This is a genomic window from Amycolatopsis sp. NPDC047767 (assembly GCF_040704195.1).
GTDB lineage: Bacteria > Actinomycetota > Actinomycetes > Mycobacteriales > Pseudonocardiaceae > Amycolatopsis.
Window position 1 is genome coordinate 56,884 of the sequence record NZ_JBEYSJ010000021.1, and the last position, 56,792, is coordinate 113,675.

The 56,792-nt window shown below is 70.8% G+C and carries 52 protein-coding genes and 2 pseudogenes (2 of these 54 only partly in view); 18 read left to right on the forward strand and 36 right to left on the reverse strand.

Annotated elements, in window-relative coordinates; all coding sequences use genetic code 11:
- Positions 1-126: the 3' end of a S8 family serine peptidase gene (locus AB0878_RS31670; protein ID WP_366583879.1), read on the forward strand. 1,317 nt of this gene lie to the left of the window's left edge; only the last 126 of its 1,443 coding nucleotides appear in the window; its start codon lies beyond the left edge, outside the window; it ends in the stop codon at positions 124-126.
- Between the two features lie 77 nt (positions 127-203).
- Complete coding sequence (locus tag AB0878_RS31675; RefSeq protein ID WP_366583880.1) at positions 204-1,166, forward strand: LuxR C-terminal-related transcriptional regulator; 963 nt, start codon at positions 204-206, stop codon at positions 1,164-1,166.
- 54 nt (positions 1,167-1,220) lie between these two features.
- Here the strand turns inward: AB0878_RS31675 and AB0878_RS31680 are convergent, their stop codons facing one another.
- The 9 genes and pseudogenes from AB0878_RS31680 to AB0878_RS31720 form a co-directional block, all read right to left on the reverse strand.
- A complete protein-coding gene (locus AB0878_RS31680; protein WP_366583881.1) occupies positions 1,221-3,161 on the reverse strand; it encodes a hypothetical protein in 1,941 nt (646 codons plus the stop codon).
- Between the two features lie 84 nt (positions 3,162-3,245).
- Entirely contained in the window at positions 3,246-4,079 is an 834-nt protein-coding gene (locus AB0878_RS31685) for an ABC transporter permease (RefSeq protein WP_366583882.1), read from the reverse strand.
- Positions 4,079-4,882: an ABC transporter permease gene (locus AB0878_RS31690; protein WP_366583883.1), complete on the reverse strand. Its 804-nt coding sequence runs from the start codon at positions 4,880-4,882 to the stop codon at positions 4,079-4,081. Before AB0878_RS31690 ends, AB0878_RS31685 begins: the two co-directional genes overlap by 1 nt.
- Positions 4,882-5,823, reverse strand: coding sequence for an ABC transporter ATP-binding protein (locus AB0878_RS31695; RefSeq protein ID WP_366583884.1), 942 nt, complete (start codon positions 5,821-5,823; stop codon positions 4,882-4,884). The genes AB0878_RS31690 and AB0878_RS31695 overlap by 1 nt, the downstream gene beginning before the upstream one ends.
- A 53-nt stretch (positions 5,824-5,876) precedes the next feature.
- Positions 5,877-9,221, reverse strand: a complete 3,345-nt coding sequence (locus AB0878_RS31700; protein WP_366583885.1) for a phosphodiester glycosidase family protein — start codon at positions 9,219-9,221, stop codon at positions 5,877-5,879.
- Positions 9,222-9,332: 111 nt separating this feature from the next.
- Positions 9,333-10,061 carry a maleylpyruvate isomerase family mycothiol-dependent enzyme gene (locus tag AB0878_RS31705; protein WP_366583886.1) on the reverse strand — a complete coding sequence of 243 codons (729 nt, stop codon included), beginning with the start codon at positions 10,059-10,061 and terminating at the stop codon, positions 9,333-9,335.
- An 85-nt stretch (positions 10,062-10,146) separates the two neighbouring features.
- Positions 10,147-10,557 (reverse strand): nucleoside-diphosphate kinase, encoded by a 411-nt coding sequence (gene ndk / locus AB0878_RS31710; RefSeq protein WP_220242889.1) that lies wholly within the window; start codon positions 10,555-10,557, stop codon positions 10,147-10,149.
- Positions 10,558-10,627: 70 nt separating this feature from the next.
- Positions 10,628-11,428: pseudogene (locus AB0878_RS31715) on the reverse strand (alkaline phosphatase D family protein); the annotation flags it as partial.
- Positions 11,429-11,725: 297 nt separating this feature from the next.
- A complete protein-coding gene (locus tag AB0878_RS31720; RefSeq protein WP_366583887.1) occupies positions 11,726-11,977 on the reverse strand; it encodes a hypothetical protein in 252 nt (83 codons plus the stop codon).
- Between the two features lie 244 nt (positions 11,978-12,221).
- On the opposite strand from AB0878_RS31720, the gene AB0878_RS31725 reads away from it, so the two are divergent.
- Both AB0878_RS31725 and AB0878_RS31730 read left to right on the forward strand, forming a co-directional pair.
- Entirely contained in the window at positions 12,222-12,491 is a 270-nt protein-coding gene (locus AB0878_RS31725) for a hypothetical protein (protein WP_366583888.1), read from the forward strand.
- Between the two features lie 33 nt (positions 12,492-12,524).
- On the forward strand, positions 12,525-12,968 hold the full coding sequence (locus tag AB0878_RS31730) for a hypothetical protein (protein ID WP_366583889.1): 444 nt from the start codon (positions 12,525-12,527) through the stop codon (positions 12,966-12,968).
- Between the two features lie 106 nt (positions 12,969-13,074).
- Here the strand turns inward: AB0878_RS31730 and AB0878_RS31735 are convergent.
- A pseudogene (locus tag AB0878_RS31735) lies at positions 13,075-13,854 on the reverse strand (alkaline phosphatase D family protein); the annotation flags it as partial.
- A 140-nt stretch (positions 13,855-13,994) separates the two neighbouring features.
- Positions 13,995-14,519 carry an SMI1/KNR4 family protein gene (locus AB0878_RS31740; protein WP_366583890.1) on the reverse strand — a complete coding sequence of 175 codons (525 nt, stop codon included), beginning with the start codon at positions 14,517-14,519 and terminating at the stop codon, positions 13,995-13,997.
- A gap of 240 nt (positions 14,520-14,759) precedes the next feature.
- Here AB0878_RS31740 and AB0878_RS31745 point away from each other — a divergent pair, with 240 nt between their 5' ends.
- Positions 14,760-15,083, forward strand: a complete 324-nt coding sequence (locus tag AB0878_RS31745) for a barstar family protein (RefSeq protein ID WP_366583891.1) — start codon at positions 14,760-14,762, stop codon at positions 15,081-15,083.
- Between the two features lie 7 nt (positions 15,084-15,090).
- Here AB0878_RS31745 and AB0878_RS31750 read toward each other — a convergent pair whose 3' ends face one another.
- The gene (locus AB0878_RS31750; protein ID WP_366583892.1) at positions 15,091-15,495 is read right to left on the reverse strand and encodes a DUF4233 domain-containing protein; all 405 of its coding nucleotides are present in this window, start codon (positions 15,493-15,495) and stop codon (positions 15,091-15,093) included.
- Complete coding sequence (locus AB0878_RS31755) at positions 15,492-17,144, reverse strand: folylpolyglutamate synthase/dihydrofolate synthase family protein (protein ID WP_366583960.1); 1,653 nt, start codon at positions 17,142-17,144, stop codon at positions 15,492-15,494. The genes AB0878_RS31750 and AB0878_RS31755 overlap by 4 nt, the downstream gene beginning before the upstream one ends.
- A gap of 179 nt (positions 17,145-17,323) precedes the next feature.
- Between AB0878_RS31755 and AB0878_RS31760 the strand changes: the two genes are divergently transcribed.
- Positions 17,324-17,941 carry a class I SAM-dependent methyltransferase gene (locus AB0878_RS31760; protein ID WP_366583893.1) on the forward strand — a complete coding sequence of 206 codons (618 nt, stop codon included), beginning with the start codon at positions 17,324-17,326 and terminating at the stop codon, positions 17,939-17,941.
- 136 nt (positions 17,942-18,077) lie between these two features.
- Complete coding sequence (locus tag AB0878_RS31765; protein WP_366583894.1) at positions 18,078-18,959, forward strand: SGNH/GDSL hydrolase family protein; 882 nt, start codon at positions 18,078-18,080, stop codon at positions 18,957-18,959.
- A gap of 106 nt (positions 18,960-19,065) precedes the next feature.
- Here the strand turns inward: AB0878_RS31765 and AB0878_RS31770 are convergent, their stop codons facing one another.
- Entirely contained in the window at positions 19,066-19,974 is a 909-nt protein-coding gene (locus AB0878_RS31770; RefSeq protein ID WP_366583895.1) for an alpha/beta hydrolase, read from the reverse strand.
- Positions 19,971-20,756, reverse strand: a complete 786-nt coding sequence (locus AB0878_RS31775; protein ID WP_366583896.1) for an alpha/beta hydrolase — start codon at positions 20,754-20,756, stop codon at positions 19,971-19,973. The genes AB0878_RS31770 and AB0878_RS31775 overlap by 4 nt, the downstream gene beginning before the upstream one ends.
- A 109-nt stretch (positions 20,757-20,865) precedes the next feature.
- On the opposite strand from AB0878_RS31775, the gene AB0878_RS31780 reads away from it, so the two are divergent.
- Complete coding sequence (locus tag AB0878_RS31780) at positions 20,866-21,750, forward strand: LysR family transcriptional regulator (RefSeq protein ID WP_366583897.1); 885 nt, start codon at positions 20,866-20,868, stop codon at positions 21,748-21,750.
- A 55-nt stretch (positions 21,751-21,805) separates the two neighbouring features.
- Here the strand turns inward: AB0878_RS31780 and AB0878_RS31785 are convergent, their stop codons facing one another.
- A complete protein-coding gene (locus tag AB0878_RS31785) occupies positions 21,806-24,439 on the reverse strand; it encodes a valine--tRNA ligase (protein WP_366583898.1) in 2,634 nt (877 codons plus the stop codon).
- 60 nt (positions 24,440-24,499) lie between these two features.
- On the opposite strand from AB0878_RS31785, the gene AB0878_RS31790 reads away from it, so the two are divergent.
- Entirely contained in the window at positions 24,500-24,808 is a 309-nt protein-coding gene (locus tag AB0878_RS31790; RefSeq protein ID WP_366583899.1) for a hypothetical protein, read from the forward strand.
- Between the two features lie 16 nt (positions 24,809-24,824).
- Here AB0878_RS31790 and AB0878_RS31795 read toward each other — a convergent pair whose 3' ends face one another.
- Positions 24,825-28,061: a cytochrome P450 gene (locus tag AB0878_RS31795; RefSeq protein ID WP_366583900.1), complete on the reverse strand. Its 3,237-nt coding sequence runs from the start codon at positions 28,059-28,061 to the stop codon at positions 24,825-24,827.
- A 5-nt stretch (positions 28,062-28,066) separates the two neighbouring features.
- Positions 28,067-28,852 (reverse strand): hypothetical protein, encoded by a 786-nt coding sequence (locus AB0878_RS31800; protein WP_366583901.1) that lies wholly within the window; start codon positions 28,850-28,852, stop codon positions 28,067-28,069.
- Between the two features lie 331 nt (positions 28,853-29,183).
- On the opposite strand from AB0878_RS31800, the gene AB0878_RS31805 reads away from it, so the two are divergent.
- The 3 genes from AB0878_RS31805 to AB0878_RS31815 all read left to right on the forward strand — a co-directional run bounded on the left by AB0878_RS31805 (position 29,184) and on the right by AB0878_RS31815 (position 33,505).
- Positions 29,184-29,621: a MarR family transcriptional regulator gene (locus AB0878_RS31805; RefSeq protein WP_360600403.1), complete on the forward strand. Its 438-nt coding sequence runs from the start codon at positions 29,184-29,186 to the stop codon at positions 29,619-29,621.
- A 172-nt stretch (positions 29,622-29,793) separates the two neighbouring features.
- Complete coding sequence (locus tag AB0878_RS31810; protein ID WP_366583961.1) at positions 29,794-31,128, forward strand: MFS transporter; 1,335 nt, start codon at positions 29,794-29,796, stop codon at positions 31,126-31,128.
- A 64-nt stretch (positions 31,129-31,192) separates the two neighbouring features.
- Positions 31,193-33,505 carry an FdhF/YdeP family oxidoreductase gene (locus tag AB0878_RS31815; RefSeq protein WP_366583902.1) on the forward strand — a complete coding sequence of 771 codons (2,313 nt, stop codon included), beginning with the start codon at positions 31,193-31,195 and terminating at the stop codon, positions 33,503-33,505.
- Positions 33,506-33,518: 13 nt separating this feature from the next.
- On the opposite strand, the gene AB0878_RS31820 is transcribed toward AB0878_RS31815, so the two are convergent.
- From AB0878_RS31820 to AB0878_RS31835, 4 genes are all read right to left on the reverse strand, one after another.
- Positions 33,519-33,917 (reverse strand): VanZ family protein, encoded by a 399-nt coding sequence (locus tag AB0878_RS31820; RefSeq protein ID WP_366583903.1) that lies wholly within the window; start codon positions 33,915-33,917, stop codon positions 33,519-33,521.
- A gap of 108 nt (positions 33,918-34,025) precedes the next feature.
- A complete protein-coding gene (locus AB0878_RS31825) occupies positions 34,026-35,471 on the reverse strand; it encodes an LCP family protein (RefSeq protein WP_366583904.1) in 1,446 nt (481 codons plus the stop codon).
- A gap of 55 nt (positions 35,472-35,526) precedes the next feature.
- Entirely contained in the window at positions 35,527-36,270 is a 744-nt protein-coding gene (locus AB0878_RS31830) for an SDR family oxidoreductase (protein ID WP_366583905.1), read from the reverse strand.
- Positions 36,267-36,683, reverse strand: coding sequence for a VOC family protein (locus tag AB0878_RS31835; protein WP_285973836.1), 417 nt, complete (start codon positions 36,681-36,683; stop codon positions 36,267-36,269). The genes AB0878_RS31830 and AB0878_RS31835 overlap by 4 nt, the downstream gene beginning before the upstream one ends.
- 69 nt (positions 36,684-36,752) lie before the next feature.
- Here AB0878_RS31835 and AB0878_RS31840 point away from each other — a divergent pair, with 69 nt between their 5' ends.
- Positions 36,753-37,415: a GntR family transcriptional regulator gene (locus AB0878_RS31840; RefSeq protein WP_366583906.1), complete on the forward strand. Its 663-nt coding sequence runs from the start codon at positions 36,753-36,755 to the stop codon at positions 37,413-37,415.
- Here AB0878_RS31840 and AB0878_RS31845 read toward each other — a convergent pair.
- The 4 genes from AB0878_RS31845 to AB0878_RS31860 form a co-directional block, all read right to left on the reverse strand.
- A complete protein-coding gene (locus tag AB0878_RS31845) occupies positions 37,412-38,677 on the reverse strand; it encodes an MFS transporter (RefSeq protein ID WP_366583907.1) in 1,266 nt (421 codons plus the stop codon). The genes AB0878_RS31840 and AB0878_RS31845 overlap by 4 nt on opposite strands.
- Complete coding sequence (locus AB0878_RS31850; protein WP_366583908.1) at positions 38,674-39,204, reverse strand: helix-turn-helix domain-containing protein; 531 nt, start codon at positions 39,202-39,204, stop codon at positions 38,674-38,676. The genes AB0878_RS31845 and AB0878_RS31850 overlap by 4 nt, the downstream gene beginning before the upstream one ends.
- Positions 39,205-39,293: 89 nt before the next feature.
- Positions 39,294-39,431, reverse strand: coding sequence for a hypothetical protein (locus AB0878_RS31855; protein ID WP_366583909.1), 138 nt, complete (start codon positions 39,429-39,431; stop codon positions 39,294-39,296).
- On the reverse strand, positions 39,431-40,783 hold the full coding sequence (locus AB0878_RS31860; RefSeq protein WP_366583910.1) for an OFA family MFS transporter: 1,353 nt from the start codon (positions 40,781-40,783) through the stop codon (positions 39,431-39,433). The genes AB0878_RS31855 and AB0878_RS31860 overlap by 1 nt, the downstream gene beginning before the upstream one ends.
- Positions 40,784-40,905: 122 nt before the next feature.
- On the opposite strand from AB0878_RS31860, the gene fdhD reads away from it, so the two are divergent.
- Positions 40,906-41,730 carry a formate dehydrogenase accessory sulfurtransferase FdhD gene (fdhD, locus tag AB0878_RS31865; protein WP_366583911.1) on the forward strand — a complete coding sequence of 275 codons (825 nt, stop codon included), beginning with the start codon at positions 40,906-40,908 and terminating at the stop codon, positions 41,728-41,730.
- Positions 41,731-41,740: 10 nt separating this feature from the next.
- On the opposite strand, the gene AB0878_RS31870 is transcribed toward fdhD, so the two are convergent.
- Entirely contained in the window at positions 41,741-43,102 is a 1,362-nt protein-coding gene (locus AB0878_RS31870; RefSeq protein ID WP_366583912.1) for a carotenoid oxygenase family protein, read from the reverse strand.
- A gap of 624 nt (positions 43,103-43,726) precedes the next feature.
- Here AB0878_RS31870 and AB0878_RS31875 point away from each other — a divergent pair.
- Entirely contained in the window at positions 43,727-44,617 is an 891-nt protein-coding gene (locus AB0878_RS31875) for an alpha/beta hydrolase-fold protein (RefSeq protein WP_366583913.1), read from the forward strand.
- Between the two features lie 19 nt (positions 44,618-44,636).
- On the opposite strand, the gene AB0878_RS31880 is transcribed toward AB0878_RS31875, so the two are convergent.
- From AB0878_RS31880 to AB0878_RS31915, 8 genes are all read right to left on the reverse strand, one after another.
- Positions 44,637-44,846: a hypothetical protein gene (locus AB0878_RS31880; RefSeq protein ID WP_366583914.1), complete on the reverse strand. Its 210-nt coding sequence runs from the start codon at positions 44,844-44,846 to the stop codon at positions 44,637-44,639.
- Between the two features lie 136 nt (positions 44,847-44,982).
- Positions 44,983-45,336, reverse strand: a complete 354-nt coding sequence (locus tag AB0878_RS31885) for a hypothetical protein (RefSeq protein ID WP_366583915.1) — start codon at positions 45,334-45,336, stop codon at positions 44,983-44,985.
- 145 nt (positions 45,337-45,481) lie between these two features.
- Positions 45,482-45,895: a hypothetical protein gene (locus AB0878_RS31890; protein WP_366583916.1), complete on the reverse strand. Its 414-nt coding sequence runs from the start codon at positions 45,893-45,895 to the stop codon at positions 45,482-45,484.
- Between the two features lie 77 nt (positions 45,896-45,972).
- Entirely contained in the window at positions 45,973-47,268 is a 1,296-nt protein-coding gene (clpX, locus tag AB0878_RS31895) for an ATP-dependent Clp protease ATP-binding subunit ClpX (RefSeq protein ID WP_360600373.1), read from the reverse strand.
- Positions 47,269-47,502: 234 nt separating this feature from the next.
- Complete coding sequence (locus AB0878_RS31900; protein WP_220242917.1) at positions 47,503-48,156, reverse strand: ATP-dependent Clp protease proteolytic subunit; 654 nt, start codon at positions 48,154-48,156, stop codon at positions 47,503-47,505.
- A 25-nt stretch (positions 48,157-48,181) separates the two neighbouring features.
- The gene (locus AB0878_RS31905; RefSeq protein ID WP_366583917.1) at positions 48,182-48,781 is read right to left on the reverse strand and encodes an ATP-dependent Clp protease proteolytic subunit; all 600 of its coding nucleotides are present in this window, start codon (positions 48,779-48,781) and stop codon (positions 48,182-48,184) included.
- Between the two features lie 142 nt (positions 48,782-48,923).
- Positions 48,924-50,312, reverse strand: a complete 1,389-nt coding sequence (gene tig / locus AB0878_RS31910) for a trigger factor (protein WP_366583918.1) — start codon at positions 50,310-50,312, stop codon at positions 48,924-48,926.
- A gap of 138 nt (positions 50,313-50,450) precedes the next feature.
- On the reverse strand, positions 50,451-51,044 hold the full coding sequence (locus AB0878_RS31915) for a TetR family transcriptional regulator (protein ID WP_366583919.1): 594 nt from the start codon (positions 51,042-51,044) through the stop codon (positions 50,451-50,453).
- Between the two features lie 144 nt (positions 51,045-51,188).
- On the opposite strand from AB0878_RS31915, the gene AB0878_RS31920 reads away from it, so the two are divergent.
- Together AB0878_RS31920 and AB0878_RS31925 are read left to right on the forward strand one after the other, a co-directional pair.
- Positions 51,189-53,255: a fatty acid desaturase gene (locus AB0878_RS31920; RefSeq protein ID WP_366583920.1), complete on the forward strand. Its 2,067-nt coding sequence runs from the start codon at positions 51,189-51,191 to the stop codon at positions 53,253-53,255.
- A complete protein-coding gene (locus tag AB0878_RS31925; protein WP_366583921.1) occupies positions 53,252-54,082 on the forward strand; it encodes a fructosamine kinase family protein in 831 nt (276 codons plus the stop codon). Before AB0878_RS31920 ends, AB0878_RS31925 begins: the two co-directional genes overlap by 4 nt.
- 518 nt (positions 54,083-54,600) lie before the next feature.
- On the opposite strand, the gene AB0878_RS31930 is transcribed toward AB0878_RS31925, so the two are convergent.
- Entirely contained in the window at positions 54,601-55,188 is a 588-nt protein-coding gene (locus AB0878_RS31930; RefSeq protein WP_366583922.1) for a hypothetical protein, read from the reverse strand.
- Between the two features lie 176 nt (positions 55,189-55,364).
- Here AB0878_RS31930 and AB0878_RS31935 point away from each other — a divergent pair, with 176 nt between their 5' ends.
- A protein-coding gene (locus AB0878_RS31935; RefSeq protein WP_366583923.1) for a HAMP domain-containing sensor histidine kinase crosses the window boundary here: on the forward strand, positions 55,365-56,792 show its 5' portion. 63 nt of this gene lie beyond the right edge of the window; only the first 1,428 of its 1,491 coding nucleotides appear in the window; its start codon is at positions 55,365-55,367; its stop codon lies off the right edge, out of view.

The window sequence follows — 56,792 nt, forward strand, 5'->3', positions numbered from 1 at the left end:
GACGGCGCCCAGGACGCCTACTGCGCCGGCTACGACAGCTACAACGGCTTCTACGGCCACGGCCTCGTCGACGCGCTCGCCGCCGTGGCCCCGCCGGAGACGGGTCCGCCGAACCCCGCGCGGTAGGGCCCCGCCCGTGATCGTTTCGACACCTCGTCCGGGTTGGATACCGATCGCAGTTCGCCGACGCCCGAGGAGGTCCGGTGCTCGAAGCGCTCGGCCTGTCCGCCGACGAGGAGCGGGTGTTGCGCGTGCTCGTGGGCGGCTACCGCGCCGCCGCCGGTGAGGTGAGCACGCGGCTGGGGCTCGCCGTGGCCGAGGTCGAGCGGGTGCTCGGCTCGCTCGTGGCCAAGCGCCTCGTGAGCCGCACCGGCGAGCACTACGTGCCGGCGCCGCCCGACGTCTCGCTGGGGCCGTTGCTGCGCCACGGCCAGTCGGAGCTCGAACGCGCCCGCGCCGCCCTGACGGAATTGGCCGAGCAGTACCGCGACAGCGCGCGGCGGCGGGATTCGTCGCGGCTGGTCGAGGTCGTCACCGGCGCGGAGGCGATCCGGCAGCAGGCGCTGAGCCTCCAGCGAGACGCGCGCGAGGAGGTGCTGTGGTTCTGCCGCGAGGCGCCCATCGCCATGCCGGCCGCCGAGAACGACGAGGAGTTCCGCGCCCTGGCCCGCGGCGTGCGCTTCCGGGTGCTCTACGAGACCGCACTGCTTGAAGAACCAGGCGCGATCGCGGGCCTCGCCGAGGGCATCCGCCTGGGCGAACGGGCCCGGACCATCGCGAAGCTGCCCGTGCGCCTCGCCGTGGCCGACCGGGCGCTCGCGCTGTGCCCGCTCGCCGACGACGAGGCCACGGGCGAACCGACCGCCGCGCTCGTGCTGGGCAGCAGCCTGGTGACCGCGCTGGTGGCGCTGTTCGAGAGCTACTGGGAACGCGCGTCTCCCCTGCGCGTCGACGGCATCCCCGCCGACGCGCCGTTGTCGGCCGACGAGCGCCGGCTGCTGTCGCTCCTCGTCGGCGGCGTGAGCGACAAGTCGATAGCGAAGCACCTCGGGGTGAGCCACCGGACGGTGCAGCGGAGGTTGCAGGACCTGATGCAGCGGGCCGACGCGCAGAGCCGGATGCAGCTGGCGTGGCAGGTCGCGAAACTCGGCTGGCTCGACGACTGAACGTCCACTGAGGACCCGGGCCGGGTGTCCACTGCGGACACCCGGCCCCGTGGATCACCGCAGGGGCAGGCGGTAGACGCCCGCGCCCGTGCCGGCGAGGAGCCAGTGGCCGTCGGCCGACGGCAGGAGGGTGCGCACGTCGCGGTCGGCCGGCTGGGTGGGCAGCGGGGTGAACCGGCGGCCGCCGTCGTGGCTGACGAGCACCCCGGCGCCGGGTTCGTACTTGTCGGCGGAGGACACGTACAGGGCGCCGTCGCCGGTGAAGGTGGCGTCGGAGTAGCCGGCGGTGCCGAGGCCGGCCGCGGGGCGGAAGGTGGCCCCGCCGTCGGTGGTGACCTTGACGAAGCCGGCGCCGGTGACCACGACGTGGCGGGCGTCGCGCGGGTCGACGGTCACGTGGGCGACCTCGCCGTCGAAGACCTTGCGCGCGGTGGCGCCGCCGTCGGTGCTGCGGTAGAGGCCGGTGACGTCGCCGATCCACACGGCGCCGCGGGAGCGCGGGTCGACGGCGACCGACTGCACGCCGTCCAGGCCGGCGAGCACGTGCTGCGTCAGCGTGCGGCCGCCGTCGTGGCTCGTGTAGACGGCGGGTGTGAGGTAGCTGCCCGCGTACACCGTGTTCGGGTCGTGCGGATCCACGGCCAGCGCGCGGGAGTTGCCCGGCACGGTCGCGAACTGCTGCCACGTCTTGCCGCCGTCACCGGAGCTTTCGACGGTGAAGCAGTCGACCTCGCAGTAGCCCTGCCGCACGCGCAGCACGGCCTTGGCCGACACCGTCGCGAGCGCCCCGACGGAGTTGCCCAAGGTGTCCGGGGCCTGGCCGGTCCAGCCCCAGTCCTGGTAGCCACGCGGGAGGTGCGCCGCGAACGGCGCTGTCGAGCGGTAGGTGCCACTGCGCGTGGCCGCGACGAGCGCCGGGCCGACGCTCGCGAGCGCGTTGACCTCGGTGTCGGGCACGCCGATGCGCCGGAACGTCACCGAGTCGGCCGTGGTGAAGATCCCCGCGGCCGCGGCGACGACCTGCTCGCGCGGGCGGTCCGGGAAGCCGCCGACCTCGGAGTAGAGGTCGATCGCGCCGGTCGCGGCCGGGTGGTCGGTCCACGTGCGGCCGCGGTCGCGGCTGACCCAGACGTCGCGGGCGCCCGCGCTGCCGTCGGGCCCCGGCGAGGCGATCGACTGGACCTCGAGCTCACCGGCGGGGGTCAGCCCCGTGAACGCCATCGCGTCGTCGGCGCCCCACGGACCGGTCAGGGTGCGGAACGTCCGGCCCCCGTCGGTGGAGAACACGGCGCTGCCGAGCACGCCCGAGCCGACCACCATGCCGTCGGCCGCGGCCAGGTTCGACAGGTACTGCGTGCCGGGCACCGCGAGCTCGCGCGGGGCGCGCGGGTGGCTCAGCGCGTTGTCGACGACGTGGATTTCGCTGCCGGTGGCCAGGAACAGGTGGTCGCCGTCGAGGGCGAGGTCGGTGACCCCTGCCGGCGCGCCCGGGAGCTTCGCCCAGTGGCGGCCGTGGTCGGTGCTGGTGAGCACGCCGTCGTCGCCCGCCGCGAAAACGTCCTCGCCCGAGGGCGAGACCACCACGGACGTGAACAGCCCAGGACTCGTGGCGGCGGCGTGGAACGTACGCGCCGCGTCGTCGCTGCGCAGCACCTCGCCGGTGCCCGTGGCGGGGTCGGTGGCGGTGACGTAGACGACGGACCCGTCGCGCGGGTCGGCCGCGATCGCGGTGCCGTTGGCGCCCAAGGGACCCGGTGTGGTCCAGGTGTCGCCGTGGTCGTCGGTGCGGTAGACGGCGCGGCCGCTGTCGGGCAGCACGTACAGCCGCGCCGGGGCGTCGGGCGTGAAGGCGAGGTGCCCGCCGGCGCTGTTGGGGCCGACGAGCTGCCACGGCTGCGCGTGGGCGGGCTCGGCCGAGGCGGAAACAGTGGGGACGGCCAGGGCGAGGGACAAGCCGGCGGTGAGCGCGGCCAGCTTCAGAGGTCTTCCGTGCATCCGGTCAGCCTGGGGCAGGCCGGGCGCGGCGTCACGATCTTCGCCGTGGCCGAAATACGACAGGTCGCACTTTGGACACCAGCGTCAGGTCAGCAGGAGCTTCGCGATCCGCCGCGTCGACCCCCAGACCCCGATCGCCGCGAGCACCAGCAGGTAGGCGAGGTTCCCCGCCATGCTCCACGAGAAGAAGCCGGTCGCGAGGCCGCGCATGAGCTCGATGCCGTGGTACAGGGGGAAAACCCGCACCACCCACTGGATGGCTTCGGGGTAGACCGTGATCGGGAAGAACGTGGTGGAGAACAGGAACATCGGCATCAGCACGAGCTGGATGTAGTCGAACTGCGACGTCGACTTCAGGTAGCTCACGAGCGTGATGCTGATGGCGGAGAACGTGAACGACACCAGCAGCGCCACCGGCAGGAGCAGCAGCGCCCACCACGACGTGAGCAGCCCCATGGCGCCCGTGACGGCCATGAACGCCACGGAGTACAGCCCGCCGCGCAGCATCGCCCAGCCGATCTCCCCCAGCGCGACGTCGAGCGGGCCGATGGGGGTGGCGAGCATGGCGTCGTAGGTTTTCGCGTAGCGCAGCTTGAAGAACAGGTTGTAGGTGCTCTCGAACACGGCTCCGTTCATCGCCGACGACGCCAGCAGCGCCGGTGCCACGAACGCGACGTAGCTCATCGGCCGCCCGTCCGGCCCCGGCACCGTCTGCACCAGCTTGCCGAACCCGACCTGGAACGCCAGCAGGTAGAACAACGGCTCGAGCGCGCCGGAGAGCAGGATCGTCCACGACCGCCCGTAGACGGTGATCGCCCGCTCGATCAGCGCGCCGGCACGCCCGCTGTACATGCCCGGCGGGAGGACGCGGATGAGGAGACCGCGGCGCTGGAACTCGGTGGCTCGCACGTCGGTCATCACGCCACCAGCCGGCGGTAGAACCAGCGGTGGGCCAGTGCCCAGCCCACCACGACGAGAGCCACCAGGTATGCCGTGTGCCCGAGCACCGCGAGCCCGCCGACGCCGCCGAGCGTGCCGGCGCGCGCGAGCTGCGTGCCGTGCCACAGCGGCGACAGCCACGCGAGCCAGCGCAGGTACAGCGGGATCTGGCTGATCGGGAAGAACGTGCCGGAGAACAACGTCATCGGCATCACCACGAAGCGGAACAGCAGCCCGAAGCGCTGCCCCTCGTCGAACGTCTTCGCCGCCAGCGCCGTCATCGGCGCCGCGCAGGCGAGCCCGGTCAGCGTGCCGACGAGGACCACCAGGACGGCGCCGAAGTTCTGCCAGGCGCCGAAGAACACCGCGATCACCGCGTAGATCGCGCCCGCCAGCGTGAGTTTCAGCGTGGTCCAGATGAAGTGCCCGCCCAGCAGCTGCCCGGCCGAGACCGGCGTGGCCGTGACGGCGACGTAGTCCTTCTGCCACTTGAACCCCGACAGGACGGGGTACGTCGAGTCACCCACGCCCTGCTGCGCCGCGCCGGCCACCAGCAGCGCCGGGGCGACGTACACGAGGTAGGACACCCCGCCCGTCGCCGGGCCGGCCTGCACCTGCGAGCCGAAACCCAGCCCCATGGCGGCCAGGAACAGCACCGGTTGCAGGCCCGTGGAGTACAGCGTGCTGACCCAGTGCCGTCGGTACCACGTCCAGTGGCCCTCGACGCGCAGCCAGGCGCCCCGCCAGCTGCCGACGACCCGGCCCGTCGCGGAGATCGTCATCAGTCCACCAACGTCCGGCCGGTCAGGCGCAGGAAGACGTCTTCCAGGGAACTGCGCCGCACCAGGCTGGAGACCGGGCGCAGGCCGCGTTCGTGCGCGCGTTCCAGCGTCGCCTCGCCCGTCATCGTGTACAGCAGCACGCGGTCGGGCAGGACCTCGACGCGCTCGGCCAGGTCCTCGACGGCCGAGGCCGCGGTCTGCTGTTCACCCGGCGCGAAGCGCAGCTCCACGACCTCGCGCGTGGAGTACCGCGCGATCAGCTCCGCCGGCGAGCCCTCGGCGGCGATCCGGCCGCCGTCCATGACGACGAGCCGGTCGCAGAGCTGTTCTGCCTCATCCATGTAGTGCGTGGTGACGATGAGCGTGGTGCCGCGCGCCTTCAGCCGGAACAGGCGGTCCCACAGCAGGTGGCGGGCCTGCGGGTCGAGGCCCGTGGTCGGTTCGTCGAGCAGCAGCAGCTCCGGGTCGTTCACCAGCGAGCGCGCGATGGTGAGCCGCCGCTTCATGCCGCCCGAGAGCGAGTCGACGGTGGCTTCCGCACGGTCGCTGAGCTGCGCGAACTCCATCAGTTCCTCGGCTTTCGCCCGCACGTGCGCCCGCGACAGGCCGAAGTAGCGCCCGTAGATCTGCAGGTTCTGCCGCACCGACAGCTCGACGTCGAGGTTGTCCTCCTGCGGCACCACACCCAGGCGCGCGCGGATGCGCGGCCCGTCGACGTCCGGGTCCATGCCCAGCACCCGCAGGTCGCCGTCGGTGCGTGGCGACACGCACGCGATCATCCGCATCGTCGACGACTTCCCGGCGCCGTTGGGCCCGAGGAAGCCGAACGCCTCCCCCGGCCGCACCTCGACGTCGATGCCGCGCACCGCTTCGAACTCACCGAACCGCTTCACCAGTGCCTTCGCCTGCACCAGTGCCGGTTCCGCCGTTGCCTCTGCCACCTCGACGACACTAGGCGCGGGCACCGACAGTTTTCGACCGGTTTCCCGATCGATCAGCGGACGGTGACCGTCAGGTCCTTCGAAACGCCGTTCACCGTCACGGAAATCCGCGCGACACCCGGGTGCAACGCGGTCAGCACGCCGCTCGCCGTGTCGTACGACACCACGTCCCACGGTGCCGGACGGCCGGCGCCGAGGTGGGCGAAGAAGCCGCTCCAGTCCGCGCTCACCGGGTACGCGACCGGCACGGCGCGACCCGCCTGCGTGAGCGTCGCGGTCAGCTGCGCCTTCGCACCCCACCGCAGCGAGGCGGGACCGGACAGCGTCAGCGCGTCGACGTTCGGCCGCGTCTCGAAGCGCACCGGCTGGTCCTTCGCCGACGGGTCGACGCGCACCAGCGTCCAGCCGACGAACCCGCCGTCACCGGGCGCGGCCGCGGGCGTCTTGCCCGAGTTGCCGTTGACCAGGTACGGCACACCGTCGGTGCGCGACAGGCTGAACACGCCCGCGTGCGACGCGATCGCCGCCGCCTGCTTGCCCGAGGACTGCTCGAACCCCGTCAGCCACGTCTGCAGCAGGTCGGCTTCCTTGCGGTCGCCCAGCTGCGAGTTGCCCGTGGGACTCGGGTCCTTCACCGGGTGGTGCATCGCGACGACGACACCGCGGATCGACCGGTCGCGGGCGGCGCCGTCGAGCGCGCCGCGAAGCATCCGCACCTGGTCGAAGCCGCCGGCGCGCAGCGAGCCACGCGAGGAGTCCATGAGCACCAGCCGGATGCCGTGCACGTCCACGACCTGGTGCGTCGCGCCGAACGCGGCCTGGAAGTCGGCCAGGCCGTTGCCGCCCTCGGCTTCGTGGTTGCCGGGCACGTAGTACCACGGCACCTTGCCGTCGAGCTCCTCGGTGATCACCTTGCGCGCCAGCACGAAGTCGGGCGCGGTGCCGCGATCGACGAGGTCGCCGTTGATCAGCACGAGGTCCGGCTTCGCGGCCACTGCCTCCCGCATCGCGCGGCGCGCCTGCGCCACCAGCGGGCCGTCGGGCGCGTCGGCGGTGAACTGCGCGTCGCTGATCACCGCGATCCGCAGGCCGCCGGTGCCGAGCGTGCCGTCGGTGACCAGCGCCGGGTCGTGCGCGGCCGGGTCGGCGGGCACGGACGTGGACGGCGCGACCTCGAAGGTGAGGTCGTCGAACACGAGGTGACCTTCGTACTGCTGGTCCGGCACGTTCTCCACCGCGTAGAAGCGGGTGAGGCGCTGGCCGTCCGGCAGCCCGGCCGGCACGGCGGCGGTGACGTACTTCCAGCCCGTCCAGTCGACGCTGAGCGAGAGGTCCACAATGGACGCCACGTTGGCTTGGTCGTGCAGCTCCGCGCGCAGCCAGGCACCCTTGCCGTCGCCGTCGACCCACAGGCCGATCTTCTGCGTGCCGGCCGGAACGGGCAGCGGCGTCGCGGCGGTCACGTACGCGGCGCGCGTGGCCGTGGTGCCGGTGAGCCGGTAGTCGAGCGCCAGGCCCTGCCCGCCGTCCCGCCCTTCGGCCGGCGACAACGCGGCCCCGACCACCGCCGGGTACACGCTGGCGCTCCAGCCCGCCGGACCGTCCAAAGGAGACGCCACCTGCGGCTCGGTGCCGACGGAGGCGGCCAGGTGCTCGGTCAGCCCGCCCGCGTGGACCGTGATCGCCGAGGCGCCCGAAGCGGTCTTCGCCGTGACCTCGAACCCGTCGGCGGCGGGCCGCACGTCCACCACGGCGGGGTCGAACTCGAGCTTCACGTCGCGCGGCTCCACCCAGGTGCCGTAGCCGTCGGCGTCGTAGCCGAAGACCTGGAACGTGCTGTGCGCGCCCGCGCCGGACAGCGCGACCTGCGAAGTGCTCGTGCCCAGCCGCACCGGCGCGCCGAGCACGGACATGGTCGTCTTGCCGGAAGCCTTGCCATCGCGGGCCACCACCGAGACGTCTTCGCGCGCTTCCGGGTGCTTGCGGTCGGCGTGGGCGGTGAGCACGTTGTCCGTCACGGTCGCGCGGCCCGGGTCCGACGTGCTCCACCGCGGGTGCGCCGCGACGGCCGCGCCGGTCTCGTCGTGCGCGTCGGCGACGAGCACGCGCGACAGTCCGGAAAGGACTCGCGTGGCGTTCGTCGTGTTCTGCGCGGGCGCCGGGGCGAAGCCGGTCAGCCGGCCGCTGCCGGGCACGGTCTTGATGCCGATCCCGTTGGGCACCAGGCGTTCCCCGCCGTCCGACGGCGCGTTGCGGACGCTCGGCGCGGCCTCGCCCTCGCCCCGCGCGAGGAGCGTGGAGGAGCCGCCGCCGTCGTCGGCACCCAGGGCTTTCAGGCGGCGACCCAGCTCGGCCTCGGTCATGCCGCGGCTGTCGGCCTGCCGGCCGTCGACGGTCATGAGCCACAGGTGCTTGCCGTCGGCGGAAAAGCCGACGCCGGTGCGCGGGGCGAGCGTGGTGTCGTCGACCGGCTGCAGCACACCGTCCTTCAGCAGGGCCTCGTTTCCGCCCACGGCGACGGCGATCTTCCCGGCGTCGGACCGTGGTGCGTAGGACACACCGAGGTGGTCGCCGACCTTCAGCGCGGCGAGGGTGTCCGCGCCCGCTTCGCGGCCCAGCAGCAGCGTGCTGCCCGCGGGGATCGGCCCGTCGGCCGGCTGCGCGCGCACCTGGGTGACCACGCCGTCGCGCGCCTCGACCTCGGCCACCCGCGCGGCGCCGGCCACCGAAGTCGCGCGCGCCGAAGCGCCCCACAGCGGGGTGTAGACGCCGAGCGCGTCCTTGCCCAGCACCGGGCTGTTGAAGTTCGTGGCCGGCACGCTGCGGCCGTCCGGCAGCTGCACCGACGCTTCGAGGAAGATGTCGGCCAGCTTCGCGCGACCCTCGTCGGTGATCGCGGCGGTGGTGTTGTGCCCGGCGGCCGGCGCGGTCTGCAGCTGCCCGTCGGAAATGCCGACGCCCTCGGGCGCGCCGGTGGCGTTGATGTCGAAGAAGTCGCCGTTCACCCCGGCCACCGCGCCGGTGCGCGCGACCTGCTGCGACAGCGGCGTGCGCGCGGAAACCGTGCCGGGGCTCAGGTATGTGGGCTCGAGGACCTTGCTGGTGAGGTCGACGCTGAGGGTGTCGCCGCGGATCCAGCCCGCCGGGTCGAAGCGGTCGAACTGCGTGAGCTGCAGCCCGGGCGCGATGGCCGAGGTGGCGCTGCTGGTCTCGAGGCCGTCGTCGGTCGTCGCCGCGGCCGTGACCGGGGCTTCGCGGGCCGACGACGCCGCGGGCGCGCCCTCCACCGGCCGCGTGCCCAGCGGTGCGGCGAGCGGGTCGCCGTACGCCGGCGCGGTGACGGCAGTGGCGAACAGTGCGCAAAGGGCGCAGAGCAGCACGGAGCGTGACTTCTTCACCAGGCACCCCAGTATCGAGTTGGTAACTTCGCTCAGCAAAGTGGAGCAGTCCGGCCGGCGGAAGGATTCAGGATGAACGCCGCCTGAATGGCTCAGAACGGGCGGTTCCGGTCAGGGGGTGAGCGGGGATTTCAGGAACACGCGGGCCAGTTCCTCGTCGCCGGTGATGCGCGGGGTGGCTTCGCCGCGCTTCCACAGCAGCGTCAGCAGGTCCTGCGCGGGGGCCTCGACGGTGGCGGCGGCCTCGCCTTCACCGAGCACGGGCGGCTCCCCCGGCACGACCGTCCACTCGTGGCCGGTGTCGGTGGCGCGCACCGTGAGCGGCACGGGCAGCGGCGGCACGGCGTGCCAGCGGGTGATCCTCGGCAGCATCGCGCCGAGGACCTCGTCGATGCCGTCGGCCGACACGAGCGGATCGAGGACCGGGGTCGTGCCCGCGCAGGCGTGGGCGTCGACCAGGTGCATCGCCGTCTCGTGGACCTGACGGCGGAACCAGAACAGCTTCGTCTTCGCGGTGCCGCAGAAGTGCCAGCACCGTTCCTCGGGGTCGGCTTCTCCGAGGGCGGCCAGCAGCAGGGCGGCGCTCTCGGCGTACCAGCCGGCGAGGTCACCCGCCGCCGGCTCCTCGAACGCCTGCTTCCGCGGTTCGCCGGTGCGCACGACCTCGGCGGCCCAGCGGTGCACGTTGCCGGTGTGGGTCACGAGGTCGGGCCACGTCCAGCCCGCGCAGGCCGGCACGGCCACGCCGACGTCGGCGGAGCGGGCGAGGTCGGTGAACGCCGCGGTGAGCGCGCGCAGGTGCGCGAGGTAGTCGCGGGCCGTCAGTGGCAGCGTCGGCATGGTCGTGTCGCCCCTCGGAACACTTGGTGGAGAAGGGAAAGCCGGGGCGGAGCCGCTCGGCCCCGCCCCGGCTTTCAGTCCCGGCTCACAGGTCGGGGAACCACAGCTTCAGCTCGCGCTCGGCCGACTCCGGGGAGTCGGAGCCGTGCACCAGGTTGAACTGGGTCTCCAGCGCGAAGTCGCCGCGCAGGGTGCCCGGCGTGGCCTTCTCGACCGGGTCGGTGCCGCCGGCCAGCTGGCGGAACGCGGCGATGGCGCGCGGCCCCTCCACGGCGATCGCGACGAGCGGACCCGACGTGATGAACTCCAGCAGGTCGCCGAAGAACGAACGTTCCTTGTGCTCGGCGTAGTGCTCCTCGGCCAGCGAGCGCTCGACGGTGCGCAGCTCGAGGGCGGCCAGCTTCAGGCCCTTGCGCTCGATGCGCGAGACGACCTCGCCGACGAGGCCGCGCGCGACGCCATCGGGCTTGACGAGGACCAGCGTGCGTTCAGTCACGACGGTGTTTCTCCTTGTGCGGATTCGTGTTACCGGGCGCGAGCCTAGCGCGGGGTCGGTTGCGGTGCGGTCAGCGGCCCTGCGGGTGCAGGGTCTTGGACCACAGGGACTTGCCGGTGGCGTCGCGCAGGTCCACGCGCAGGTCGCCGCTGCCGCCGTCGACGTTCAGCTCGCCGAAGTGCTGGAACCCTTGCGCGGGCGAGGAGTTCTGCGTCGTCGGCGCGTGCACGAACACCGCTTCGGGGCCGAACGTCGGGTCGAGCTGGTTCGGGCCGAACGCGCCGGCGTTGAGCGGCCCGGACACGAACTCCCAGAACGGGTCGAAGTCCTTGAAGGCCGCGCGGTCGGGCGAGTAGTGGTGCGCGGCGGTGTAGTGGACGTCGGCGGTCAGCCACACGACGTTGCGCACCTTCCGGCGCGAGATCTCGCGCAGCACCCACGCCAGCTCGGTCTCACGACCGCCGGGCGCACCCGGCCGGTTGTTGGCGACGGCCTCGATGTCCGTGCCGTCCGGCACCACGAGCCCGATCGGCATGTCCGCCTGCACGATCTTCCACGTCGCCGTGCTGCGGTCCAGCGCGTCGGCGAGCCAGCGGGCCTGCTTGTCGCCGAGGATGTAGCCGGGCTTGGTCTGGTCCGCGGTGTTGGCGTTGCGATAGGTGCGCATGTCGAGCACGAACACCTCCACGCGGCTGCCGTAGCGGAAACTGCGGTACACCCGCCCGTCCACCGCCCGGCGGCTGTCGATGGGGTGCCACTCGTGGAACGCCTGGTACGCCCGGGGCGCCAGCACGCTGAGCCGCTTCTCGGTGTATTCGGGACGGTCGTTGAGGATTTCGCCGGGGTACCAGTTGTTGAGGACCTCGTGGTCGTGTTCCCGACCAATCAAACGAACGGCGCCGAACCTTCCATCTCACTCTCAAGCCGTCGTGCAGAGGTGCCCCGCCGACCGGCCCGGCCTTGGTCGGATTGCGACCGGCCACCCTACGATCTGGCCCTCCCCTGCCGCCTGTCGATGCCAGCCCGGGAGGGATACCCCTGGGCCAATCGTTGCCAGGTACCGACATGAGCCTAGAGAAAGTTCTTCACCATCTAGCTCGCACATCAGTTATTCACCCTCTCGGCGGTACCGTCAACCCTCCCGGCCGACCAAAGTCAATGATCGTCATCAACTGTTTGGGAGGGCATTGATGCGCAGGGGGATTCTGTTTTCACATGTCAAAAACATGATTTCTGACATAGCTACCCCGATTGCTTGATGCACCTTCTCAAACTGCATCCGAGCAGGAGGGAAGATTTTTATGCGCAAATCTATCGCCCTATTAGGCGGAGTGGCAGCGCTGTCGTTTTTCGCCGTCGGAACAGCATCCGCCACGATGATTCCGTCGCAGGCAAGTAGCGTCACGATCACCGCACCCACAGGGAAAATGGCGCCAGTTTCCGTCAAGACTTGGTACCCGTGGGGGACTTACTCCTCCGAAGCGGCCTGCATCGAAGCCGGCAATAAGCTTCGAAACGATGAACCGTGGGCATTCTCCGGCGTTTGGTGTCAGTACCAGTCACCCGTCTGGAAGCTTTACATGAACGAGACTGGACGATAACCGCCCACGTCTAACTACTTGTTCGACCGAATTTTTTTCGAGGGGAAATTTATCATGCTTTCAATGATGAAGAGAATCGTGGCGACCACTGCAGCGGCTGGCACACTGGCTTGCATTGGCGCAACATCGGCACTGGCAGCAGAGGGCAACTCATTGCCCTCGTCGACAAACAGCATCAACTCGTTCGTGTGGTACGGATGGTACCCCACGGCCGACGAGTGCTCCGTCTACGGAGTCGCGTGGCACAGCGCCCACCCTGACCGGACCGGCTGGTTCTGCATTGCCGAAAACGGCGGCAGCGCCCTCTACGTCGATGACGGCATCACCGACTGAGAACCACCCTCCAGAGTGACATGTTTGCGGGTCATGCTCGACAACGGTATGTTGTCGAGCATGACCCGCTCAACGGACCGCCTCAGCTTGCAAGACGAGCAACAGATTCTCCGTCAGCTCGATCGCTACCTGCCGACGGACATGCGTGGAACTCATCCAGGCCTTCACGTTTTCCCGCAGCTCGTCGGCGTCTGCGCAAACAATGATCCCAGGTTCGACGATGAGCAACGCGCGCGTGGGCTTCCCGCGTCCACAGAGGTCAGCGTCGAGGACATCAGCGCAGCTTTGAATCTCGTCCCCCAGGTACGGCGTGATCTTGACTCGACAGAAATCAGTCTCATCGAGGCAGCGCTCGATCGCGGCGAGACCTTCGAATCTCTCGGCACAGGATGCGGCCTCACCCGTCAGGGGATGCGGCAGCGCTACCAGCGGTTAGGTGGCACACGGCGTTGGCCGAACACCGCCGACGAAGACTGAACCGTGTGACCGCCGGAGCGTTGATGCTCTGCTGCCTTCAACTGTCGCGGCGGGTCTTCGACCAGACTGCCGCTGGTCACACGTCCTAGCGTGTTGTCAGTTGACGTACTTGGTAGTCGTCCCACTGGGTGTAGCTCGGCACCTGGGCGGCGAAGCGCAGGAAGTTCTTGTCGAGGCGGTTGTAGGCGTGCTGGCCGCGGTACTCGTCGAGGGTTTCGGCGACCTTCGCCTTCTCCGGTGTGACGATGTTGCGCCAGGTGCCGCCGTCGCCGGGCAGGGTGACGGTCTCGGTTAGCGGGCCGTCGGCGTAGACGGTGTCGCCGCTGTGCAGGAACAGGTCGGGGTGGCGGTCGGCCATGGCGGAGAAGATGGTCATGCCGCCGAACGCGGGGTTGATGCCGTAGTTCTGGCCCGCGACGTCGCCGCTCCACAGGATGCGCGTGTTCTTGCGGCCGACGGGCGCGGTGGAGAACCGGCCGGTGACCGGTTCGCTGGACGTGCGGCCGTCGAGGTCCACGGCCGTGACGCGGTAGTGGTACTCGGTCCCGGGCTGCAGGCCGGCGACGCGCACCTTGCCGGTGCCGCCGGTGTCGGGCGTGGCGATGTCCCCGGCGACTCTGCGCGCGTGGCGGAACGACTCGTCGCGCGCGATCTCGGCAACCAGCCGCGCCGGCCGGTCGGCCCGCGACCAGATGATGCCGGACCCGGTGGTGACGTCCCCGGACGCGACGCCGTGCGTGAGCACCGGCCGCACCCGGCGCACCAACGGCGCGGCGGCTGCGGCACTTGCCGTACCTTCGGGCAGGAGCAACGCCCCGCCCACGACGGCCGACGCGGCAAAACCGGCCTTGAACAGACTGCGGCGAGAGTGGGTCGATTCGGTCATGCCGGACGTTCTATCCGGCCCTGACGGCTGGTCGGACAACTCCTGGCGACGCGGCGGTGAACTGGGTCAGCGCCGCGGCGGTCCGACCGGGGCCGGACTACTTCGCGAGGAGTGACTCACCCGCTGCCCGTGCCGCGACTTCATCGACACTGCGACCGCACAATCTCGCCGAAGTTCGGGAACTCCTCCCGAGCACTGGTGATCACCTCGGACGTGGCCTGCCTCCCGGGCGGTGCCCAGCGCTCCGCGATCTGCGTCAGGCGGGGATCAACCCGCGGCTCATGCTCGCGGTGCGGGTACAACATCGCTTCATACGGCCCGAAGCCACCTGCAAGCAGCCACAGATATCCATCCACATCACCGGCGACGACTCCGGTCTCCCCTTCGGACCCGAGGAACACCACCGGCTGCCGCACAACCGGCCTGCCACGGCGCACGAGCCAGAACGCAGCCAGCCCGCCGGCGCCGTCCTGTCCGAACACCCGGAACTCGGCTCCGTCGACGGCCGGGTTTCCCGTCCACGCCCGCCACCACTCGGCTGTTTCGGCCTCGCTCTCGAACTGCGGATACGGCTCGAAGTCCACGCCCAAGCCATCTCGGTAGTCGAATGGCTCGCGATGAGCTTCCACCAGCATTTCGGGCATCACATCGTCGGGCTCGGCCACGCCCCCACCTTACGGGCCATGCTCGCCGAACGCGTACGACCGGCAATGGACCCGGTCAGCGATCCTCAGCGTCCGGACAGGGAGCGGGCACTGGGCGTGGAGGCGCGTTTCGACCGTGCCGCGGGCGAAACCGACTTCGGCGATGTTCACGGTCCGGCCGGAGCCGGTGACCCGCGCCGACACCAGTCCTGACACGGCCGTCGCAACCTCATCGACCGTCGGCATCGACCTGAACCTCGCTTGCCCGACTACTACGGCAACAACCTCAACGCCCTCAACGACTGTCTGAGTGACGTCGCCGCGGGTGGCTACGGCGCCGACCTCGGGGCGACCGGGTTCGTGCTCGTGCTGCGGCACTACGACAGGTTCGCGGGCGTAGAGAAGGACCTCGCCCACGCGCTGCTGGACATCTTCGCGAGCCAAGCGCGCAATGCCCTGCTGGTCGGACATCGGATGATGTGCCTGGTCCAGTCCGATGATCCGCGGCTGAGTTTTCCCGCGGTCGGGGCGACGTCGGCCCTGTGGAACGACGCGGAGTGGCTGAACTCCCGACGCGAGCTTTAGCCGAGCGTCAACTCTTCGGCGAAGACTGCTGCTGCTGACTCGGCAACGTCCCCGCCGCCATTCGCCGTGCCACTTCGCGGCGCAGGTACAGGAACCACACGAAGGCCGCCAGGAACAGCACGCCGATGATCGCAATAGCCGGCAGCACAAAAGCCATCGCGATCAACGCCACCTGCAGCACCAGCACCACGGGCACTGCCCACACGTGCTTCAGCAGACCGCACAGCACCAGCAGCGCCACGGCGATCCCGATGACCGTCCAGCCCGTCGCCGACGTGATGCCGCCGCCGAGTTTGTTGACGACCGGGAGCGCCAACGCGACCGTGATGGCTTCCATGATCAGTGTGCCCGAGAGCACGCCGCGGAAGCCCTTCATGGGGTCCTTGGGGGGAGGCGGAGGCGTCTCGCTCATACCGGTTCCTTCCCGAACAGGGTGCGGGCCTCGCCCGCGGTGACGACGGAGCCGGTGACCAGCACGCCGCCGCCGGCGAGGGGTTCTTCCGGGTCGTCGGACTGCTCGACGAGGCCGATGGCCGTCTCGACGGCCGACTCCAGGTCGGGCTCGGCGAGCACGCGGTCTTCGCCGAAGATGGAGATGGCGAGCTCGTTGAGGTCTTCCAGCTCCATCGACCGCGGGGCCGAGTTGCGCGTGACCACGATGTCCGACACGACGGGCTCCAGCGCGTCGAGGATGCCGCGCGCGTCCTTGTCCGCCATCACCGCGACGACGGCGACCAGGCGGCGGAAGGCGAACTCGTCCGTGACGGTGGTGGCCAGCGCCTGGGCGCCCATGGGGTTGTGCGCCGCGTCGAGGAGCACGGTCGGGGCGGCGCGCACGCGCTCCAGCCGGCCCGGGTTCTCGACCTCGGCGAAGGCCTCGCGCACGGCTTCGAGCACCAGCTGACGGTCTTTGCCCGCACCGAAGAACGCCTCGACGGACGCGAGCGCGAGCGCCGCGTTGGCTGCCTGGTGGGCGCCGTGCAGGGGCAGGAAGATCTCGTCGTACACGCCGCCGAGGCCCTGCAGCTTCAGCAGCTGCCCGCCGACGGCGATCTCGCGTTCCAGCACGCCGAACTCGCTGCCGGCGCGCGCCACGGCGGCGTCTACGTCGACCGCGCGCTTGAGCAGCACGTTGAGCACGTCGGGGTCCTGCTCGGCGATCACGGCGACGGAGCCGGGCTTGATGATCCCGGCCTTCTCGCGCGCCGCGTCGACGGCCGTCGGGCCGAGGTACTCGGTGTGGTCGAGGCCGATGGGGGTGATCACGGCGACGTCGGCGTCGGCGACATTCGTGGCGTCCCACGCCCCGCCCATGCCCGCCTCGAGCACGGCGGCCTCCACCGGCGCGTCGGAGAACGCGGCGAACGCCATGCCGGTGAGCACCTCGAACTTGCTCATCGCCACGCCGTCCTCGCTCGCGGCGTCGACCATGTTCACGTACGGCGCGACGTCGCGGAACAGGTCCACGTACCGCGCGGCCGAGATCGGGTGCCCGTCGAGCGCGATGCGTTCCGTGACGAGCTGCAGGTGCGGGCTCGTGTACCGCCCGACGCGCAGGCCCATGCGGGTGAGCAGCGCGTCGATCATGCGGCTGACCGAGCCCTTGCCGTTCGTCCCGGCGACGTGCAGCACGGGGTAGCCGCGGTTCGGCTCGCCCAGCAGCGTGACCAGCGCCTGGATCCGCGCGAGGCTCGGCTCGATCTTCGTCTCGGGCCAGCGCTGGTTCAGCTCCGCCTCGACGGCCATGAGCTCCCGGCGCGCCTGGGCTCCGTTGGGGTCCTGCGCGGGTTCGTCGACGCCCTGGTCGTCGAGCTCGTGCAGCTCCCCGTCCTCGGCGCCGAGCAGGTCCGGCACCGGGCCGGTCGCGAGGTTGTCCCCCAGCTGCCCGATGCCGCCGATACCCCCGCGGGACCCGCCGCCGACGGTGTACGCGGCGTCCGGCGCGTCCAGGTCGGGATCGACGTCGTCCGACTCGTCGTGCGCGCGCGAACCCAGCTCGTCGACCCCGGCGAAACTGTCCGGGTCCGCGAGATCGGGCCGCCGCCGGCCGCCCTCGTCGATCTCCTCGAACGGCCCCTGGCCGTCCGCCTCACCTCGCGGCACGCACACGCTCCCTCGACAACGGGCTTCACCTGACCAGACGAGTCTACGTGCGGTGCGTTGCCGCGCGTCGGGCCCGTGTCGGTAGTGATGACCTGCGCGTTCGGCCATCGGACCGGTGTTGCTGGTTAGGTCGGGTCATGCCGTTCAACCACAACCACCGCTACCACCCCCTGCTGCTCAGCCTCGTGCCGCCGGGGGCGAAACGGGCGTTGGACGTCGGGTGCGGGCAGGGGCGGTTCGCGCGGCGGCTGGCGGCGCGCGGGCTCGACGTGGACGCCGTGGACGTGTCCGGGGAGATGGTGCGGATCGCCGCCGCGCTGGGGTCGCCGGGGCCGGGGAAGGTCGACGTCCGGCGCGTGGACGTGGCGAACGACGTCCTCGAACGCAACGCCTACGGCTTCATCTCCTGCATCGCCTCCCTCCACCACATGCCGTTCGCAACCGTCATGAAGCTGCGCGACGCCCTGCATCCCGGCGGAGTCCTCGCAATTCTCGGGCTGGCCCGGCCCAGCACCCCCGGCGACTACGCCGTCGAGCTCGCCTTCGCGCCGGTCAACGTGGCCGCGCGGGTGGTCGTCGCGGCGGGCGAGTGGCTCAACGGAGGTCCGGACCCGACGCCGGAGCCGCCCGTGGAAATGAAGTTCCCGACGATGAACGAGCTCAGGCGCGACGCGCGAGAGCTCCTGCCCGGCAGCACGGTCCGGCGGCTGCCGTTCTGGCGCCACCTCCTGACCTACCGGAAACCGTTGGCCTGACCCGGTTCCCGCCGCGTCACACCACTGGCGGGTGAATCCCGGGCCCGGCCACCCGAACGGCGGCAGGCAACCCGCGAAGAGCTGGCTAGACGTGAGAAGAGTCCGTGAATTCGGTTCGGAGAAACGGGGCCTTCGCATGCGTACCACCCGGCTCGTGTTCGCCGCGCTGGCGGCCGCAACAGCCGTCACGACAGTCACCGCCACCGCGGACGCGGCGCCGCAGGAGCACTTCCGCAACTACGTCGCGCTGGGCGACTCGTACACCGCCGGGCCGCTGATCCCCGCGCAGCGCCTGGATCCGCTGGGCTGCGCGAGAAGCACGGCGAACTACCCGGCGATCCTGGCCTCCGCGTTGCGCGTGGACAGCTACACCGACGTCAGCTGCTCGGGCGCGGACACGTCGAACATGACGGCCCCCCAGAGCGTGCCGCTGGGCGTGAACGCGCCGCAGTTCTCCGCGCTGCGCCTCGACACCGACCTCGTGACGCTCGGCATCGGCGGCAACGACTCCGGCGTCTTCGGCACCCTCGTCGGCACGTGTCCGGCACTGCGGCCGACCGACCCGAGCGGCAACCCGTGCGAACGCCACTTCACGGCCGGCGGCGCAGACTCCATCAAGGCCGCGCTGACGAACACGCAGAAGAGCATCCAGGCCGTGCTGGCCGGCATCCACGCGCGTTCCCCGCGGGCCAAGGTGCTCGCCGTCGGGTACTCGCGCATCGCGCCGGCGTCGGGCTACTGCCCGAGCGTGCTGCCCTTCGCCGACGGTGACTACGCCTGGCTCTCCAGTGTGGAGGAAGCGCTCAACACGGCGATCGAGAACGCCGTCGAGGCCGACGGCAACGCGTCCTATGTGGACACGTTCACCCCGTCGGCCGGCCACGACGCCTGCGCACCCGAAGGCGCCGCGTGGATCAACGGCCAGGACACCCTGCTCTTCACCGCCGCCGCCTACCACCCGCTGCCCGAAGGCATGGCGGGCCTCGCCGGGATCATCCACCGGCAGCTCGCCGCCTGATCCCCGACCGCGAACGAGCGGGGGCGGCGGTCACCCGCTCGCCCCCGTCGCTCGTGGACACCCCTCCCTCGGCACCGCAGAGTCTCGCAGCCGGTACACCGGAGTGTCAACTCAGGTTATTCACTTGCCGATCGACACCAACTGAGATGAAAATCAGCAGACGAGACCCGCGCCGCCGACAACCGGCGCAGCCAGGACCGGGCCGGATCTCCTCGGCCCGGATCTCCTCCGCCTGCCGCACGAAGTCCAGGAGCACCTTCGCGAACTCCCCCGGCAGCTCGGCCGGCGCACCGTGCCCGGCCGGCAGCTCGACGTGGCTCGCGTGCGGGATCGCCGCCAGCAGTTCCTGTTGCTGCGCCGCCTCGATCAACCGGTCGTACGCGCTGGAGAGCACCAGCGTCGGCGCCGTGATCGAGCCCAGCACCGGCCGGAGGTCGACGCCGCGGTCGGCCCCGATCTGCCGCGCCGCCCCGGGCTGGATCACCAGCTGCGCCACCAGGTCCTCGTTGGCCGCCGGGGTGGTCGTGGCCCAGTAGCCGGGCCCGAATGCCATCAGCGGCAGCATCCGCGCGAACACGTCGGCGCCGTGGTCGAGCAACTCGAGCCAGTGGCGGAACTCCGCGTCCTGCCGCGTGCCGGTCTTCGGCCAGGCGGCGTGGAGCACGGCGGACCGCACGCGCGCCGGGTGCGTGCCCGCCAGGTGCGCCGCCACCACGGCACCGAGCGAATGGCCGGCGACGTGGAACGTGGTGAACCCCGCGTCGTCCGCCGCGGCCAGCGCTTCGGCGGCGAGATCCGCGATCGAGATCGGGCCGCCGTGGTCGACGGTGCCGCCGGAGCCGGAGAAATCAGGGGCGACAACCGTGAACGACTTCCGCGCGAGCTCGACCACCGGCGCCCACTGTTCGTGCGACGCGGCCGTGCCGTGCAGCAGCAGGAGCGCGGGACCGGATCCGGTCACGGCGTAGTGGACCTCGGCGGCTCCGCCGGTCAGCGTCACGGGAACCACGGTCACGCCGCCACGCGCAGACTCGCGAGCACGTCGCACAGCACCGCGGTGAACCCGACGGGGTCCTCCTGGTGCGGCAGATGCCCGCAGCCGGCGACCACGTGCACGCTCGCCCCGGGTGTGAGCGCGGCGCAGGTGCGCGCCACGTCCACCGGGATCTGGACGTCGAGCTCGCCGTGGACGTACGCGATCGGCACGCTCAGCTCCGGCAGCCGCGGGCGCGGGTCCCACGTCGCCGACTCGCCGATGAGCGGGTCGAGGTAGCCGGCGGAGTCGACGATCTGGCGGATCGTCCAGTCGACGAGCGCCGCGCTCGCGGCGGGCGCGTACCAGTCCGGCACCCAGCTCGCGACCAAACCGGGCCGGTCGGCCAGCAGCGCCGCGGTCACCTCGTCGACCTTGTCGCGCATGCCCTCCGACGGCCAGTACCCCGGGCCGTCCACCGCGACGACGCCGCCGACCAGGTCCGGCCGCGTCAGCGCGAGCTCGGTGCCGAACACCGCACCCATCGACGAACCCACCACGGCGGGCTTCTCCAGCCCGAGCGCCGTGATCACCTCGACGAGGTCGGCCACGTTGCCGGCGATCGTGTTGCCGGCCGCCGGGCGGTCGGAGCGCCCGCACCCGCGCCAGTCGAGCGTGACCACGCGGTGGTCACGGATCAGGTCGGGCAGCTGGGCTTGCCAGACGCGGCCGCTCGTGCCCCAGCCGTGCAGCAGGAGCACGGCCGGGCCGTCGCCCTCGTCCTCGTAGTAGAGCCGCGTGCCCCGGACCTCGACGAATGCCATCGGATCTTCCTCTCTTCCGTTCGCCTTCGAGCCAACCGCGACGGCGAGCGGCGACCAACGGCCAGACCGCTCGTAGACTCATCACGAACGCTGATGAATGGGGCCGGGGATGGAGCTGCGTCAGCTGAGGTACTTCGTGGTCGTCGCCGAGGAGCTGCACTTCGGGCGCGCGGCCGAGCGGCTCCGCATCGTGCAGCCGGCGGTCAGCCAGCAGGTGCGCCGGCTGGAGCGCTCACTCGGCACGGAGCTGTTCGAGCGGACCACGCGCACCGTGTCGTTGACCGAGGCGGGCGCGCGGTTCCTGCCGCACGCGCGCGCCGTCCTCGCCGCGGCCGACCGCGCGGCCGACGCCGTGGCCGACTTCCGCGCCGAACGCGCCCGCCTCGTGCGTCTCGGCACCAGCGACGGCCTCGGCGACCGGCTCGACGGCTTCCTCGCCGCGTTCACCCGCCTCGCCCCGGACGCCCAGCTGGAACTCGTACACGCCCCCACCCCGGCCCGCCTCCGGCAGATCCGCGACGGCGCCCTCGACGCCGCCTTCCTCCGCGGCGACTGGCCCGCCAACGGCCTCGACTTGACTCCCTTGTGGACGGACGAGGTCCTCGTCGCACTCCCCGCGGCGCATCCCCTGGCGTCTTCGGCGGTCGTCGACTTCGCCGACCTGGCACCGCTGCCACTGCGCCTGAGCTCCCCCGAACGCAACCGCCCGCTCCACGACCTGGTGCTCGCGTCCTGCCGCGAGGCCGGCTTCGAACCGTTGCTGGGCAAGGAGTTCACGACCGCCCAAGACACCCTCGGCACGCTCGGCCTGGGCCGTCCCCAGTGGACGGTCTTCTACCGCGCCCACGCCAACCTGCTGCCCGTGCCGGGCGTCGCCTTCCGCCCCCTGCGCAACCCGACGCCGGTGATGCCCACCTACCTCGCCACGTCCGCCGATCGCCGGCTGCGGCCGGAAGTCCTGGCGCTCATCGAGGCGGGCCGCGAGCTCGGCTGAAACGCGAAGTGGCGCCCGGCGCGAGAAGCACCGGACGCCACCTTCAAGCCGAACCTCACGAAGCCGGCAACGCCGCCAGCCGCGCCTCGATGCGCTCGATGTCCGCCGCGGCGGTGGCCCGGCGGGTCTTGATCTTCTCGATGACATGCTCGGGCGCCTTGGCGATGAAGGACTCGTTGCCCAGCTTGCCCTCGGTCTGTGCGAGCTCCTTCTGCGCCACGCCCAGGTCCTTCTGCAGGCGCTTGCGCTCGGCGGCGACGTCGATGGTGCCGGACAGGTCCAGCTCCACCACGGCCACGCCGCCGGCGAGGGCGACCTCCAGGGAGGCGCTCGCCGAGAACTCCTCGGTGACCGGCGTCAGGCGCACGAGCGAGCGGATGGCGTCGTCGTGGCCGGAGACCTCGGTGAAGCCCGCGCCGGACAGGCGGGCGGCGACCTTCTGCCCCGGCTTGAGGCCCTGGTCGGCGCGGAAGCGGCGGATCTCGGTGACGAGCTTCTGCACGTCGGCGATCCGGGCGTCCGCCACGGCGTCGGCGTAGCCGGCCGGCGCGGTGGGCCAGGCGGCGATCACCAGCGACTCGCCGCCGGTCAGCGCCGTCCACAGCTTCTCGGTGATGAACGGGATGAACGGGTGCAGCAGCCGCAGCACCGTGTCCAGCACGTGGCCGAGCACCGAGCGGGTCGCCGCGATCCGTGAGGAATCCCCTTGGTACAGCTGGACCTTCGCGAGCTCGAGGTACCAGTCGCACAGCTCGTTCCAGGTGAACTGGTACAGCGCGCCCGCGACCTTCGCGAACTGGAACTCCTCGAACAGGCCGTCCACTTCGGACACCAGGGCGCCGAGGCGGCCGAGGATCCAGCGATCGGCCTCGGTCAGCTCCGCCGCGGCGGGCAGCGGAGCCGAGACCGAAGCCCCGTTCATCATCGCGAACTTGCTGGCGTTCCACAGCTTCGTGCAGAAGTTGCGCGAGCCCGCGGCCCACTCGTCGGCCAGCGCCATGTCGGTGCCCGGGTTCGCGCCGCGCGCGAGGGTGAAGCGGGTGGCGTCGGCGCCGTAGGCGTCCATCCACTCGAGCGGGTCGATCACGTTGCCGCGCGACTTCGACATCTTCTTGCCGTTCGCGTCGCGGATGAGCCCGTGCAGGTACACGTGGTCGAACGGCGACCGGCCCTGCATTTCTTGCACGCCGAACATCATCATGCGCACGACCCAGAAGAACAGGATGTCGTAGCCCGTGGACAGCACGCTGGTCGGGTAGAACTTCGCCAGATCGTCGGTCTGCGCCGGCCAGCCCATGGTCGACATCGGCCACAGGCCCGACGAGAACCACGTGTCCAGCACGTCCGGGTCCTGCGTCCAGCCTTCGCCCGACGGCGGCTGCTCGTCCGGGCCCACGCACACGACCTGGTCGTCGGGGCCGTACCAGACCGGGATCCGATGCCCCCACCACAGCTGGCGCGAGATCGTCCAGTCGTGCATGTTGTCGACCCAGTCGAAGTACCGCTTCTCCAGCTCGACCGGGTGGATCTTCGTGCGGCCGTCGCGCACCGCGTCGCCCGCGGCGCGGGCCAGCTCCTCGACCTTCACCCACCACTGCAGCGAAAGCCGCGGCTCCACCACGGTGTCGCACCGCGAGCAGTGGCCGACCGCGTGCACGTACGGCCGCTTCTCCGCCACGATCCGGCCCTGCTCGCGCAGCGCCGCCACGATCGCGGGCCGCGCCTCGAACCGGTCGAGCCCCTCGAACGGGCCCGGCGCGGTGATCTCGGCGCGCTCGTTCATGATCGTGAGCATCGGCAGGTCGTGCCGGCGGCCGATCTCGAAGTCGTTCGGGTCGTGCGCCGGGGTCACCTTCACGGCACCGGTCCCGAACTCCGGGTCCACGTGCTTGTCGGCGACGATCGGGATCTTGCGGCCGGTCAGCGGCAGCTCGACCTCGGTGCCCACCAGGTGCGCGTAGCGCTCGTCGTCCGGGTGCACGGCCACGGCGGTGTCGCCCAGCATCGTCTCGGCGCGGGTCGTGGCCACCACGATGGCGTTGTCGCCCTCGCCGTAGCGGATCGACACGAGCTCGCCGTCGTCGTCGTGGTGGTCGACCTCGATGTCCGACAGCGCGGTCTGGCACCGCGGGCACCAGTTGATGATGCGCTCGGCGCGGTAGATGAGGCCGGCGTCGAAGAAGTTCTTGAACACCGTCTGGACGGCCTTCGACAGGTTCTCGTCCATGGTGAAGCGCTCGCGCGACCAGTCGACGCCGTCGCCGAGGCGCTTCATCTGGCCGAGGATCTTGCCGCCGTACTCGGCCTTCCACTCCCAGACGCGCTCGACGAACTTCTCCCGGCCCAGGTCGTGGCGCGAAAGGCCCTCGCCGGCGAGCTGGCGCTCGACGACGTTCTGCGTCGCGATGCCCGCGTGGTCCATGCCCGGCAGCCACAGCACCTCGTAGCCCTGCATGCGACGGCGGCGGCTCATCGCGTCCATCAGGGTGTGGTTGAGCGCGTGGCCCATGTGCAGGCTGCCGGTGACGTTCGGTGGCGGCAGTACGATCGAGAACGGCGGCTTCTCCGACGAAGCGTCGGCCGTGAAGTACCCGGCCGCTACCCAGCGGTCGTACATGGGTGCTTCTTCGGCGGCCGGGTCCCAGGCACCCGGAAGGTCGGTTTTCTGCTGCGGAGCGTTCTCGGTCACAATGGACAAGTCTACGAACCCGCTCCGGCGGGGTTGCTCAGGGGGAAAGGCGGTGCACGGATGACGCGACCGGAAGATCCGGACGACCGGATGGAGACGCACCCGGACCTCGTCGATCCGAACTGGCGCAAGCACGCCGAGCTCGACGCTTGGCTGGGTGCCAAGAAGGAGATGAAGAAGCGCCGCAAGCGCGAACGGCGCTCCGGTGTCTCCGCGGGCTACGGCTACACATCGGCGCCGAGCCGCTGGCCGGGCGTGCTGGCGCTGACGATCCTCGTGCTGCTCATCGTCGGCGCGATCGTCGTCCACCAGATCCAGGGCGTCGGCGTGAACGAGAGCTCGGTCCTGGAGCTCTTCGGCCTGTCGTAGCCCTCCCGGGCGGCGCTCAGCCGCCGCCCCAGATGTCCTCGACGTACCGGTTCGAGGCGCGAAGCCCGGCCAGCCAGGCCTGTGCGTCGGCCTCGCCGGTGCCCGTCTTGTCGGCGAACAACCCGGTGAAGGCCGCTCGGACGCCGGGCGCCATCGTGTTCGCGTTGCCGCACACGAACACCGCCGCGCCGGCCTGCAGCAGCCGCCACACCTCGTCGCCCGAGGCCGTGATCTCGTGCTGGACGTACTTGCGCCCGTCGACCGGGGAGCGGGAGAACACGACGTGCAGCTCGGCGACCCCTTGCCGGTCGTATTCGCGCAGCTCGTCGGCGTACAGGAAGTCCAGGTCCGCGCCGCGGCAGCCGAAGAACAGCAACGACTCGGCGATCGGCACGCCCTGCGCGCGCAGCGCCGCCCGCTCCTGCAGGAACCCGCGGAACGGGGCGAGCCCGGTCCCGGCCCCGACCATGATCATCGGGGTGTGCGGGTTGTCCGGCGGCCGGAACTCGATGGTCGGGCGCCGCACGAAGACGAACACCGTGCTGCCGTCGGGGCTGCCCGCCAGGTAGTTGGAGCAGACACCCGAGAACGTGGTGTCGCCGCCACCGCGCACGGGGGCGCGCAGTACGCCGGTGGTGATGCTGGCGACCTTCGCGTCGGTGAGCGGCGAGGACGAGATCGAGTAGTAGCGCGGCCGCAGCGGGGGCAGCAGGTCGAGGTAGACGCCGAACGGCACCGCGCAGGCGGGAAACTCCTCCAGCAGGTCCAGCAGTGACCGGCGGGGAGTGAAGACCCGCTCCTGGTAGCGGGCCTGGGACGCCTCGTCGTCCCCGGCGAGCGACTCGAGCCCGGCGCGCTGGGCGGGGTCCTCGGTGTAGCCGGCGAGCACCTCGATGCCGGCCCGGGTGGCCACGTCCTGCAGCTCGACGCAGCTCGCGAGGATGCCGAGCAGCGGTGCGGGCTCATCGACGGGCAGGTGGGTGTGGTCTCCGCTGTGGGGGATGATCGTCGCGTACATGCCCCCGTCGAGCTCGAAGCGCAGCATCACCCGGCGGATGAGGTCGAGGTGGTTGCGCGGCAGCACCCCGAGGTGGTCCCCGGCGCGGAAGTCGGCGCCCTCGGGCAGCGCCACTTCGATGTGCTTCGTGGACCGCCCACCGTCGGACGGGTACAGCTCGCGGTTCGCCCGCACCAGGGCCGGCTGCGCCTGGTACGACATGATCACCGGGTTGTTCAGCTGGCGGTTGACCAGCGAGATCGACAGCCGGGGGCCGGTGGTGGCCGGCTCGGCCGCGCTCTCGGGCAGGCCGGCGCTCGCGGCCACGTCGGCCCAGAGCCCGTGGTGCCAGGTGCGGTACTGGGCGTCGAAGTCGCCGTTCGCGTTGCCCTCGCCCCGGGCGTGCAGCCGGGTGGCGCCGTGCGCGGCCAGCTCGGTGTCGATCAGCTTCGGCACGGCTTGGTAGGTCGCCGCCCATTCGGTGTTGCCGCAGCCGAACACGGTGTAGGACAGCCCGGCGGCGGCGTCCTTCGCGGTGCCGGGCCGGCGCAGCCAGTCGCAGAACTTGCCGGCGTTGTCCGGCGGCGTGCCGTTGTAGGACGACGTGACGATCACGGCCAGGCCCGGGGACGGCAGCGCGTCCGTGACGTCGTCGAGCGCGCTGAGGGTCACGGCGTAGCCGCGCTCGGTCCCCTCGCGGGCGAGCCGTGTCGCGAGGCCTTCCGCGGTCCCGAGGTTCGAGCCGTAGGCGACCAGCAGCGGGGTCTTGTGCGCGTCCGGCGGGAGCGCGACGCGCGGGGCGGGCGCCGCGGAGACGGATTTCGCCGGCGCCGCGGGGGCGCCGCCGGGCCGGGTCAGGACGAACCCGGGGCGCGGGCGCACCCGGATGTGCATCTCGTCGGGCTTGATGGTCAGCGTCGTCTTGGTCTTCAGCTGGTAGTTCAGGTGGTCGACGAAGTCGAAGCGCTGGATCAGCATGCCGAGCACGAGCACGGCCTCCTGCAGGGCGAACTGCCGGCCGATGCAGGCCCGCTGCCCGGTGCCGAAGGGCTTGTACACGTTGGGTGAGAGCGCCGCGAGCCGTTCCGGGGCCATGTGGTCGGGGTCGAACTCCTCCGCGTCGTCGCCCCACACACTGGGGTCGCGGTGCAGCATCGGCGTGAGCACGGTCAGTGGGAGGCCGTGCTCGACCAGGTACCGGTCGCCGATCACGGTCTCCTCGAACGGCGTGCGCGTGAACCCGGGCGCGGTCGGCCACAGCCGCAGGGCCTCGCTGAGCACCTGCCGGACGTAGATCAGCTTGTGGATCTGCTCGTAGGTGGGCTCGGCGCCGGTGCCGAACACCTCGTCGACCTCGGCGCGGGCGCGCGCGAGCACCTCGGGGTTCTTGAGCAGGTAGTAGATCGCGAACGACAGCAGGCCGCTCGTGGTCTCGTGGCCGGCGATGAGGAACGTGATGCACTGGGCGCGGATGTTTTCGTCGGGCAGCCGCTCGCCGCTCTGTTTGTCGACCCCGTTGATCATCTGGCCGAGCAGGTCGTCCTTCTTGCCGGCCTCGCCCTCGGCGCGGCGTTCGGCGATGAGCTTGTCGACCAGGTCGTTCATGAACGCCTGGTCCTCCTCCAGCTGCCGCTGTGCGTGGATCCGCAGCCGGGTCTGGATGGGCAGCCGGCGGGCGCGGGCCTGCGACTCGGTGAGCGTGCGGATCATCGCCGCGACGAACGGGTGCTGGGTGTCGCGGTAGAAGGAGTTGAACCGGTACCCGAACCCGCACAGCGCGATGGTGTCCAGCGTCAGCCGGGTCATGTCGGCCGGCACGTCCACGTCCTCGTCCGGGTTCAGCCGCTCCCACTTGTCGACGAGCTGGCCCGCGATGTCCAGCATCATCGGCACGTAATCGCGCATGGACTGCAGGCTGAAGGGCTTCATCAGGATGTTGTGCGCGCGGTGCCACAGCGGATCGTCCGTCTCGGCCGTGAACAGGCCGGTCGAGGTCGCCGTGCGCCGCACGTTCGCGAGGCCGCCGCTGACCACCTTGTCGAAGCGCGCGTCGTCGCAGATCTCCTCGACCAGCGAGGCGCCGGACACGATCAGCCGCACGCCGCCGGGTGTGGTCAGCCGGAAGATCGGGCCGTACTCCCGGGCCATGTTCATCATGCTCTCGAAGGGGCTGTGGGCGTCGATGTCGAAGGCGTTGCCGACGATGGGCAGCGCGCGCGGGCCGGGGATCTCGTCGACGGGGGTCCTGGTGGTCATGGCGTTCACTCCTTGGAGAGGTGCCCTTCGGCCGGCGACGGCACGGCGCCGGCCCGGCTCGGCTGAGAGGTCCGTGCCTTGGCCTGGCGGGCCCGGACCACCGCCACGACGCCGACGACGAAGACCCAGCCGGGGAAGATGAGCGCGAAGACCGGGTGGAAGGTCCAGCTCAGCAGCACCGTCGCGGCGCAGAGGTAGCCGAACCACACCAGCGGGCGCGCCAGCACGCCGGCGGAGTTGAGCAGCGTCGTCGTGGTGATCATGTACATGCCGGCGACCCGGGCACCGAAGACGAACACGAGCCCGTAACCGGCCGCGCTCAGGGCTCGCGCCACGTACACGGGCGGTAGCGGCGCCACCGAGAACTGCTTCAGCAGGGCGATCGCCCCGGCCAGCGCCATCCCCGAGAACAGCAGGATGACGAACGCCACCCCGGAGGCCAGCTGCAGCGCCCGCGGTATTTCCCGGTTCTGCGCGGCAGGGAGGCTCGCGATGAATTCACGCGTGGCCATCATGTGCCACAGGAACACGATGCCCGCGAACGGCACGATGTACACGCCGGCGGTCACCAAGGCACTGGAACCGCCGTCGGCGTAGAAATTCGCGTACCGGCTGTCCGGCACGGCCAGTCCCGGCGCCCGGTGCACCAGGATCAGCGCGACGGTGAACAGCACCGCGAAGAGGATCCCCGACCAGCCCGCGACCAGCGCGTACCCGGGCCCGCGTCCGATCTCGGCGGCAGCCCGCGCGTCCGCCCGGCTGTGCCGGCGGTTCCGGATCCAAGCAGGCATCGGTGCCTCCCGCCACGCCATTTTCCGAAAATGGCGCGCATGTCAGCCGGCTCAAAAAAATGGTGCCGTGGTGCAGCGCGAATCCTCATCGTCCTGCCCGGGTGAAGGGGTGTCAACAAGCGATGATTGCACCGGAAACGACGTGAAAAAACGGAGAAGAACCAGTTCTCCGCTCGTCGAAAAAGCCGTTACCGCTTCCGGCGTGGCGTTCGTTCACTTCGTTCCGAGCCCTCGCACCCCGCCCGGCCGCGGAGACCTCCGTCACCGGGTGTGGCCAAGGTCGCCCCGCCGCAGGATGCACAGGTCAGACTACACAGCCTAAACTGTGGATATGGCCACCGTACCCGCTCCCGTCGCCGAATCCGCAGGCTGGCTGCGCGGCGTCGTCGCCCAGCTGCACCGCCGGCTGCGGCAGGTCGACAACGCCGACAGCCTCACGCCCTCGCAGTCGGCGGCGCTCAACCGCCTCTACCGCGAAGGCCCGGCGACACAGGGTGAGCTCGCCGCCGCCGAGCACGTGCGGCAGCAGTCGATGGCCACCACGCTCTCGGCGCTCGACGCGCTCGGGTACCTCGCCCGCTCGCGCGACCCCGCCGACGGCCGCCGCACCGTGCTGTCGGTGTCCGAGCTCGGCGCGAAGACCGTGCAGGGCATCCGCCAGCACCGCGACGAGTGGCTCGCCCACGCCCTCGCGGCCGAGCTCACCGCCGAGGAGCTGGAGACGGTGCGCCAGGCCCTGCCCCTGCTGCAACGCGTCGCCGAACACTGATCATCCAGCCTGCCCGGCGCCGCCGCCGGGACCGGAACACCGACGTCAGCGCGGACGCCGTGGAGGACACCCGACCATTCCCCGACATCTCCAGGACGAAGGAGCCGTGACGACCACCGCAACGCCCCGAAAGGCACCGGCGAGCTTCGGTGCCAAACTCGTCACCCCGCTGGTGGCGAGCGCGGTGCTGAACCCCATCAACTCCACCCTCATCGCCGTCGCGCTCGTGCCGATCGGGCAGAGCTTCGGCGCCGGGCCCGGCAAGACAGCCTGGCTGATCTCCGCGCTCTACCTCGCCACCGCCGTCGGCCAGCCCGTGGTCGGCCTGCTGGTCGACCGCTACGGCGCGCGGCGCGTGCTGCTCAGCGGCGCGTCCGTGGTGATCGTCGCCGGGATCGCCGGCATGATCCCGTTCTCCGTCGAGTGGCTCACCGGCGTGCGCGCGGTGCTCGGCATCGGCACCTGTGCCGGCTTCCCCGCCGCGATGGCCGTGCTGCGCAAACGCGCCGACGCGCTGGGCCAGGGTGTGCCCGCGCGGGTGCTGTCGCTGCTCTCGCTGTCGTCGCAGACGATCATGGTCATCGGCCCGACGCTCGGCGGCGTGCTGATCACGCTCTTCGGCTGGCCGGCCATCTTCGCCGTGAACATCCCGCTCGCGGGCGCGTCGCTGCTGCTGGCGATCTTCTGGGTCCCGAAGGACGCGCCGGTGCGCGACGAAGGCACGAAACCGAAGCCGATCGACGTGCTCGGCATCGCGTTGTTCTCGCTCTCGCTGCTGGTGCTGCTGTGCTACCTGATGGCGCCGGGCATCGGCGACCTGTGGCTGCTCGCGGCGGCCGTCGCCGTCGGCGCGGCGTTCGTGTGGGTGGAGCTGCACACGCGGGTGCCGTTCATCGACCTGCGGATGCTCGTGGCCAACACCCCGATCCTGCGCACCTACCTGCGTCAGGCCCTGAGCTTCATGGTGATCTACGCGATCATGTTCGGCTACGTGCAGTGGCTCGAGGAAGGCCGGGGCTTCAGCGACGCGATCGCGGGGGCGCTGCTGCTGCCGATGTCGGTCGTGGCCGTGTGCGCGGCGGCGTTCTCGGGCCGCGCGACGGGGATCCGCGCGCGGCTGGTGGTGGTCGCCGTGGCGCTGCTGGCCGGTTCGGTCGCGCTGCTGTTCGTCGGCGACACGACGTGGCTGGTCGGGCTGCTGGCCCTGGTCGCGGTGTTCGGGCTGGCCCAGGGCCTCACGAGCGTCGCGAACCAGACCACGCTCTACCGCGAGTCGCCCGCCGAGACCATGGGCACCGCGAGCGGCCTGTTCCGCACGGCCCAGTACCTCGGCGCGATCGTGGCCTCCACCGTGATCGCCCAGTGCTATGGCGTGCACGCCGATTCGGCCGGCCTGCACGACCTCGGCATGGTGCTCGTGGTGATCAGCGCGGTGCTGCTGGTCGTGACGGTCGCCGACCGCGGGCTGAAGCTCGCCGAACGCCGGGAGCGGGCTCACCGGGCGTGAATTGTCGACGTGAAATGCGCTACCCGGTGTTGGACTGTCGATCATCGAGGCGGACGATGGAGCCATGCACCGTGATGCGCCGAAGCACGACGTGGACGAAGCCGACCTGAAGGTGGGCAAGCCGAAGAGCTACGCGGCCGGCATTCCCGGCGTCGCCGTTTCTCTCCGGCGAGGCGTCGAGCAAATGGGTCCCACGCGCACCGCCCTCACGCTGCGCTTGCTCAACCAGCGCGCGGGCTTCGACTGCCCGGGCTGCGCGTGGCCCGAGCCGCGTCAGGCCGACGGCGAGAAGCGCAAGCTGGCGGAGTTCTGCGAGAACGGTGCGAAGGCCGTCGCGGAGGAAGCCACGCGCCGCCGCGTGGACCGCGAGTTCTTCGCCGGCCACGCGGTCGCCGACCTGCAGGACAAGACGGACTACTGGCTGGGCCAGCAGGGCCGGATCACCGAGCCGTTCGTGCTGCGCGAGGGCGCCACGCACTACGAGCCGATCTCGTGGGACGCCGCGTTCGACCTCGTCGCGGCCGAGCTCAACGGGCTGGCCAGCCCGCACGAGGCCGTGTTCTACACCTCGGGCCGCACCAGCAACGAGGCGGCGTTCCTCTACCAGCTGCTCGTGCGCTCCTACGGCACCAACAACCTGCCGGACTGCTCGAACATGTGCCACGAGTCGTCGGGCTCGGCGCTGTCCACCGGCATCGGCATCGGCAAGGGCTCGGTGTCGCTCGCGGACATCCACGACGCCGACCTGATCGTGGTCGTCGGGCAGAACCCGGGCACCAACCACCCGCGCATGCTCTCCGCGCTGGAGACGGCGAAGGGCAAGGGCGCCAAGGTCGTGGCCGTGAACCCGCTCCCCGAGGCCGGGCTGATGCGGTTCAAGAACCCGCAGAACGTGCGCGGGGTCGTCGGCGAGGGCACCCCGCTCGCCGACGAGTTCGCGCAGATCCGCCTCGGCGGCGACCTCGCGCTGTTCCAGGCCGTGGGCCACCTGCTGCTGCAGTGGGAGGAAGAGGCGCCGGGCACGATCGTCGACCAGGACTTCGTGAACTCCTCGACCTACGGGTTCGAGGACTGGGCGAAGAACCTGCGCGAGCTCGACTGGGCCGAGACGGAGACCGCCACCGGCCTGCAGCGGGCGCAGATCGAGCACGTCGCGCGAATGATCGCCACGTCCGAGCGCACGATCTACTGCTGGGCCATGGGTCTCACGCAGCACAAGCACGCGGTGCCCACGATCTCCGAGATCACGAACCTCGCGCTGGCGCGGGGCATGATCGGCAAGCCGGGCGCGGGCCTGTGCCCGGTGCGCGGCCACTCGAACGTGCAAGGCGACCGCACCATGGGCGTCTGGGAGAAGATGCCCGAGCCGTTCATGGACGCGCTCGACCGCGAGTTCGGCATCACCGTGCCGCGCGAGCACGGCTGGGACACCGTCGACGCGATCCGCGGGATGCGCGACGGCCGCGGCAAGGTCTTCTTCGCGATGGGCGGCAACTTCGCCGCCGCGACACCCGACTCCGAGCTCACGGCGAAGGCGTTGAGCTCGTGCTCGCTCACCGTGCACGTGTCGACGAAGCTCAACCGTTCGCACGTGGTCCACGGCACCACCGCGCTGATCCTGCCGACGATGGGCCGCACCGAGCGTGACGTGCAGGAGTCGGGCCCGCAGTTCGTGACCGTCGAGGACTCGATGTCGCAGGTGCACGCCTCGCGCGGCCGCGTGAAGCCGGCTTCGGAGCACCTGATCTCCGAGGTGGCCATCATCTGCCGGCTGGCCGAGCGCCTGCTGGGCGCGGACCACGCCGTGCCGTGGCGCTCGTTCGAGAAGGACTACGACCTGATCCGCGACCGGATCGCGGCCGTGGTCCCGGGCTGCCACGACTACAACCGCCGCGTGCGCGAGCCCGACGGGTTCACGCTGCCGCACGCCCCGCGCGACTCCCGCGAGTTCACCGGCACGGCCACCGGCAAGGGCACGTTCACCGTGTCGGAGCTGGAGTATCCACAGGTGCCGGAAGGCCGGCTGCTGCTGCAGACGATGCGCAGCCACGACCAGTACAACACCACCATCTACGGCCTGTCCGACCGCTACCGCGGCATCGAGGACGGCCGGCGCGTGGTGTTCGTCCACCCCGAAGACCTGGCCGAGCTCGGCATCGCCGACGGCGAGATCGTGGACCTGGTCTCGGAGTGGCGTGACGGCGACCGCCGGGCGCCGCGCTTCCGCGCGGTGTCCTACCCGACGGCCCGCGGCTGCGCGGCGGCCTACTTCCCGGAGGCCAACGCGCTGGTGCCGCTGGACTCCGTCGCGGAGAAGTCCAACACGCCGGTGTCGAAGGCGGTCGTGGTCCGGCTGGAGCCGCACCACCACTCGTGACGCTTCGGTCCGGTCACGCGGGGGTTTTCCGGCGTGACCGGACCACGGTGGCCAGCAGCACGCCGAGTGCCGCGCCGAGGGTGTTGAGCAGGACGTCGTCGACATCGGCACTGCGGCCCACGAAGTACTGGACGATCTCGATCACTACCGAGAACCCGGCCAGTGCCGCGATCACGGCGGCTTTCCGGCGCGTGGCCACAGTCGCCAGGAAGCCGAGCGGCACGAAGAGCGCGATGTTGCCGGCGTTGTTGATCAGTCCGAGGCGACCGTTGGCGTTGCGGGCCTCGTCGACGATCCCGGCGAGCGGCACGAGGTTGACGTTCTCCGGCGGGCTGAGGTGCCCGGGGCGGAGCGTGAGAGCGAGCACCACCAGAACGGCGGCGGCGAGCAGCCAGCGGGCCCAAGATCGCATCGGTCCAGTCAACCAGCTCCGCCCACGCGGCCGCCGCCCCGCCACGCCGACCGGCGCCGGCGACGATCGCCCTCGCCCGGTCGGCCGGCGCCGGAGACGAGTGCGCCGTCAGTTCACGCAGTTCTCCGCGGCGCCCGTGATCGGTGCGTCCCCCGCCCCGGCAGCAGCTCCTCCGCCCGTGTCCCCACTGCCGGTGCCGCCGCCCGACGACGTGCCCGGTCCGGCGTAGACCTGGCCGAGCGTCACCTCGATGTGGCCGGCCGGCACGTCGGCGGACTCGGCGGTGGCGAGGCCCCCCAGGAGCTCCGCCACCGCCTTGCCCTGGGTGGCCAGCGCGGCGCCGTACCGGACCAGTGAGGTGCGGCGCGCGGCGGCGTTGCCGGTGGTGCCGGGTGCGAAACCCTTGTCCTTCAACACGTCCGAGACGCGCTGGGCCAGACCACTCGCGTCGCCTGCGTTGGCCACGTCCACCACCACACCCGAAGGTGCTTGCGGTTTCGAGGAAGTCGGCGGCGCACCGATCAGGCTCGCCGCGAACTGCTTGACCTGCGCGGGATCCACCTGCACCGCCGTCGCGCGCGGGTCGCTCTTGCTGTAGCGGTAGTCCGGGTTCACGATCGGGACCGTCGAGAACTGGATGCCGCCGCCGGAGATCCCCCGCATCTGGCCGACGAAGTCGAGCAGGTTCCAGGAGTCGTCGAGGACCACGGACTTCTTCACGGCATCGATGAGATCGCTGACCTTGCCCGGGTTCGAGAGCGTGCCCGCCGAAAGGACCTGGTGCGCCAGCGAAGCGAGGAACACCTGCTGACGGACCACGCGGTCGATGTCGCCGCGGGGCAGCGGCTTGCGCTCGCGCACGAAAGCGAGCGCGGCGGCGCCGGAGATCTTCTGCGGCCCGGCCGGGAAGTTCGCGCCGGAATCGCGGTCGGACGACGCCTGCTTCAGGCACACCTCGACGCCGCCGACGGCGTTGCTGATGTCGTAGAAGCTCAGCAGGTTCACCTCGGCGAAGTGGTCGATCGTCACACCCGTGAGGTCCTCGACCACCTGCCGCGTGGCGCGCCGCCCGGCTGTGAGCGACTCCTGCTCGATCTTGTCCTTGTCGGTCTCGCCCGCGGCGCGCAGTTTCTCGGCCTCGGCGTTCTTCGCGCGGCCGAATGCGGCGTTGATCTTGCCCTTCTGGCCGCCCGGCAGGGTCACGTACGAGTCGCGCGGGATCGAGAACGCCTTCACCGTCTGCGTGCCGTTCGGGATCCGCAGCACGATCAGGGTGTCGGTGAGGTCGTCGCCGTTGGGCCCGGCCCGCAGTTCACGCAGGACGTCCGCCGGGAGCGGGTTGCCCTTCTCGTCGGTCCGCGAGTCGCGGCCGACCAACAGGATGTCGAGCGACCCGTCGGCCGGCTGTTCACCGGGTCGGGGCTGCTTGCCGGCGTCGATCACGCTGCTGCGCGTGACGTCGTCGAGTGAGCTCAGCGTCGAGTAGCCGTAGGCCGTGCCGGCGAACACCACCAGCGCCAGCGTCGAGACGACGATCTTCCCTGCGATCCGCACGCCCTACCGACGCATTCGTGCCGCCGCCTGCTGCACGCGTGACCCAGTTCACAGCTCAGCGCAGGTAGGAAGCGCCGTTCAGGTCGAGGATCGCGCCCGAGGCCCAGGTCGCCTCGGCCGACGCGAGGTACACGACCGCGTTGGCGATCTCCTCCGGCTCCGCCACCCGGCCGAACGGGCTCTGCTCCCGCACGGTGTCGGTGATCCGGTGCGCGACGCGTTCGGTCGCGGTGAACCCGGGTGCCACCGAGGTCACCGAGATCCCGTGCGGCGCCAGCTCGACCGCGAGCGACTGGCCGAGCGCGTGCAGCGCGGCCTTGCTCGCGCCGTACGCGGGGTGCTCGGGTTCGCCGCGGAACGCGCCGCGCGAGCCGACGTTCACGATCCGCCCCGGCGCCTTGCGCGCGATGAGGTGGCGGGCGACGTGGAAGGACAGGTTGGCGGCGCCCATCAGGTTGACGTCCAGCGTGCGCCGCCAGACTTCCTGCCAGTGTGCGTAGCCGACGGTCGCGACGGGTGTGGACGTCTCGGGGGTCGTCCCGACGGCCGCGTTGTTCACGAGCACGTCGACGCCGCCGAGCAGCTCCTCGGCAGTGTCCGCGATCCGTTGCGCCGCTTGGGGATCGCCGAGGTCGCCGCCGACGAGCACATGACCGTCGCCCGGGAGTGCGGCGAGCGTCTCCTCGGCTGCTTCGGCGTTCGATCCATAGTGGACGGCCACCCGGTCACCCCGGGCGGCGAAGGCGTGGGCGATCGCGCGGCCGATGCCGCGGGAGCCGCCGGTGACGAGGACGTTCACTTCGCGAACAGCTGCGCTTCGTCGCGGAACGCCTTGAACTCCAGGGCGTTGCCGGCCGGGTCGTGCAGGAACATCGTCCACTGCTCCCCCGGCTCGCCCGCGAAGCGCTGGTACGGCTCGATCACGAACTCCGTGCCGGCGCCGCGCAGGCGGCCGGCGAGCTCGTGGAAGGAGTCGACGTCGAGGACCAGGCCGAAGTGCGGCACGGGCACGTCGTGGCCGTCCACGGGGTTGCGGCCGGCCTCGGCTTTCGCGCCGGGCACCACGTGCGTGACCACCTGGTGGCCGCGGAAGTCCCAGTCCACCCACGCGTCCGACGACCGGCCCTCCGCCAGGCCGAGCACGCCGCCGTAGAACGCGCGGGCGCGGGCGAGGTCGTCGACCGGGATGGCGAGGTGGAACGCGGGGCGCATGGGCTCTCCTTCGGCTCACGGTGGCTCCCCCACCTTGAAGTGCTCATGTCCGAATGTCAACATTGACCGATGGAGCCCCTGCAGAAGGCCGCCCGGCGCGGCCTCGCCGAGGAAGCGGCCGACCGCGTGCGCGACGCGATCTTCGCCGGCCACTTCCCGCCCGGCGCGCCCCTGCGCGAGGTCGAGCTCGCCGCGGCGCTGGAGGTCAGCCGCGGCTCGGTCCGCGAGGGCCTCGCCCTGCTCACCCGCGAGGGCCTCGTCCGCGGCGGCTGGCACCGCCCGACCACGGTCGTCGAGGTGACCGCGGTGGACGTCGAGGAGGTGTACTCCGTGCGGGCCGCACTCGACCGCCTGGCCGCGGTCACGGCTCGCACGCGGTCCACTGTGGACGATCTGGCCGCCCTGGACGACCTCGTCGCGGCCCTGTCGTCCGCGGTCTCGTCCGGCGCGGACGGCCCGCAGTTGCTGGCGTTGGACATCGCGTTCCACGACCGCGTCTACGCGGCCGCAGGCAACCGTCGCCTGACGGAGGCGTGGGAGGCGGTGCGTTCGCAGGTGTTCCTGTTCCAGCTGCAGCGCGTGTCGCTGGGCGGCTCGCAGTACCGCTCCCACGTCGTCGCCGAACACCGCGAACTGGCGGCCCTGATCCGGGGCGGCGACGCGGCCGAGCTGGACCGCGTCGCCGCCGACCACGTGGACTCCGCGCGGCGCCGGCTGCTGGCGGAGCTCTAACCGTCCACTCTGGACTCCAGCGCCCCTTTCACCTTGGCGTTGCTGGTCATGCTCATCGTCACCACGGTCATCGTCAGCAGAACCGCCGCCGCGGCGAAGTACGGGGTGCGCAGGCCCGCCGCCGAGGCGAGCCAGCCGCCCAGGAGCGCGCCGAGGGGGCCGGCCGACAGGGCGACCAGACGGGAGGCCGCGGCGACCCGGCCCATGAGCCGGCCCGGGACGATCGCCTGGCGCAGCGACCAGCCGAGCACCATGGTGGTGGCCATGGCGCAGCCGCAGAGGGCGAACATGGCGCCGGCGAGCCACGGGTTGCCCGCGAGTCCGAAGACGAGAATGGACGCGCCCTCCACGACGGCCGTCAGGGTGAGCGCCGTGCCCGTGCCGAGGAGTTTCTCGAGCGGTCCCGCCACGACCATCGCGCCCAGCAACCCGCCGACCGCGTCCGCGGCGAGCAGGAAGCCGTAGCCGACCGCGGACAGGCCCAGCGTGTCCTGCGCGAACAGCACCAGCACCGCGCCCACCGCGCCGAACGCCAGGTTGCCGACCGCCGGCCGCAACGCCAGCCCGAGCAGCAGCCGATCCCGGACGACGTACCCGAACCCCTCCCGCGCGTCCGCCCACACGCCGCGGCCCTCGACCCGCTCGGGCACCGGCGCCGGCGGCAACGTCCGGATCAGCAGCGCACTCGCCACGAACGACACGGCGTCCACCAGGAATGGCATCGTCCGCGCCAGCGAGAACAGGAAGCTGCCCACCGGCGGCCCCGCGAACTGCCCGGCCGCCGTCGACGCACCCCGCAGCCGCCCATTGGCGCGGCGCAGCAACGTCTGGTCGCGCCCGAGCAGGTCCGGCAGGTAGGCCTGCGAGGCCACGTCGAAGAACAGCTCCCCCACGCCCAGCAGGAACGCCAGCGCCAGCAACGCCGGGATCCCCAGCGCCCCGACGGCCCCCGCCACCACCGCGAGGGCCAGCAACAACGCCTGCCACAGATCCGCGACCCACATCGTCCGCCGCCGGTCCCACCGGTCCACCAGCGCGCCCGCCACCAGCCCCACCACCAGGTGCGGCAAGACCATCGCCACCGACACCAGGCTGATCACCACGGGATCCTTGCTCAACGCCACCGCGAACAACGGCAGCGCCGCCGCATACGCCCCGTCCCCCAACGCCGACACCGTCGCCGCTCCCCACAGCCGCGCGAAGGCGGGCGGCATCTTGGGCGCCGCACCCGAGCGGCGGAGAACACGCACCATCACGCTCATCGCGCCGCCCCCTCGCCGGGCCGGAAGAACGCCACCGCGACCGTCGCGGCGGGTTCGTCCGGTTCGCGGGCCGCCTGCATCTCGTCGAGCAGCGCGCCCAGGCGGCACTCGAACTCCGCGTAGCGGGACTCCCCCAGGCGCAGGTGCGCCATGCGCACGTACCGCGCCCCCTCCGGGGCGGTGGCCAGGTCGTCGATCGCGTGCTGCAGCAACACGTCCCGCTGGCCGGGTGCCGGGTCGGGCAGCACCACGGACTTCGCGACCATGCCGTAGTAGCGCTCCACCACGCCACGCACCTTGCGCGTCCGGACGACGTGGATCAGACCGGCGCGTTCCAGCACCCGGACGTGATAGCTCGAGCTCCCTTTCGCGAGGTCCAGGCGTGCGGCGATCTGCGTGATCGTCGCGGGCCCGTCGCGCAGCACGGCGAGCACGCGGTGGCGCACCAGGTTGTTCACCGCGCGCAGTTGTTGAGTGGTCCGCACCTCGACGCTGTCGGAGGGCGGAACGTAGTCGTCCCCAGTCACGAGGATCAATGGTCAACGACTCTTGACCATTTGTCCAGTGAAAAACCCCCGGAAGGATCCGGGGGTTCTCACGGAGCGAAAGTGACCGATCAGCTGCTGAACAGGTCGATGACCTTCAGGATCAGCTCGTAAACGCCGTACACGAACGGCACCAGCACCCACAGCCACGCGACCACGAGCAGCGCGGTGCGCCCGGCCGGGCGTCCTTCCACGTTCGGTGCGCTCATCACGCCTCACTCCCCACCTGGGTGCTCGCCACGGGTTCGTGGAACTTCGCCTTGACCGGCCGCACGAACTCGTTGGCGATGAAGCCGACCACGAGCAGTGCGATCATGATGTAGAACGACGTCGCGTAGAGGTCCGGACCACTCTTGCCCGCGGACTTCTCGCTGTCGGCGATGCCGTCGACGATCAGCGGCCCGAGCACACCGGCGACCGACCACGCGGTGAGCAGCCGGCCGTGGATGGCGCCGACCTGGTAGTTGCCGAACAGGTCCTTCAGGTACGCCGGGAGCGTCGCGAAACCGCCGCCGTAGAACGAGAGGATCAGCATCGCGCACAGCACGAACAGCAGCTTCGACGAGTTCGTGGTCAGCGCGATGATCAGGTACAGCACCGCGCCCACGCCGAGGTAGAAGCGGTAGATGTTCTTGCGCCCCACCAGGTCCGAAGTGGACGACCAGACGAACCGGCCGAGCATGTTGGTGAGCGAGAGCATCGCGACGAAACCGGCGGCGGCGGCCGTGCTGACCGGAGCCGAGGTGCCCTTGAAGAAGTCCGTGATCATCGGCGCGGCCTTCTCCAGGATGCCGATGCCGGCGGTCACGTTGAGGCACAGCACGATCCACAGGCACCAGAACTGCGGTGTCTTGAGCGCGTTGGCGGCCGAGACGTTGTGCGTGGAGACGAGCTTCCGGGTCTCCAGGACCTTCGGCTCCCAGCCGGCGGGCTTCCACCCGTCGGCCGGCACGCGCACGATCAGCACGCCCATCGTCATGAACACCGCGTAGACGATGCCGTGGATCAGGAACGCCACCGCGATGTCGCTCGCGGTCGGCGTCGAGCCGAGCATCGCCGAGGACCACGGCGAGGCGATGAGCGCGCCGCCGCCGAAGCCCATGATCGCGATGCCCGTGGCCATGCCGGGCCGGTCGGGGAACCACTTGATCAGCGTCGACACCGGTGAGATGTAGCCGATCCCGAGGCCGATACCGCCGATCCCGCCGTAGCCCACGACCACGAGCCAGAACTGCCCGGTGGCGACGCCGAGCGCCGCCACGAGGAAGCCGGCGCCGAAGCAGATCGTCGCCACGAACATGGCCCAGCGCGGGCCGTTCTTCTCCACGAGCGTGCCGCCGAACGCCGCCGACAGGCCGAGCATCACGATGCCCAGCTGGAACGGCAGCCCGGACTCCGTGCCCGAGAGGTGCATGGTTTTCTCGAGCGGCGTTTTGAACACGCTCCATGCGTACGCTTGACCGATCGAGAGATGTATCGAGAGCGCTGCGGGTGGGACCAGCCAACGGGTCCAGCCGGGCGGTGCGACGATACGAGAGCGGGCCAGGAAGCCGAGGGCCATCGTCAGACTCCTCCGAACTGTGAGGTGATGCTGGGAATGTATTACTTATTCCCCGACGTTGCATCGGCTGGGTGTCGTAGATCGTCTGCGCACGTCTTCAAAGGCCGTTGAAAGGTGGACAGATGGGCAGGGTGACCGTCCGGCGACCGGTGCGGAGGATTTCCTCGACCGGTGAACGTCGTCGCCCCGACTCACTGGCGGCCGAGGAGCCGTTGGAGATCCGGGTCGGCGGCAAAGCACTCGCGGTGACGATGCGCACTCCGGGTCACGATGTCGAGCTGGCCCACGGCTTCCTGTTGTCGGAGGGCGTGCTCGGGTCCCGCGAGGACATCGCGGCCGCGCGTTACTGCGACGGCGTCGACGACCAGGGGCGCAACACCTACAACGTGCTCGACGTGACACTCGCGCCCGGAGTGGCACCTCCGGATGTCGGGGTGGAGCGCAACTTCTACACCACGTCCTCGTGCGGCGTCTGCGGCAAGGCCGCGCTCGACGCCGTGAAGCTGAAGAGCCGCTTCTCGCCCGCGGACTCGCCGTTCGAGGTCAAGACCGACGTGCTGGTGAAGCTCCCGGATACGTTGCGGGAACAACAGAAGGTGTTCAAGTCCACCGGCGGGCTGCACGCGGCCGCACTGTTCACTCCGGACGGTGAGCTGGAGGTCGTGCGCGAGGACGTGGGGCGGCACAACGCCGTGGACAAGGTGCTCGGGTGGGCCGTGCAAGCCGGCCGGATCCCCGCGCCCGACTGCGGGCTGCTGGTTTCCGGCCGGGCCTCGTTCGAACTGGTGCAGAAGGCGGCGATGGCCGGGATCGGCCTGCTCGCCGCCGTGTCCGCTCCGTCCTCTTTGGCCGTTGAGCTGGCGGAGGAGAACGGCATGACGCTCATCGGTTTCCTGCGTGGCGACAGCATGAACCTCTACACGGGCGATCAGCGGGTGCTGACGTAGGCCGTTCGGGCTAGCCGATCGGCACCCAGTTGCCGTGGAAGCCGTGGGGCACCCGGTCGGGCAGGTGCACGGCCGCGACGGGCTCCAGCGTTCCCGCGTCGAGCAACGTCAGGTCGCTGCGCTGGGCGGCTGCGTCGAAGACGAAACCCATGAGCACGCCTTCGTCCTCGGCAGCGTCCACACGGGACGGAACGAACACGAACTCGCCGGGCACGCGGCCGGGCCCGAATCCGTGCCGCTGGGCGGTCCCGGTGCGCAGGTCGTGCTTGTACACGGCGCCGGTGAGGTTCGAGAGCCCGTCGACGGCCACGGCGTAGCCGTAGCGGTGCGCGCGCCCGACGCGACGCTCGTCGACGCGCGGGAACTCCTGGCCGTGCTCGTCGATCCGCTCTTCGAGGACCTTGCCCGCCCCGAGGTCGACGGTCCAGCGGTCGAGTGTCGGCTCGCCTTCGGTCGGGCCGTGCACGCCGTGGTCGAACACCTTGGGGTGGCGCACGACGTGCAGGACGATCCGGTCACCGTCGTCGTAGGCGTTGAGCGGGTGGAAGACGTAGCACGGCTCGACGTCGAACCAGCGCACGTCCGCGTTGTCCCCGTCGCGCGGCATCACGCCGACGCGCGCCGGGTATTCGGGGTTCCAGCGGTACGGCAGTGAGCTCACGCCCCGGCCGGAGCGCGCCGTGACCGGGTCGGGCACGTCGACGCGGGCCGGCGTCTGGTTGAGGTCGAAGGTCACGGGCAGGTCGTAGAAGATCACGTGTTTTTCGGTCAGTGAGAAGTCGTGCATCATCGGCTGGCCGGTCACCTCGATGTCCACGACGCGCCGCGCCCGCCCGTCGGTGCCGACGACCGAGTACCGCACGCGGTTGCCCAGCCCGAACGTGTAGGTGACGGCGTGCAGCTCGCCCGTGGCCGGGTCGCGCTTGGGGTGGGCTGTGTAGCCGCCGGGCAGCGTGCCGTCGAAGTCGCACGCGCCGACGGTGTCGAGCTCCTCGGTGAGCTCGTAGGCCGGCAGGCCGCCCTCGATGAGCGCCAGCGTGCGCCCGGCGTGCCCGATGACGTTCGTGTTGGCCCCGATGCCCATGTTGGGCGCTTCGGGGCCTTCCCCCAGCAACCCCGCGACGTGCGGCGTGCGGATCCAGCGGTTGCGGTACCACTCGGCCCGCCCGTCCCGCAGGCGGACGCCGTGGACCATGCCGTCTCCGAGGAACCAGTGGTAGCTCTCAGGGTCTTGGCGCGCGAGCGGGTTGGGCCCGTTGCGCAGGTAGCGGCCGTCGAGGTAGCCGGGCAGCTCCCCGGCCACGTCGAGCCGCGTGGCGGTGTGCTCGTGGGTGACGGGGGCGAAGTTGCCTTCGAGGAACTGGTTGGTCATGGTCGCGGTCCTTTCGTAACAGTGTTATTCATTGATAACAGAGTTATGGAACACTGGCAAGGCCCGGGTTTTCAGAACTGGCGCCGCGGCCGCGGACTCTGCACGATGATCGGTGGCACCCGGCAACGCGCGGATGGTGAGCTGCGTCCAGGTGGGTGGGAGTTTCGTGAGTGTGGCGTGGTCCGGGACGGAGGCCGAGGTGGACGGAGGGGTGAACCGCCGGGTCGTGCTCGCTTCCGGGGCGACTGCCGGGCAGTGCTGGTCTTCGGATGAACGACGTCTCCCCCTTCGCGGAGACGGCGTGAATCCCGCCGCCGGCACCGCGGCCGGGATCGCCGGGCCGGAGGCCGCGGTCGGCGGACGAACAACTGCTCCCCGGTACTCGCTGCCAGGCTCCGGTTCCACCGGCACCGTCCGCGCGCTCGTAGGCGAACCGACCGCAGCACGGTGCCCGCGGTCAGCGCGACGCGGCTCGTCAGGTGAACGGCGAGGCCGCCAGCCTCGCCCCTGGTGCCGTGTGAACGGCCGCACCAGCCGGCGCACCGCGCTCTCCGCCGGGCCGGCTGCCGCGGGGCTGACGCCGCTCGACCGACTGAGCGCCCGAGGCCTCGCCGGCGGTGCCGCATGAGCGGCCGCGTCAGCCGGCGCACGGCGTTGGTCGCCGGGGTGGCCGGCCTGGGTGTCGCCGGGGTGGCGGCGGCGACCGCGGCGGGGCTGTCGCCGCTCGGGCAGGCGCTGGAGGTCCTCGGGGTCACCGCCGGGTCGCCGGTCACGCAGGTCGGCTCGTTGCGCGTCGAGCGGGTGCATTCCGCCGCGCGGGGCCGCGACGTGGATCTGGTGCTGTTCCTGCCGAGCAAGAAGCCGCCGGCCGGGCTGCCGATGTCGCTCATGCTCCACGGCCTGCACGGAAACGCCCGCAGCGCCGCCCCCAGTGGTCTGCTCAAGCAGCTCGCCGCGGACGTCGCGCGCAAGGCCGTGCCCGCGCACGGCTACGTCGCCGTCGACGGAGGCGACAACTACTGGCACGAGGTCCGCCCCGGCGACGACCCCATGGCGATGCTGCTGGAGGAAGTCCCGCGCTGGCTCGCGGCGCGCGGCCTCGGCGGGGCGCACGGCCTGCCGTTCGCGTGCGCAGGCGTGTCGATGGGCGGCTTCGGCGCGATGGTCTACGGCCGGCGCCGCGCGGAGCGTCGCCAGCCGCCGGAGGCCGTCGCGGCGATTTCGCCGGCGTTGATCACGAACTGGCCCGAGATGGCCAAGCGCCACATCTTCACGGGCCAGACGGACTGGACGTCACTCGACCCGCTGCGCCACCTCACCGCGCTACGCGGCATCCCGACGGCCCTGTGGTGCGGCACGGAGGACTCCTTCATCACCGGCGTCCGCCGCTACATCGCGGCCACCCACCCGGCCATCGGCTACACGGCGAAGGGCATCCACAGCGACACGTTCTTCCACTCCGTCGTGCCGAGCCTGGTGAGCTTCGTCGGGAAGCACGTGCCCCGCGCGGTGTGAAGTCACGCGATCGCGCTCATCACCTGCTCACGCAGCCATTTGTGGCCCTTGTCGAAGTTCTGGCGGGCGTGCCGGACAGGTAGTACGGCAGCGGCCGCAGCACGCGCAGCTCCGGCGCGACGCCGGCCACCATCCGCTCCGGCGTCGACAGCACCAGGTCGGTCCCGACCACCGCGGCCGGCGCGGCGGCGTGCGACGGCAGAGTCAGCGCCGCGGCTGACGCATACAACCCATGGCAACTATGCCCGCGACGCAATCGCGGACGACGTTGTTACCGGATAACGGTTGTGCAGCAAGGGAAATCCGCTTCACCAGGACGAGCCGGCTTCCGGGCGATCCAAAAGCGACGGACGCCCCGCTCGAGATCAGCTCCGAGCGACCAGCACCAGCACGATCAACCCGGTCACCAACCCACCCGCCGCGAGGCCACTGCACCACGCCAGCCCGCGCAGGTCCCGCACGGTACGCGCCCGCCACAGCGCCCCCAGCGTGACCACGAACGGCAACACCGGCCACACCGCCCCCAGGTCGCCACGCCGCACCGCCACGACGAGCGCGAACACCACGAACAAGCCCGCCAGCCCGCCCAGCGACCAGTACAGCTTCGGCGCCGCGAGCGCACTCCCCCGGAACACCTCGGAGCCGGACAGCCCGGTCCGGCGCGGGCCGAGGCCGAACTCGTCGGAACGCTCGTCGTCGGGCTGGTTCAGGAAGCTCATCCCGCCATCCAGCCCGCTCGCCTTCAGCCGCGCAACACGAAACCGATCAGCCTGGCCCGTGGGCCCGGCCTCCCGGGCGTGAACTCGCAGCACGCATCACCTCGGCCGGCTGCTGTGCCGATCGCTCAGCCGCTCAGCGCGAGCTTCAGGAAGAAACCCACCGAGCCACGACCGAGATCAGCCAGAACCCCACCATCGTCGCCAGTGCCGTCAGCAGGGCCCACCGCAGCTGCAGCCGGCGGGTGTCCGCGGCGCGCAGGAAGCGGAGGAAGTACCAGGCCAACGCGAACAGCGGCAGCGGGATCAGCGGCAGCGCCGACAGCCTCGTGCCCACCGCCACCAGGCAGACGACCGCGAAGACAGCCAGCATGATGTTGCCCGCGCGGTACAGCCAGGGGACGCGCGTCAGGATCGACGCGACGACGCGTTCACTCAGCTCGACGATACCCACCGACGGGGCATCGTTCGAGGCCGGCGGGGGCGAAGCGGCGTCATCCACGTCCGGCACCGACGTGGTGGCGTTGTCCCCTGGGGCTGCGGTCAGCGGCACGGTTGTCATCCTGTCCATTATCGCGCGTGCCGCGAACAGCCTGGCAGCGGACTCCCGCAAACGGCTCAAGCCGATCGGCTAACGGCTCAGGCCGACTTCTCACCACGCTCGCTGCGAGCCCGCCGGGACGGCTGCCGCGCGACGATCGTGGGGTTCACGTTCTCCCGCACGGTCTGCTCGGTGATCACGACCTTCGCCACGTCGTCGCGGCTCGGGATGTCGTACATGACCGGCTGGAGGACTTCCTCCATGATCGCACGCAGACCGCGGGCACCCGTGCCGCGCAGCATCGCCTGGTCGGCGATGGCCTCGAGCGCCGTCTTGGTGAACTCCAGCTCGACGTTGTCCATCTCGAAGAGCTTCTTGTACTGCTTCACCAGGGCGTTGCGCGGCTGCGTGAGGATCGAGACCAGCGACTCCTTGTCCAGGTGGTTCACCGTGGCGACCACCGGGAGGCGGCCGATGAACTCCGGGATCAGGCCGAACTTGATCAGGTCCTCGGGCATCGTCTCGGAGAAGACGTCGCTGCCCTCGATCTCGGCCTTGGTGCGGATCTCCGCGCCGAAGCCGAGGCCGCGCTTGCCGACGCGCTCGTTGATGATCTTCTCGAGCCCCGCGAACGCACCGGCCACGATGAACAGCACGTTCGTGGTGTCGATCTGGATGAACTCCTGGTGCGGGTGCTTGCGCCCGCCCTGGGGCGGCACCGACGCCGTGGTGCCCTCGAGGATCTTCAGCAGCGCCTGCTGCACGCCCTCGCCCGACACGTCGCGCGTGATCGACGGGTTCTCCGACTTGCGGGCGATCTTGTCGACCTCGTCGATGTAGATGATGCCCGTCTCGGCGCGCTTCACGTCGTAGTCGGCGGCCTGGATCAGCTTGAGGAGGATGTTCTCGACGTCCTCACCCACGTAGCCGGCCTCGGTCAGCGCCGTGGCGTCCGCGATGGCGAACGGCACGTTCAGCAGCTTCGCGAGCGTCTGCGCCAGGTAGGTCTTGCCGGTACCGGTCGGCCCGAGCATCAGGATGTTGGACTTCGCCAGCTCGACGGGCTCGTCCTTGGAGTCCTTCGGCCCGGCCTTGTCGTCGGCCTGGATGCGCTTGTAGTGGTTGTACACCGCGACCGCGAGCGTCTTCTTCGCGTCGTCCTGGCCGATGATGTACTGCTCGAGGAACTCGCGGATGTCCGCGGGCTTGGGAAGCTCGTCGAGCTTCACCTCGCCGGCTTCGGCCAGCTCCTCTTCGATGATCTCGTTGCAGAGGTCGATGCACTCATCGCAGATGTAGACCCCGGGGCCGGCAATGAGCTTCTTCACCTGCTTCTGGCTCTTCCCGCAGAAAGAACACTTCAGCAGGTCGCCGCCGTCACCGATCCGTGCCATGGCCGTTGACCTCGTCCCCTCCGGTGCGCGGTACGCACCTGACACTGTCTTGCCGCTCCGACCGGGAGCCGGCTGCTTTCGCGCCGACCGACCGGAGCTTCACGCACTGCCACTGACGGTACCCGTCCGAAGCCGCGAGCGGGAACACCCGGGCGAGGAGAAGGCACGTCAGAGGTCGACACTAGACCAGAGAGCCGGTGCGTGTCGCCGATTCGACACGCACCGGCCCCGTGATCAGTTGGCGGAGGCCTTCCGGTACGGAAGGACCTCGTCGATCAGGCCGTAGGCCTTGGCCTCGTCGGCGGTCAGGATCTTGTCCCGCTCGATGTCGGCCCTGATCTGGTCGGGCTCCTTGTTCGTGTGCTTCGCCAGGATGACCTCCATCTGGCGGCGCACGCGCTGGATCTCGTTGGCCTGGATCTCCAGGTCCGAGACCTGCCCGTAGGTGCCCTCGGTGGCCGGCTGGTGGATCAGCACGCGCGCGTTGGGCAGCGCCATGCGCTTGCCCGGCGTGCCGGCCGCCAGCAGCACCGCGGCGGCCGAAGCGGCCTGGCCGAGGCACACCGTGGAGATGTCCGGGCGGATGTACTGCATGGTGTCGTAGATCGCCATCAGCGACGTGAACGACCCACCCGGGGAGTTGATGTAGATGCTGATGTCGCGGTCCGGGTCCTCGTGCTCGAGGTGCAGCAGCTGGGCCATCACGTCGTTGGCCGACGCGTCGTCCACCTGCACGCCGAGGAAGATCGTCCGCTCCTCGTACAGCTTGTTGTACGGGTTGGACTCCTTGACGCCGTAGCTGGTCCGCTCGACGTACGACGGCAGGATGTACCGCGACTGCGGAGTCTGCGGAGCCCGGAAGTCACCCGGGAGCCGGTAATTGCTCATGAGAGGTCTCCTGTGTGCTTCGCGCTCAGTTGTTCGAGGTGATGCCGGCCGACAGCACGTGGTCGACGAAGCCGTAATCCTTCGCCTCCTGCGCCGTGAACCAGCGGTCGCGGTCGCCGTCCTTGACGATCTGCTCGGTGGTCTGCCCGGTCTGCTCGGCCGTGATGCGGGCGAGCTCCTGCTTCCACTTGTTGTACAGATCCGCCTGGATCGCGATGTCGGACGCGGTACCGCCGACACCCGCCGACGGCTGGTGCATCAGGATCCTGGCGTGCGGGAGCGCGTACCGCTTGCCCGGCGTGCCCGACGAGAGCAGGAACTGCCCCATCGAGGCCGCCATGCCCATGGCGTACGTGGCGACGTCCGGGCGGATCAGCTGCATGGTGTCGTAGATGGCGAACCCGGCGGTGACCGAGCCACCCGGCGAGTTGATGTAGAACCGGATGTCGGACTCACCGTCGTCCGCGTCGAGCAGCAACAGCTGCGCGGTGATCCGGTTGGCGATCTCGTCGTTGACCTCGGAGCCGAGGACGACGATGCGCTCCTGGAGCAACCGCTCGAAGACCGAGTCGGTGAGGGTGAGTCCGGAGGTGCCGGTCCGCCCCTCGGGCATGTGCTGCTTCACGTCTGCCTGCCTTTTTCGCCGGCGGCGGCCCTTCGTCGTGTCGGCCACCGCTGTCGTGTTCAGATGCTTGAGATCTTGCAACCGACCCTAACGAACTCGGGCGGTGCGGAATGCCCGACACCGCCCAAGTTCGCTCACAGCGTCACTCCGCAGGGGTCGCGGCCGCTTCCTCGGTGACCTGCGTCTCGTCGCCGGCCGGGGCGTCGGCCTCGTCGGCACCGAACAGCTCGGTCAGGTCGACCTCCGCGCCCGAGGCGTCCTTCACGGTCGTGCCCCGGACCACCGACGCCAGCGCCTTGCCGCGGCGCACGTCGGCGTAGATCGCGGTCAGCTGGCCCGACTGCTGGGCGCGCTGCACGTACTCGTCCGGGCTGATGCCGAAGCGCTGGGCCTGGTACATGATGCGCTCGGTGAGCTCACCGTCGTTGACGGAGGTCTTCTCGTTGTCGGCGATGGTGTCCAGCAGCAGCTGGGTGCGCACCGCCTTCTCCGACTCCTCCTGGACCTCGGCGTTGAACTCGTCCAGGGTACGGCCTTCGGCCTCGAGCGCCTGGGCGAACTTTTGCTCGTCGTGGTCGAACGGGTGCACGGCGTCGTGCTTGCGGTTCTCGATCTCGGCCTCGAGCACCTTCTCCGGGATCGGCACCTCGGTGCGCTCCAGGAGGATGTCGAGGACCTTGTCGCGCGCCTGCACGCCCTGCTGCATCTTCTTCACGCGGCCGAGACGCTCGCGAAGGTCGCTCTTCAGCTCGTCGATGGTGTCGAACTCGCTCGCGAGCTGCGCGAACTCGTCGTCGGCCTCCGGCAGCTCGCGCTGCTTGACCGACTGCAGGGTGACGGTGACCTCGGCGTCCTGCCCGGCGAACTCGCCGGCCACGAGCTTGGTGGTGAAGGTCTTCGTCTCGCCCTGGCTCGCGCCGACGATCGCCTCGTCGATGCCGTCCACGAGCTGGCCGGAGCCGATCTCGTAGGACAGGCCGGTGGTGGAGGCTTCCTCCACGGCCTTGCCGTCGACCGTGGCCGACAGGTCGATGGACACGAAGTCGCCGTTCTCGGCCGGGCGCTCGACACCGGTCAGGGTGCCGAAGCGGGCGCGCAGCTCGTCGAGCTGCTCGTCGACCTCCGCGTCGGTGGTCTCGACGTCGTCGACGCTCACCTCGAGGCCTTCGAGGTCGGGCAGCGCGATCTCCGGCCGCACGTCGACCTCGGCGCTGAACTCCAGGACGTCGCGGTCCTCGAGCTTGGTCACCTCGAACTCCGGCTGGCCCAGGGTGCGGACCTCGCCGGCGCGGACGGCCTCGATGTACTTGGCCGGAATGGCCTCGTTGACGACCTCGTCGAGCACCGGCGCACGGCCGATCCGGCTTTCCAGGACGCGAGCGGGCGCCTTGCCGGGCCGGAAGCCCGGGATGCGCACCTGTTCGGCGATCTTGCGGTAGGCGCGGTCGAAGTTCGGCTTGAGCTCGTCGAACGGCACCTCGACATTGATCTTGACTCGCGTCGGGCTGAGCTGCTCGACGGTGCTCTTCAAGGTCTTCTCCTCGAGCGGTAAACAATGGGGGTTGGACAGTCCCTCGGGACGGTCCCGGTCACCTGCCGACCGGGACGACCGAGTCTAGGCCCTTCGCCTCACCGGACCTGGTCGGGGGCACCCTGACACCCCTCCCGATCAGCGGTCGAGCATCCGCCCGAGCACCCAGCGCACATTCGTGGCCGTCCGCTCGACCGGCCCGCCGGGCTGCACCACGCGGCTGAGCAGGAGCCGGACGAACGTCTCGGCGAAGACGGACCACTCCGCTTCCGACAGCCCGCGTTCCGGGTACTGCGCCCGCAGCACGGGCGTCACCGCGGTCACGGCGCGCTCCAGCACGGCCTGCGAACGCGTGGTGATGAGCGGTAGCAGCTCGTCGCCGTCCTGGCCGCCCAGCACGGTCTTCAGCAGCGGGTTCACGCGCGCGGCCTCCACGATGTGGCAGAACGCGGCGGTGACGGCCTCGGCCGCGTCGCCCGGGTGGTGCGCGAGGATCTGGCCGACGGTGCCGGCGAGCTTGTCGGTCTCGCGCAGCACGAGGGCCTCGGCGAGCCCGGCTTTGGAACCCACCTCGTTGTAGACGGTCTGGCGGCTCACGTCGAGGTCGGCCGCGAGCCGGCCCATCGTGAGGTTCGCCCAGCCGCCCGTGCTGGTCAGCTCGGCCGCGGCCGCGAGCAGCCGCTCCCGCGAGCGCTCGCGCCCCGGGGACTCCTCGGCGACACCGGATTTCACGGGAAGCGAGCTTAGCGACGACGGCCTGCGCAGCCACTGACCAGGACGCACCCCTGAATCCGTGCCAAACCGATTTACAAACCCCGTGCGGTTGTCTAAGTTGTCAGCGCTTGGCCAGGAGCGATCGACCGAGGAGACCGCTCGATGCCCGTCGTCGACAGCCGGCTCGGCGCCGGGGAACAGCCTGCGGCGCCCGAGCGCGCCGCCGTGCCCAGTCCCCGGATCCCGCTCGCGCCCGCGTCGCTGCCCACGCTCGCCCTGTTCGCGGGTGGCCTGGCGGTGTGGGGCACGGCCACGTGGCTGCTGTTGTGCGGCTTCTCGCCACTGTGGGTGACGATCCCGCTGCACGCGCTCGTCACGTTCACGATGTTCACCGTCGCCCACGAGTCGGCCCACCACGCGGCCGGGAAGCTCACGTGGCTCAACGAGGTGCTCGGCCGGCTGGCGATGCTGTTCGTGGCCGCGTACGGCTCGTTCCCGTTCCTGCGGTTCATCCACCTCGAGCACCACCGCAACACCAACGCCGACGCGAGCACCGATCCCGACGCGTGGACGTCACAGGGCCCGTGGTGGCAGCTGCCGTTCCGGTGGCTGACGATCGACTTCTGGTACGTGCGCTTCTACTCCGGCCGCGTGCACGGCCGGCCCCGCGCCGAGCGCGCGGAGACGCTGGTGGCGCTGGTGGCGTTCGCCGCGATGGTGGTGACCGTGGTCGCGTGCGGCCACGGCTGGGAGCTGCTGGTGGTCTACCTGATCCCGCAGCGGCTGGGGCTCGCGCTGCTGGCGTGGTGGTTCGACTGGCTGCCCCACCACGGCCTGGCGGAGAACCGCTTCGGTGCCACGCGGGTGCGCGTGGGGCTGGAGTGGCTGATGACGCCGATCATGCTGTACCAGAACTACCACCTGGTGCACCACCTTCACCCGGCGATCCCGTTCTACCGCTACGTGCGCGCGTGGAACGACAACCGCGACGCGTACCTGGCGCGCGAAGTCCCGATCACCACGGCGTGGGGCCGCGAGCTGACGGCCGCGGAGTACCGCGCGTGGCGGCGGCTCACCGAGTGCTTCGAGAAGGAGCCCGCGCCGGAACCGTTGCGGCGCGGGCCGCGGCGCTTCCACGCGTTGCGGGTCCGGTCCGTGGCGCCGATCGCCCAGGACGCGGTGGTGATCACGTTCGACGTGCCCGCGGAGCTGGCCGAGACGTTCCGCCACGTGCCCGGCCAGCACGTGGTCGTGCGCACGACGGTGGACGGCACCGTGGTGCGGCGCACGTATTCCGTGTGCTCCCCCGCGGGTTCGACGTCGTTGCAGATCGCGGTGAAACGCCGTGGGGGCGGCACTTTCTCGTCGTTCGCGACTTCGCGGCTGAAGCCGGGCGACGTCCTCGAAGTCCTGCCTCCTTCGGGCGGCTTCACGCTTTCGCCGTGCCCCGATCGCTCGGCGCACTACGTCTTGCTGGCGGCCGGCAGCGGGATCACGCCGGTGCTGTCGATCCTGTCCAGCGCCCTGCGCGCGGAGGCCCACAGCCGCGCAACTCTGTTGTACGTCAACACTTCCGGCGCGACGACGATGTTCGCCGACGAGATCAGCACGCTGGCCCGCGAGTGGGCCGGCCGGCTCCACGTGGTCCACTTCCGCACCGACGAACGGGATCCCGATCTGCACGCCCACCGTCCGGTGCGCCACTTCGACACCGTCGGCGAGGCACTCGCCATCTCCCACGAGCGCTACCGCAGCGGCCGCCTCGACGCCACCCGGCTGCGCGCGTTGCTGCAGAACCGCCTCCACCCGGCCAAGGTCGACCAGTGGTTCCTCTGCGGCCCGCGCGGCCTGCTCGACATGGCGCGCCGCACCCTGCACGAGGCCTACGTGCCTGACGAGGACGTGCAGTTCGAGCTTTTCGCCGGCGCCCCGGCGCGCCGCCCGGAAGGTTCGCCGGCCACCCTGTCGGTCACCGTCGGGCGGCACGTGACGGACATCGTGACCAAGCCCGGCGAAACCGTCCTGGACGCTTCCTTGCGCGCGCGCCTCGACGTGCCGTATTCCTGCACGGGCGGCGCGTGCGGCAGCTGCGTCGCGAAGCTGGTGCGCGGGCGGGTGGACATGGACGTGCAGTACGCGCTCACCGAGGCCGACGTGGCGGACAACCGGATCCTGACCTGCCGCGCCCGCCCGACGACGCCCGAGCTGGCGGTCGATTACGACCGGTGAGTGCTGTTGAGGTGGTCACCCGGCTGACGGGTCTCGAGGTGGTGCGGACGCGCTCGTCGGGCTCCTTGGTGGAGGCCGAGGTGGCCGACGGGTGGGTGGTGGTGAAGCACGCACCCGGTGCGGCTGTCGCGGAGGCTTCGGGGTTGCGGTGGCTGGCTTCGGCTGACGCAGTGCCGGTGGTCGGCGTGCGGGGCTATGACTCCGATTGGCTGGTTCTGGATCGGGTTGCGGTTTCCGCCCGGACGGTGGCTGCGGCGCGTTCGTTCGGGGCCGGTCTGGCCCGGCTGCATTCGGCCGGGGCGCCGGCTTTCGGCTCACCGCCTCCGGGTGGCCCGGTGTCGGCGTGGATCGGGTCGGCCCCGATGGCGAACGTGACAGGCGCCGAGTGGCCGCAGTGGTATGCGGAGCAGCGGGTCCTGCCGTACGTGCGTCTGGCGGTGGACGGCGGGGTGCTGGATCTTGCCGAGGCGCGCGTGTTCGAACGGGCTTGTTCGCGGTTTTCTGCCGTCGCCGGCCCCGCCGAGCCTCCCGCGCGGCTACACGGGGATCTGTGGAACGGCAACGTCCTGTGGACTCCCGGCGGCGCCTGCCTCATCGATCCGGCCGCCCACGGTGGGCATCGTGAGACGGATCTCGCGATGCTCCGGCTGTTCGGCTGCCCGCACCTGGAGGAGGTGCTCGCGGCTTACGACGCGGCCGCGCCACTGGGTGATGGGTGGCGGTCGCGGGTGGGGCTGCATCAGCTGTTTCCGTTGCTGGTGCATGTTGTCTTGTTTGGACGGTCGTATGCTTCGCAAGCTCTTGCGGCGGCTCGGGAATTACTGTGAGGGTGGGTCTTCGGCGGCTCCTTCCTGACTCGGGCAGCCGCTCACGCATGTCTGCCTTGCGGCGGCCTTGTTCCGCGCACGCCCGTGCCTCAACCTGACACCACTGCGGCGATGGCCCCTGACTGACTCTTGCCTGGCCCGGCAAGCTCCCGTTTCGGCCGTCGTGCGCCGCGCAAGCGCTTGCCGCGCCCGGGATGCGCTGAGACAACCGCAAGGCGTGTGGCGACGGCCAGACACAGGCCGTCGCCAGCGGGCGCCACTCGCTCGCCGATCTTGCTCTTGGTTGCATCGCGTCGCGCAAGCCTCCACTGCGACGGTGCCATGACCGCGCGCCACCGGTCGCTGCCGGTTAGCGGGCGCCAGGTGTTTCCGCCGCTCGCCCGTCCCGGCCTTCGGTGTTGCACCGCGCAGACCTTTCCGCGATGAGGTGCCGACATGAAGGCGGGCCGGCCATCGCTGCCGGTCGAGGCCAGCCCTGCCGGTTCGGTCGTGCGCGGATTGAGCGACGCCCGCGGACCTTACTGTGACGGCGGGCCGTCCATGGCTTCCGTGACGGAGGTGGCGGTGGCCGTGTCGCCGGTGGTGGTGGCGATGACGGTGACCTTCTCGCCGGTGGTGATGCCCGTGGCGGTGGTGGAGTCGAGGGTGTAGGTCTTCGTGAAGCCGTCGTCGCTTCGGGTGGTGAGGGAGGTGGCGGAGAGGGCGGTGACGTTGCCGGTCTGGAGGAATTTCGTCACGTAGGCGCCGGTGTCGTCGGTGGTGGTGAATTCGCCGTGGAGGGCTTGGCCGAGGGCACCAGCGGGGCCGCCAGAGCCGACGGGGCCGCCGGTGCCGAAGCCGCCCGGGCCTGCGGCGGTGGCCGTGCCGGCGTCGGCGGAGCTGCTCGCGATCCAGATCGCGGCGCCGCCGCCGACGGCGACCACTGCGGCGACCCCGCCGGCGACCCATTTGCGCCGCGGGTTGCTCGGCGTCGCGCGCTTCGATTGTGGGCTGCTCGGCGCGGCGCCGTTCGGCTCCGGGTTGCTCGGCGTTGCGCCCTCCGGAGCCGGGCGGTTCGACACGGCGCCCCAGGTGGGGGTGGTGTCCTGAGTGGACTGTTCAGGCATCGTGTGCTCCTTACGGCTGAAGGGGAATGACCACCAACCGTCGAGGCGGACCCTGTGTCGGGGCTGTGGCTGCCGTCAGCCCCGGCTGTGACCCCGACTTTTCGGACACCCGACATCACAGCGGGCTCACAGGCAGCACACATGCGGCCCACACCCGGCGCCCGCACGCTCGTGGCATGACTCAGCGCGCGAGGACCCGCTTCGGGCGGCTGTCGTTGCGTGTGAAGCTGACCGTGGCGATCGTGGCGTTGCTGTCGCTGGTGTGCCTGGTGATCGGGGTGGTGAGCGAGTTCGCGTTGCGCGCGTTCCTCATCGACCAGACCGACGGGCAGCTCTACGCCGCCGCCGGGCGCGCGCAGGACTTCGCGACGCACGGCGGGCCGCTGGGCGGCCACAACCCGCTCGACGCGCCCGGGCAGGGCGCCGGCACCGTCAACGCCCACTTCTCCGGCGGCCGGCTCATCGACGGCGGCTCGCTCTCCCAGCACGGCCAGCGCGTCACGCTCACCGACGACCAGCTCGCGGCGTTGCAGAGCCTGCCGGCCGACGGCCGGGCGTACTCGCGCACCGTCGGCGACCTCGGTGACTACCGCCTCACCGCGACCCCGATCCCCGACGGCGTGGTGGTGACCGGCGTGCCGCTGGAACAAGTGCAGCAGACGCTGCTCACCGTCGGCTTGATCCTCTTCGGCGTCGCGGCCGCCGGTGTCACGGGTGCGGCGTTCATCGGCGCGTTCGCGGTGCGGCGGACGTTGCGCCCGCTCGACCGCGTCGCCGCGACGGCCGCCCGCGTGTCCGAGCTGCCGCTGGACCGCGGTTACGTGGACCTGTCCGTGCGCGTCCCCGACGGCGACACCGACCCGCGCACGGAAGTCGGCCAGGTCGGCTCCGCGCTCAACCTCATGCTCGGCCACATCTCCGCCGCGCTCGAAGCGAGGCACGCCAGCGAAATGCGCGTACGCCGCTTCGTCGCCGACGCCAGCCACGAGCTGCGTACGCCCCTCGCCGCCATCCGCGGCTACGCCGAACTCGCCGGCCGCGGCCGCATGCACGTGCCCCCGGACGTCGCCCGGTCCCTGGCCCGCATCGAATCCGAAGCCGACCGCATGACGACGCTGGTCGAAGACCTCCTGCTCCTCGCCCGCCTCGACGCGGGCCGCCCCCTGGACGTCGCCGAAGTCGACCTGGCCCGCCTCGTCGCGGACGCCGTCGGCGACGCCCACGTGGCCGGCCCCTCGCACCACTGGGAGCTCCGCCTGCCCGACTCCCCCGTGCTCGTGCAGGGCGACGTCCAGCGCCTCCACCAGGTCCTGGCCAACCTGCTGGCCAACGCCCGCGTCCACACCCCGCCCGGCACCACCGTCGTGACGTCGCTGGCCCGCTCCGCCGACGGCACCGCCGTCATCACCGTCACCGACAACGGCCCCGGCATCCCCCCGGACCTCCTCCCGGCCGTCTTCGAACGCTTCGCCCGCGGCGACTCCTCCCGCTCCCGCGCCGCCGGCTCGACCGGCCTCGGCATGGCCATCGCCGCGGCCGTCCTGGTGGCGCACCACGGGACCATCGAGGTGCACAGCATCCCCGGGCGGACGGAGTTCGCCGTC

Excerpts from the sequence above, each read along its gene's own strand:
- AB0878_RS31680 (WP_366583881.1), bottom strand. The coding sequence starts at position 3,161 with ATGCACGGAAGACCTCTGAAGCTGGCCGCGCTCACCGCCGGCTTGTCC.
- AB0878_RS31685 (WP_366583882.1), bottom strand. The coding sequence starts at position 4,079 with ATGACCGACGTGCGAGCCACCGAGTTCCAGCGCCGCGGTCTCCTCATC.
- AB0878_RS31690 (WP_366583883.1), bottom strand. The coding sequence starts at position 4,882 with ATGACGATCTCCGCGACGGGCCGGGTCGTCGGCAGCTGGCGGGGCGCC.
- AB0878_RS31705 (WP_366583886.1), bottom strand. The coding sequence starts at position 10,061 with ATGCCGACGCTGCCACTGACGGCCCGCGACTACCTCGCGCACCTGCGC.
- AB0878_RS31725 (WP_366583888.1), top strand. The coding sequence starts at position 12,222 with ATGATGAAGAGAATCGTGGCGACCACTGCAGCGGCTGGCACACTGGCT.
- AB0878_RS31730 (WP_366583889.1), top strand. The coding sequence starts at position 12,525 with ATGCTCGACAACGGTATGTTGTCGAGCATGACCCGCTCAACGGACCGC.
- AB0878_RS31750 (WP_366583892.1), bottom strand. The coding sequence starts at position 15,495 with ATGAGCGAGACGCCTCCGCCTCCCCCCAAGGACCCCATGAAGGGCTTC.
- AB0878_RS31760 (WP_366583893.1), top strand. The coding sequence starts at position 17,324 with ATGCCGTTCAACCACAACCACCGCTACCACCCCCTGCTGCTCAGCCTC.
- AB0878_RS31765 (WP_366583894.1), top strand. The coding sequence starts at position 18,078 with ATGCGTACCACCCGGCTCGTGTTCGCCGCGCTGGCGGCCGCAACAGCC.
- AB0878_RS31775 (WP_366583896.1), bottom strand. The coding sequence starts at position 20,756 with ATGGCATTCGTCGAGGTCCGGGGCACGCGGCTCTACTACGAGGACGAG.
- AB0878_RS31780 (WP_366583897.1), top strand. The coding sequence starts at position 20,866 with ATGGAGCTGCGTCAGCTGAGGTACTTCGTGGTCGTCGCCGAGGAGCTG.
- AB0878_RS31790 (WP_366583899.1), top strand. The coding sequence starts at position 24,500 with ATGACGCGACCGGAAGATCCGGACGACCGGATGGAGACGCACCCGGAC.
- AB0878_RS31795 (WP_366583900.1), bottom strand. The coding sequence starts at position 28,061 with ATGACCACCAGGACCCCCGTCGACGAGATCCCCGGCCCGCGCGCGCTG.
- AB0878_RS31800 (WP_366583901.1), bottom strand. The coding sequence starts at position 28,852 with ATGCCTGCTTGGATCCGGAACCGCCGGCACAGCCGGGCGGACGCGCGG.
- AB0878_RS31805 (WP_360600403.1), top strand. The coding sequence starts at position 29,184 with ATGGCCACCGTACCCGCTCCCGTCGCCGAATCCGCAGGCTGGCTGCGC.
- AB0878_RS31815 (WP_366583902.1), top strand. The coding sequence starts at position 31,193 with ATGCACCGTGATGCGCCGAAGCACGACGTGGACGAAGCCGACCTGAAG.
- AB0878_RS31820 (WP_366583903.1), bottom strand. The coding sequence starts at position 33,917 with ATGCGATCTTGGGCCCGCTGGCTGCTCGCCGCCGCCGTTCTGGTGGTG.
- AB0878_RS31835 (WP_285973836.1), bottom strand. The coding sequence starts at position 36,683 with ATGCGCCCCGCGTTCCACCTCGCCATCCCGGTCGACGACCTCGCCCGC.
- AB0878_RS31840 (WP_366583906.1), top strand. The coding sequence starts at position 36,753 with ATGGAGCCCCTGCAGAAGGCCGCCCGGCGCGGCCTCGCCGAGGAAGCG.
- AB0878_RS31845 (WP_366583907.1), bottom strand. The coding sequence starts at position 38,677 with ATGAGCGTGATGGTGCGTGTTCTCCGCCGCTCGGGTGCGGCGCCCAAG.
- AB0878_RS31855 (WP_366583909.1), bottom strand. The coding sequence starts at position 39,431 with ATGAGCGCACCGAACGTGGAAGGACGCCCGGCCGGGCGCACCGCGCTG.
- AB0878_RS31860 (WP_366583910.1), bottom strand. The coding sequence starts at position 40,783 with ATGGCCCTCGGCTTCCTGGCCCGCTCTCGTATCGTCGCACCGCCCGGC.
- fdhD (WP_366583911.1), top strand. The coding sequence starts at position 40,906 with ATGGGCAGGGTGACCGTCCGGCGACCGGTGCGGAGGATTTCCTCGACC.
- AB0878_RS31870 (WP_366583912.1), bottom strand. The coding sequence starts at position 43,102 with ATGACCAACCAGTTCCTCGAAGGCAACTTCGCCCCCGTCACCCACGAG.
- AB0878_RS31875 (WP_366583913.1), top strand. The coding sequence starts at position 43,727 with ATGAGCGGCCGCGTCAGCCGGCGCACGGCGTTGGTCGCCGGGGTGGCC.
- AB0878_RS31885 (WP_366583915.1), bottom strand. The coding sequence starts at position 45,336 with ATGAGCTTCCTGAACCAGCCCGACGACGAGCGTTCCGACGAGTTCGGC.
- AB0878_RS31890 (WP_366583916.1), bottom strand. The coding sequence starts at position 45,895 with ATGACAACCGTGCCGCTGACCGCAGCCCCAGGGGACAACGCCACCACG.
- clpX (WP_360600373.1), bottom strand. The coding sequence starts at position 47,268 with ATGGCACGGATCGGTGACGGCGGCGACCTGCTGAAGTGTTCTTTCTGC.
- AB0878_RS31900 (WP_220242917.1), bottom strand. The coding sequence starts at position 48,156 with ATGAGCAATTACCGGCTCCCGGGTGACTTCCGGGCTCCGCAGACTCCG.
- AB0878_RS31920 (WP_366583920.1), top strand. The coding sequence starts at position 51,189 with ATGCCCGTCGTCGACAGCCGGCTCGGCGCCGGGGAACAGCCTGCGGCG.
- AB0878_RS31930 (WP_366583922.1), bottom strand. The coding sequence starts at position 55,188 with ATGCCTGAACAGTCCACTCAGGACACCACCCCCACCTGGGGCGCCGTG.